The following is a 55,079-nucleotide window of genomic DNA, read 5'->3' as shown; positions in this document are numbered from 1 at the left end:
GAGGGTCAGCAAGGGCTGTAGAGCTTGCGCACGCGGCTGATGGGCCCGAAACAGCTCTGGGAGGCTGCCCGGAGCCACCTACGCGTGATCGAGGGTGGCGGCCGGTTCACCGAAGGCGTCGGGCAGGACCGCACCTACAGCGGTTCGTAGGTCTCGCGGTACATCATTATCCTGATGCCGCGGCGGTTGTTGCACAGCCGTAGCGTCGGCACACTTCCTGGGGGTGGCGGCGGACCGGCGGGGGCATCGCGGGAGCGGCAGTCGTTCAGTGACTAGACGGCTCCATCGGTAGACACCTTGTAGGCTTGCTATCTAGACGGCTTGAAGGCGGCCGGCGTCCCTGGCAGGGGCTTCGGCCGTTCATTCCGATGCTACGGGGTCGGGCATGAAGGGCCACCGGCTCTTCACGAGTTGCACGGGGCCGGAGTGGTGGAAGAACTGCACCTCCGTGAAGGTCTGGCCGAAGCCTGACGCCTTGGGTGCCCACGCATAGGGGACGAGTTCGTTGAAGGCGTTCTGCGCCGACACGAAGCCGACCTGGATGCAGGACAGAAGGTGGTTCGGGCTGCTGTCCCGGAAGCGGGCCGTGTTTGCGTCTCCGATGGTGTCTGCGAAGCTGAAGACCCGCGTCTCTATCTCTCCGGCCTTCACGGTGAAGGGAGCGACCTTCGCGTAGGCCCGGCGAAACGCATTGGGCCCTATAAGCTCGATTTCGCAGTTCACCCGGTTCAGTTGGTCGTAGCTCTTCATCGTCGGCTGGACGATCAAGGCTACCTCGTTGATCGCGACCGGGCGGTTGCCGTTGTTGATGAAGGTAAGGGTGTGCTGCGACCTGATCAGCGGCGGGTCGCTGGCGATCACCTCCGGAACGGCAAAGGAGGAAGCCATCCGGAGATCGTAGCGTTCGTCCACCAGAGAGTAGAAGGCCGAGAAGAGGGACACCAAGAGCGCCACGACGGAGATGACCAAGCTCAAGTTGACCTTGATGCGGCTCTCCGGCTTCGTGGGCTCGCGGTCACGGCGCCACCGCGCTCCATCCAGAAGGCGTCTAGCGGTCATGATAGCAAGACGCCTCGCGAGCTAGAGATCAGGCGCCGTGTCCGTGCCGGCGTAGAACGTCCCGGATGGCCTCCTCCGCCAACGCCTGGGCCGTGGTATCCTGATCGAGAGCGATCCGGCGGAGGGCCTTCCGCTCCGCGGCCGCCATGGCGTCGAGCACGCTCACCGTCTCCTTAACGATCCGTCAAAACGGCAGCCGATCGAGCCGGCCCGCTTGCTCAACGTCTAGCGGGCGCGCGATCGAGCCGTCGTGCTATCAAGCCGTCAAGGCGTTGAGCTAGTGTGCGTACTTGACGACAAACCGAGCCCGATCGCCCCCGAGCGGCACGATGTCTACCAGCTCCCCCTCACCCTTCGGCAGCAAGGCGCAGATGATGTGCGTCCAATCACCCTTCGCCTGTTGGAAATCGGCCGGCAGGCCAGAAACCTCAAGCGACGGTTGAACGGTCACCGACCGCATCACATCGCCCCCGGCGCCCTTCGTCTCCTTGAACTCTGCCTCTCGATACCTGATCGAGCTACAGAGCAAGGTGAGGGGCGGCGGCTCGTGCTCCGGCCGCGTGTAACGCCCTTCAAGGCGAAGAGTACCGGTGCCGACTGTGCCCATAGATCCTCCAGGTTGTAGAACGCGATCTAGAGCGTCTTGATCCGCTTCAGCAGGCGTTGGACGCCCGTCACGTGCCACGGTCCGCCGCGCTCTGTGGGGACCCCGCGCGCGTTCATGGCGTCGGCGAGCTTCCGCACGCTGCTGTGCCCTTCCGCCTTCAGCTCGGTCACGACTGGGGCCAATGCCGCGGCCCGCTTGTCCGCCACTGCCTTCAGCTCGGCCACGCCCTTTGCCGGGTCGCCCCGCGGCTTCCGCCTCCGGATGTTGACCTTCGGCAACTCCGCACGCGACTGTGCCAGCAGCGCCAGCGCGGCCTCCGTCACCCTTGTTCTGCTGCTCACGATGCCCCCCAAAATCTGCAACCGGTTTTTGTAGCACTTGTGTACACGGTCGAACCGGCGTAGGACAGGGGAGCGTTACATTCTTCCTGACGCTCGTTCGCACGAATGTAGCAGCACCTCCGGGAGCAGCCGTGGCACAAGGTAAGCTCGTCTCCTACCTGCGGGTCTCCACGGAGATGCAGGGCCGGTCCGGGCTGGGCCTGGAGGCGCAGCGGCAATCGGTCGCCAACTTCCTCAACGGCGGACAGTGGAACGTGCTGGCCGAACTGGTGGAGGTGGAGAGCGGCAGCCGGGATGATCGGCCGGAGCTACGCAAGGCCCTGGCCCTCTGCCGATTGCACAACGCCACCCTGGTGATCGCCAAGCTGGACCGCCTTTCCCGTGACGCTCACTTCCTGCTCGGCCTCCAGAAGGCTGGCGTCCGCTTCGTGGCGGCCGACATGCCGGAGGCGAACGAGATGGTAGTGGGCATTATGGCCGTGGTGGCGCAAGCCGAACGGCAGATGATCGCCAAGCGCACTCGGGAAGCCCTCGCGGCGAAGCGAAGCTACTATGCCACTCTATCCAATGCGGACCGGGCCGCGCTTCAGGCCGCCGGCAAGGCGACCAGCCTCGGCAATCCAACCAACCTGGGCAAGCGGGACGAAGGCCGCGCACTGGGCAGAGCCCGCCGAACGGAGATCGCCAACGGCCGGGCAGCCGACCTCGCCCCGATCATCGCCGACGTGAAGGCAGCGGGCGCTGTGTCGCTTCGAGAAATTGCAGCGGCGCTGAACCGTCGTGCTATCCCGGCCCCTCGAGGAGGAGCATGGTCGGCCGTGCAGGTTCAGCGAGCAACTCTCCGCATATCTGTCTCACCCGTCTGACAGGTCTATTATGCCTGTATTCATGTTTTGGAATTTGGCTAAAAACAATGTTTCTAGATTGTTGGCGAGCGCTTGCGAGGACAATAATGTCGATATATTGGTACTAGCCGAATGTATTGAGAGCAGCAGCGAAATCCTTATAAGTCTTAATGGCAATATATCACAGAGGGTCTTCAGAGAATACAAAGTAGTTGATAGTTACGTAAGAGTTTTTGTTCGATACGACTTATCGTGTTTTAAAGCTTTATATGATGACGGTAGAAGTTCTATTCGAGAATTTAGACCACCTGTAGGGCTACCGCTTCTGCTTGTGTTCTGTCATTTACCAAGTAAGTTGTACAAAGATGATAAAAATCAACATTTCGTGGTTCGCGGATTAGTCAACGAAATTTACCGTTGCGAAGATCGGTTGGGTCATAGCAACACACTTGTGATCGGAGATTTGAATATTAATCCATATGAAGATGCCATGATTGCAGCAGATGGATTTCACGCTACGATGGACAAAAGGATAGCAATGCGTGTATCCCGGAATGTTAATGGCAAAAAATGGAAATTCTTTTTTAATCCGTGTTGGAATTTGTTAGGAGATGAAAGTTCGGTGTCGCCGGGAACATTCTATTACAACAATGGCGGTGATATTTTTAATTTATATTGGAATTTCTTCGATCAATGCTTACTACGGCCAAATTTGCTTACGTATTACACAGATGGATGTTTTCAGATAATCCATCAAATTAGGGGGAGAAGCCTTCTAAGTAAAACTACCACGGATCGAAGTATCTCTGATCATCTACCAATAAAAATTTACCTAGATACGGAAAGGTACGTGCCATGAGCGCAGGTTTTTGGGCGGTTCCTGATGTTGGGGACGTTAGAACTCCAGCGGCTATGCTGAAAGAGCAAGCGAGTGCTCTTACTGATGCTACTAAAGGTCTGCTTCAAGCCGAAGTCGCGACCTCAAGTGAGTCGCAAAGTATAAATCATACGTTATTTATCACAGCTCCGGCATTGTCTGGTTTTAGGTACAGCGTTCTGAGCTATAAACATACAATTCTACTTTATCCAGGCACTGTATTTATCCCGTTTAGAGGTACGGCATTTCAAGTATCCAACGAGGAAGAATTTACCAATCTGCTAAAAAACACTCTCTCATCAAAGGAAATTAGCAATGTTATTTCGAGTTTGCTAATACAATCACGAGATGGATGATCAGAAAAAACTTCATGTTGGTTGTTAGCACCTAAGACATGGGCAATTTATCTGGGACCATTCGCAAGAGCATTGCAGAACCTCGGGGAACAGCGATGACATAGGGCAAGTTAGTCGTCTACCTGCGGGTCTCCACGGCGTTGCTGGACCGCTCCGGGCTTGACCTAGAGGCGCAGCGGCAAGCGGCACCGCACCTCCTGAATGGAGGACAACGGAACGTCTTGGCCGAGTTGGTGGAGGTGGAGAGCAACATCTGGGATGATCGGCCGGAGCTACGCAAGGCCCTACACCTCGGCCGGCGGCACAACGCCACACTGGTGATCGTCACGGATCATTCGCAGAGCATGCGGCGACCGTCGACGCCTAAGTAATCTGCCGCACTAGCAGGTACCTCGCCACGCTGGAGCAAATCGCACAACGTGATGGTGGATCTTCCAGCGAAGGTCATAGGTAGGAGTTTACGATGAGGGTGAAAGATCTTCCGACAACCGCCACACTTGTCCTTAGCATCAGCTCGGGTTTGGCCTTCTTCCAGGCGATCCCAGCTTTGAACCCCTTTGCTTCGGACCCTTCGGCAGATGCTGACGTTGGTGGAATGGTCCGCGCGTTGTTCGGAGCAACGGCCGCTGCCCTCTTTGCCCTTCACAGTGCGATCAATGATGCCGATGCGCGCATCTGGGCACAACGGATCATGCGCTGGCCGGCGCGGCACACGTAGAGCATTGAGTGAAATCAGTAGCACTACAGATCGCCCGGCGGGGTGCCTGGCCTCGACTGCCGCCGGATCACATGGGCGAGTTGCCGCAGGGTGACCTCCTGATCCGGGTAGCTCGCGGCGATGGCATCGAAGGCGGCAACCGCGGCGTCAATTGGGTAGCTAACACCCAAGCGCAGCTTCACCCGCCCCCGATCGTCCCGCACCTCCAGCGTGAAAGGCCCGCTGGGCGGGACCGGGGGTCCAGGTCGAGACCCTTCGCCAGCTTCAGCATCGCGAGGCACTGAGCTTCGTACTTCCGCGCCGCAACTGCTCTCAGCCCACGCTGATGGCGGCAGGAGACCGTCAGAGCCCGGAGTAGATCCACCGTGGCGATGTCCGGGCCGAACTGATCCATGAAACGATCGAGGCGGTAGCTTCCGTGTCGCCGGCAGGCTCCTCCGCCCCACGGTTGCTTGAGACACCCCGTTAGCGGACGGTCTCCGCCTCAGGGGTGAGAACGATGACGACGACTACAGGAGCGGTTGCCGGTTCGGTCGGACCTGGCCGGGGTGGGCGCATGTCCCGGCAGCGCAAGCGGGACGCGGTGTTGCGGCTTCTGCGTGGTGAGGACCTGGAGAGCGTCTCGCGCGGCCTGGGCGTGACGGCGGCGACCTTGTCGGGCTGGCGCGATGCTTTCCTGGCGGCGGGCGAGGCCAGCCTGTCCACCCGGCCCCTCGATGCGGACGCGCTGGAGAGCGGGCGTCTCAAGGCCAAGCTCGGCGAGATGCTGCTGGAGCGCGAGCTGCTGGAGGCCAAGGTCGCCGCCCTGGAGGCGCGTGGCGCCGGCCCTTTGGCCCGCAGGCGGTCGCGGCCATGAGCCGGACCGTCTCGCCGGCCAGCGGCAGCGTCTACGGGCTGGCTCGGGTGTGCCGGATCTGGCGCGTGTCGCGCGCCACCGTCCACCGGCATCTCTCACCGCCCCGCTCAGGGCTCGGATCGGAGGCCGGGTCCGATCCCGCGCGGCGGCCCGGCCCGGTCGGGGCGATGCTGGATGCCGCACTGCTCCTGCGGATCCGCGCCATCCTGACCGACAGCCCCTTCCACGGCGAAGGCCATCGCAAGGTCTGGGCACGGCTGCGCATGAAGGGCGTGCGCACCTCCAAGCGCCGGGTGCTGCGCCTGATGCGCGCCCACGACCTGTTGGCCCCCACGCGGGTCGGCACACCGCGCGGTCCGCGCAACCACGACGGCACCATCATCCCGGACAGGGTCGACACGATGTGGGGCACCGACCTGACCACCACCTGGACGGCCGAGGGGCAGGTCGCGGTGTTCGTGGCCATCGATCACTGCTCGGCCGAGTGCGTGGGCATCCATGCGGCCCGCCGGGCCACGCGCTTCGAGGCGCTGGAGCCGATCCGCCAAGGGGTGCGGCAGCGCTTCGGTGGCTTCGCGGCCGAGATCGCCTCCGGCCTGAGCGTCCGGCACGATCACGGAAGCCAGTACATGGCGGACGCCTTCCAGGCGGAGCTCGCGTTCCTGGGCATCGCGAGCTCGCCCGCCTTCGTGCGCGCCCCGGAGGGGAATGGCTGCGCCGAGCGCTTCATCCGCACCCTCAAGGAGAACCTGTTGTGGGTCGAGCACTTCGATACGGTCGAGGATCTGCGCCACGCCCTGCTGGCGTTCCGAGATCTCTACAATGAGACGTGGCTGATCGAGCGACACGGGTTCCGGCCACCGGCCGATATCCGCGCCGCGCAGCTACCACCCGCGGCCATCGCCGCGTAGGCTTCAGATCGGTGTCTCACAATCCGCAGGCGGTACAAGGCTGAGCAATCGACCGTCAGCCGCTCGCCCCTATCATCGCCCAGGCGGGTCACACGGCACCGCGCACGTAGCCATTTGAGATCCGCTGGCCCTGATCACGAAGCCGGGCATCGGCCGCGCCCAGGTCAGAAAGGGCATCCTCCGCGAGCTGCACAAGCGCCGTCCAGCGGTCGCCACCGGCCGCTCGGAGGTAGGCCAGGGCTACCGTGTCCGCCTCCGTGGGGGTCCACGGTTCCACAGGTGATGCGCCTTGCCGCTCTGGCATTTCGGATGCTCCGTTCTAGAACGAAAAAGGAACAAAGCCGATCGAGCCGGGCGGTTCAACCCGAACGCGCCCCCGATCCGAGATCGAGCATGGTGTCCTGTGGGCGCCTGTGGATGCGGACCGAGAATGACAGTCACCGCAAGCGCTTGCGGGAACGAGCCTATCCCGCCCCTCCGTGGGAAACCCCTTGCGGCTCTCCGGGCGGTCGCGGCAAACCCGGGCGCCTACGGATGCAAGCCTACCCGTCTGTGATGCCGCTGCTTGTCGAGATGGGCTTGGTCCGGGTGCGGGATCGAGGCGGGCCGGCTTGGCTGCTCACAGAGACCGGCCGGCGGATGATCGCCGAGCTGGGCCACGACGAAGCCTAGGGCTCGGCGCCTACTCAATCCGAGCGGGCCTCATTGTCCATTTGCCGAAGCACCTCCTGGACGGCCTCGCGATCCTTCATGCGGCTACGCGCCTGCACCAAGAACCCGAGAAAGAGCACGAATGCCCCACCCGTAGCTAACTCGTGCTGGTAGTGGGAGAGTAGCAGCAGGAACACGCCGGCCGCGATTGCAACGGCAACGTCGGTTAGATGCTCGTGGAGTTTAAGGAGCTGTACGCTGGCGTAGGTCCGCCACCGCCTCTCGTCCGCCATCCATTCCCTGAACAAGCCGGTCTCCTCACGTATGGGGCGGACCTGCTAACCACGGTCTTGATCGTTGTGCGAGCCCTACGCCTCCCCGATCACCGTGAGCGGATCGTAGCGATGCGTCGTCCGTTCGGCCCATAGATGGAGCGACCGAAGGCGGTGCTCCTGATCACGGCCACGCGTCGGCCGTTCGCGGCATAGACCTTCTCGGCCTTGGGGGATGCGACTGCGGCGGCCGGCACCGTGACCCAGGCGATTGTGGCGACGGCGAGTACCGAAATCGTCCTCACCAACGAAGCTCCTGCTTCGGGATTGCGCGGAACTCAGCTCCCCTATCAAGCTCCCGCTTCTTGTAGGCACGGGATTTTTCCATATCACCTATGCAACTCTCTAATGAGCTGTACGCGTGTTCAGCGAGGCTCCACTTGAGGCAGGCCCGCTGATCTTCCTCTTCGACGGTATCCCAGCGTGCCTTCAGCTTGTCATAGGCCTCTTGCTGTTCTTTGAAGCACTGCTGGTATTTCTCTTGCGGAGTGCCAAAGCGCCACTTGTTGCTGACCTGCGAGCGGCAGTGACTATCTGCGTCCACACGAGGCAGTGGCTCCGCGCCGGCAATCCCGCTGAGCAGTGCGAACCCTGCAACGACAGTGAGGGTAAGGGTGGTGGGTCGGTTCATCGGACCACCTATACCCGAATGGCGCGGCGGCGCGGGGCAGCTTCCTGCGGCTTCAACACCTGGATCGGTCCGGTAGCCTCGATCACCGGGGTCGCCTCCGGCTCGATCGCGGCCACCAGCTCCGCCACCCCGGGGAACTCGATCACCTCCGGCACGCTGTTACCGCGGCGGAGCCTGGGGGCGCTGTCGGACCAGTCCAGGCCCAGGCGCCGGATCAACGTGCCGGCCCTGTCCGCAGTCCAGGGGCGCCCGTCGCGGGTGGGAACGGCCATTCTGGTGAGCGCAATGGCGACCTGGGCCCGTACCCGGACCCCGGCTTCCCACAGCTCCTCCATCGGCTCCCGAAGGGCTTCCGCATCCAGTTGGGCCTGCTCCTCCCACCTGACCCCCAGGCGCTTGAGCAGGCGTCCCGCGGACCTCGCATCCCACCGACGGCCGGAGGGCGAGGGCGCGGCCAGCCGGTTCAGCTCGATCGCGACGGCGGCGTTCCCGCGAGTGCCCGCCTCCAGCAACCGCCTGACGGTCCCGCGGTGCTCCTGGGCCGCACTCCAGGCGTAATCCCGGGCCGCGCGGGCGCTCATGTCCCGGGGATACTGGGGGGTGGCGGTGCTGTCGGCCATGGGGCTCATCCTAGTGGGCGGAGGCGGTGCGGGCCATCTTGGCGGCCTGCCAAGCGGCGCGGAGGGCAGTTGACAGGGCCTCGCGGCGGGAGATGCCAAGGCGGTCCTGGAGCCCGGTGGCGGCCACCGCAGCGGCGGCCATGATGGCGGATTTGTCGAAGGTGCCGGAGGCGGTGACGAGGGGCCAGCGGCGGGACCGCGTGAGCATCTGGACCTGGGCACGGGCACCAAGGAGACCGGCGGGGATCGCGGGGCGGCTGTCATGGCCGGCGCGGGCGATCCGGGTCCAAGAAACCATCCGGCGAACCATGTTGATCGTTCCTGCCTCTCATGATATGAAACATATCACTAAGTCCGGAGGCGTCAAGATGCAATCACGTGATACAGAAGAGATCACACCCGGACAGGTCCGAGCCGCCCGGGCATTCCTGCGCTGGAGCGCGCACGACCTTGCGGAGGCGGCCTCGCTGGGTATCGCCACGATCCGCCGTGCGGAGGGTCAAGAGGATCGGCTAGGGGTCACCGCCGCGAACGCGAAAGCCTTGCGATCCGCTCTGGAGGCTCAGGGGATCGAGTTCATTGGCGGAGAGGACCCCGGGGTTCGGCTCCGGCGGGGCGCTCTGATGGCGGGCTGAGCTGCCGCGACCCAGTGAAACCGGTTGCAGTCACCCCGGGCCAACTACCGCGAAGCCTCTACGTCCCACGCTCGACCTTGATGAGATGCGAAAGGTCTAGCCCATCGTAGCGGATACGCTCGATGTGACACAGCAGCCTCGGCGCGGTGATTTGGCCCGTTCCGTAGTCCGCCTGAGTGCCACTGGCCTCCCATCCACCAAGCGCCACAACGGCATCGAGCGGCACAGCGGCCTCACGCATGGCGTCCCGGAAGGTGTGCCGAAAAGAGTGAAAGGCGTTTCGATCCCGCTTCACGCCCACCTCCGCGAGGAAGCGTGAGAACCACTTCGAAAACGGGCTGAAGTACCCATCGGCGCCCCGCACGATGTCCGGGAATAGCCGCTCTACGCCAGCCTTCCGCATCCGCTCGACGTGGCGGGCAAAGCCGATTTGCTCAAGCGTGGGATGGACGGGCACGTAACGCTCGCCGGCGTCCGTCTTGATGCGCTTGCGGTCAGCCTCGTCAACGTCGTCGCCATCCGCCGCGATGAAGATGCACAACACGCCCTGAAAGAGGCGCACGTCATCGGTGCGAAGCTGCGCGATCTCGCCTTGGCGCATCCCAGTGAAGAGGCTGATCAGTGGGACCCAGAACCTTCCCCGTCGCGGCCGGTTCAGTCCTGGCTTTGCGTAGCCGCCCTCATCGTCCAAGCAGCCGGTGAAGAGCGGAGCCTTGAAGATCTTGGTCAGCTCCGCGGTGGTGAACGGGTCGCGGCGGCCTCGCTTCTTGACGCCCTTTAGCGCGAGCCGCTTGGCCGGATTTTGAGTGATCCAGCCCTCGCCCTCCGCGTAGTTGAAGAGGGTGGCAAGGGCGTCCAAGTAGTGGTTGATCGTGCTTGGACGCAGACGATCGGCTTCCGGCTTCGTCAACTTGGCGACCTCTACCAGAGCCTTGCCGGGAAAGCGTTTCGTTGCGTTCGGTGGAAGCGTCTGAACCGTCGCCCGGAACGCTTTGCACTCCTCCCGGTCGATCTCACGAATAGGCCGGTCCGCCCCGAACATCTCGCTCGCGAGCCTGAAGACTGATGCATATGTCTGCTGAAGCTTGGTGATCTGCCCTGCCCGCTCAGGCTCCGCTCGGAACGCCGCGATCACCTGGGCCAGCGTTCTGCCGTTCGGCTCGGCCCGCGGCCGGAACACGGGATCGAATGCCACATCCCGGTAGTCGTCTGCCAGCCGCGCCCTGCTACGGTGGACGTCCTCAAGCCGGCCCCTGCGCAGAAGGGCGAGTAGCTGCCGAAACTGCGCGGAGGCTGCATCCTCTCGGCTCACCACGAACGGCAACGGCGATCCGGCGGAGCGGATCGTGTTGAGTTGGCGCCGGAGCAAGCGAACGTCGTTGGCTCGGAGAAGGCGGATCGCGGTCTGATAGGACGCATCAAGGCCCAGGTCATCCGGGTCGTTCAGCGCCGCCTCTTCTTGGCCCAAGCCGATCAGCGCTTCGTCTCGATCAAGCGGAACCGCCATCCGCGCCCGCTGCTCACCTTCGGCAGCCACGGTTGTGAACCAGCCGATCGCCATTTGCTCGATCGCGGCCTCGCTCAGCGAAGTAAGCGGGACGCTCCCGACTGTGTCGCCGCCATCGGATGCTGCCCGGTCACGAAGGGCTCGGCACTGCTTGTCGAATGCGTCCGCCTCGTCGCGGACGCGGCGCTTGGCCACTGCGAGATCTGCGGTGCGAAGCGACTTCCATACCTGCTCCCGCCCGAAGGCGGCTACCAAGTCACGAGGCACCTTGGCCTTGAAGTACCAGTTCGCGGAGCCCTTGCGCTGCGCGAGGTAGGTGTGGCGGCTCACGTCGGACATGCTCCCGGATAACACCGTGGGGTAGCAGTCGCCTACTCGTAAGCCGCTGATTTCGGTGCATTTAGTGGCGCATCAGCCACTTACGGATGCGCTGGCGGAAGGGGTGGGATTCGAACCCACGGTGGAGTTGCCCCCACGGCGGTTTTCAAGACCGCTGCCTTAAACCACTCGGCCACCCTTCCTGGCGGCATCCGCGACCTCACGGTTACGGCCGCGGTGGAGGTTGCGTCAACAGCAGAACAACCGGTTGACCTCCCCAAACATTCCGCCTATCTCACCGCCCACGCCCGGAGCCGCTCGATGCGCTGCGGGCTCTGCCCCGCCATCTTCGACACTGGATGCGCTGGGTTCACGGCTGATTGGGGGATAGTTTAACGGTAGAACGGTGGACTCTGACTCCTCTAGTCCTGGTTCGAATCCAGGTCCCCCAGCCACCGCGCCGGCCCGCCCGATCCCAGATCCGGCGGGTTTTTTCTTGCTCGCAGCCCGGCGCGGCCTTCTCTCATCCCGCAGCGATCCTCAGCGATGAGTAGGGTCAGGCACGGCCCGGCCGCCATCGCCCGTTGACGCACCGCGGCGCGGCCGCCTAGATCGGCCCATGCGCCGGTGCCAGCCTCTCACGGTTCGAGGGCGCGCGATCATCGGCTTGATCGCGCTCTACGCGCTGCTGCTCCAAGCCTTCCTGGGCCTCGCTACCCCGGCGCGAGCCTGGAACGATCCTGACGCGGTGATCTGCGCCGGGCACGCCTCGGGCGACCCCGCCGATACGGTCATTCACGTCCATCCCTGCTGCACGGTCGTGCAGGCCGGCGCGCTGGCGCTGCCGACCATCGACGCGACCGCCTGGCCCGCCGCACCCGCGACGCGCAGCGCGTGGCGCCCCGAGTCCGAGAACCCGACGACCGGCCCGCCGGCCACGACCGGCACCGCGCGAGGTCCACCGAAAGCCTGACGATCCCGCTTCCGATCGTTCAGGCCCGGACCTCCCATCATGTCGATTGTTCTCCACGGCGACGCCCCCGCATACGGGGCGGCCGCCACGCGGCGACTGTCCCGCGACGCCGTCTATCGCGCCGTCTGGCGGTGGCACTTCTACGCCGGCCTGCTGTGCCTGCCCTTCCTGATCAGCCTCTCCGCCACCGGCGCGCTCTACCTGTTCAAGGACGAGATCAACGGCAGCCTGTTCGCGTACCGGACCCAGGTCGCGCCGCGGGCGACGGCGCCGATCGGCCCGGACCGGCTGATCTTCAACGCGCTGCAGGCCGTGCCCGACGCCGCGCCCGTCACCTACAACGATCCGGCCTCTCCGGACGCCACGGCGCGGGTGACACTCGCGGTGGGGGACCGCCGGATCCACGTCTACCTGAACCCCTATACCGGCGACGTGCTCGACCGCGTCGACCGGGATCGCGAGCTGATGGCGGTGGTCCGCGGGCTGCACAGCCTCGCGCTGATCGGGCCCGTGGCGAACGCCGTCATCGAGATCGTCGCGGGCTTCGCGATCATCCTGGTGGTGACGGGCGCGTACCTGTGGTGGCCGCGCGGCCGAGCGGGCGGCGTCGTCACGGTGCGCGCCGGCCCGTACCGGCGCGTGTGGTGGCGCGACCTCCACGCCGTCACTGGGTTCGTCGCCGGCGGCGGGCTGCTGTTCCTGGCGCTGACCGGCCTGCCCTGGTCGATCTGGTGGGGACAGGAGCTGCGCGCGTGGTCGAACGCCGCCGGCCTCGGCCAGCCGGCCGCCCTCTGGGCCCACCGGCCGGTCTCGACCGTGCCCCTGCGCGAGCGACTAGAGGATGCCGGCTGGACCCTGCAGGACGCGCCGGTGCCGCGCTCGGCGCCGGCCGCCTCGGCCGCGAGCGTCGGGATCGACGACGCCGTGGCGATCCTCCGACGCCTGGGGATGCCCCGCGGGTTCGAGCTGGCGCTGCCCGTCGGCGCGGACGGCGTCTACGCCGCCGCCGTCTACCCGCGCGACGTCACGCGGCAGCGGGTCATCACCCTCGACCAGTATTCCGGCCGCCCGTTGGTAGATGTCCGTTTCGGCGATCTCGGACCGGTCGGCCGAGCGATCCAATACGGGATCGGCATCCACAAGGGCGAGCACTGGGGCCGCGTGAACCAGTTCGCGATGCTGGGCTTCTGCCTCGCCACCGTCCTGCTCGCCGTCACCGCCGGAACGATGTGGTGGAAGCGGCGCCCGGCCGGCAGCCTCGGCGTGCCGCCCTGGCCCCGCGACCGGCGCGTGGCCGCGACCGTGACCGTGATCATCCTCGGGCTCGGGGCGCTCTTCCCGCTGACCGGGCTCGCCATCGCCGCCATGGTCGGCCTCGACGTCGCCGCGGGCCGGCTCCGAAGGCGGTGGGCGCGCTGATCGGGTGCGGGCGGGCGCCGTGCCCGTGCACCCTCCTCCGCGCCTGAGACGCGTGCGCCCGGGCCTCCCGGGCGCGGTGCTGATCGTGCTGGCGCTCTGGATCCAGGCGCTCGCACCGGCCCTCGCGCTCCGGGTGGCGCAGGCGGATCGGGGCGCGCTGCCCGGCCAGATCCTGTGCGGGCACGCGCCGGATCTCGCCGGGGACCTTGCCGTCGGCCCGGGGGCGCCGGCGACGGGATCCTGCGCCCTCTGCGGGCTGTGTCGCGTCGGCGCCGTCCCGCCGCTCCTTCCGGCCTCGCCCGGCCTCGCGCGCCGCCTCCGCTGGGCGGCGGCGACGTGGCCGATCCCGCCCCCCGTCCGGACCGCGTCGGCCCCCGCCGTCATCGGCCAGCCCCGCGGGCCGCCCCGCTCCGCCTGATCGCCCGTCCTCCCGGCGGCGCCGCCGCTCGCCCCATCGATCAGACGAGACCTCCGATGACCTCCGATCCCACCGTCCTGCGCGGCACCGCCCTCGCGCTCCTGCTCGCCGGAAGCCCCGTCCCGGCCCTCGGCCAGGCCGCCGTCACCCTCGAGGAACTCTCCGTGGAGGGCGAGGCCGCGCCCACCGCCGGCCGGACTGCCGCGCCGGCCCTCGGCGTGGCGGCGCCGCCGGGCTCGGCGCCCGCGGTCATCGAGCACCCCGTAGGCGAGATCGTCACCGGCATCGGCCGCGACGACACGATCGCGAACCGGCCGGCGATCAGCGTCGGATCGGTCCTGGTGAACAGCCCCGGCGTCACGGTGCGACAGGGGAACGGTGGCCGCGACGTGGTGATCTCGATCCGCGGCAACAACGCCCGCTCGACCGGTGTGATCAAGAACACCGTCGTCCTAGAGGACGGCTTCATCCTCACCCAGCCGGACGGGGCGTCGCGCTTCGATCTCACGGATCCCCGCGCCTACGGCCGGATCGACGTGTTCCGCGGGCCGCAATCGCCGCTCTTCGGCAACTACGCCACCGGGGGCGCCATCGCGTTCCGGACGCGCACCGGGCGGGAGATCGACGGCTACGAGATCGGGGTGGATGCTGGCAGCTTCGGCTACCTCAGCAACTACTTCACCGTCGGCGGCGTCAGCGGCCCGTTCGAGATCAGCCTGTTCGCCAGCGATGTCCGCGCCAACGGCTACCAGGACCACGCGAGCTACGACACGCAGACCGTCAATCTGCTCGCGAGCTACACCCCGACACCGGACAACCGCTTCACCCTGAAGGTGATCAACAACACCCTCGATGCCAACCTTCCCGCCCGCGCGTCCCTGGCCCAGTACCGGATCAACCCGTACCAGCGCGGCTGCGCCGCCGCGGCGAGCGCGGCCCCGGGCTGCACCACCTTCAACCTGTTCCGGAACGGCGCCTTCGGCGCGACCGTGCCGGTGACGGCCGACGAGGGCGGCTTCGGGCGCAAGGACCGCCGGACCATCGTGGCCGCCCGCTGGGAGCACGACATCGACGCGTTCACCGCGTGGCGCACGCAGCTCGGCTTCGACGAGCGCAACTTCAATCAGCCGTTCTACACGACCTCGTCGCGGGGCTCCTACCCGTCCTGGAACTTCCTGACCGACCTGACCCGGCGCGGCGACCTGTTCGGTCTGCCGGCGACCGGCTACGTCGCGCTGGCCTACAACACGATCGACAACCACATCACCACCTTCAACCGGGCCCCCTACGACGGCCCGCGCCTGGGGGCGTTGATCGGCGATCAGTCGGCGGTGCAGTCGAATCTCGGCGGCCGGGCGCGGCTGGAGCTGGCGCTGTCGGATCAGTGGACCGGAATCGTCGGCCTGAGCGCCGAGACCACCTCGATCACCGGGCGCAGCGTCGCCTACGCGTACGCGGCGAGCGGCACGACGCGGACGGTGGCGGACGCGAACCGGTCCTTCCTCAACGTCGCTCCCGAACTGGCCCTGGTCTACCGGCCGGACGCGGCCTGGGCGCTGCGCGGCCGGGTCGCTACCGGCTACACCACGCCGGCCGCCAGCAACCTGTTCATCACCCCGGCCGGGCTGCCCGGCAACAACACGCAGCTCCAGACGCAGGAGAATCTCGGCTTCGATCTCGGCGCCGAGTGGAGCCCGGTGACCGATCTCCGCTTCGGCGTGACCGGGTTCTACGAGTTCTTCCGCAACGAGCTGGTCTCGCAATCGCCGGGGGCCGGCCTCCTCGCCTACACGTTCAACGCGCCGGCCTCGGAGCATCGCGGCATCGAGGTCGGCGCCGACTGGGCCTTCGCGCCCGGCTGGCGCGGGACGCTGGCCTACACGTTCGACGACCAGATCTACACCCGCTACACCGAGCAGCTCAGCGCCGGCAGCCTGACCCGGACATTCGACCGGGCAGGGAACCGGATCCCCGGGGTTCCGACTCACCAGCTCCTCGCCCGCCTCGGCTACGACGTGCCGAGCGGCCCGCTCGCGGGTCTCGGTGCCTTCGTCGAGACGGTCGTCCAGGGCGATTTCTACCTCGACAACGCCAACCTGCTGAAGGCGCCGGGCTACGCGGTGGTCAACGCCAACCTTCACTATGCCACGGAGCTGGCGGGCGGTTACGCGAAGCGGCTCAGCCTGTACGTCGAGGTGCGCAACCTGTTCGACACGACCTACGTCGCCTCCGCGCAGAACCTCGCCAACGGGATCAGCGGCACGACCGGTCTCCAGAACGGCGCCGCCGTGCTGGCGACCACCACGGGGTCGGTCTTCGCGGGTGCGCCGCGGAACGTCGTCGGCGGCATGCGGCTGGCATTTTGATAACCGCGCGAAGGCTCGCGCGTGGTGTCGAAGTCGAGCCTGCACTATGCTCCGGCGGTCGATCGCAGGGCCGGCCCGAGGCGCGCGGTCCGGACCGCGCGGCGGGGCCGTGGGCGGGGATGTGGCGCGATGGTCGGATGAGGCGGCGAACCGTACTGGCTGGGTTGCCCGTGGCGCTCGCCGGGTGGCCGCGCGCCGCGCTGGCGCAGGGTCAGGCCCATGTTGCGGCTCTCTGGCCCTTCGCGGAGGGCGATCCCGAGGGCCGGGTCCTGGCGGAGTCGTTCCACGCCGGGCTGCGCGATCACGGTCATCCGGATCAGCGGGTCGACGATCGCTGGACCGGGGCCGACCGCGAGCGCACGCGCCTCCTGGCGACCGAACTCGTGGCCGCACAGCCGCATGTGATCTTCGCCTACCTCAGCGCGCAGCTCACGGCCGTGGCGGCGCTGACGAAGCAGATCCCGATCGTGTTCGTCGGCGCCTCGAACCCGGTCCGCTTCGGGTTCGTGGAGAGCCTCCAGCGCCCGGGCGGCAACATCACCGGCTTCACGCTCTACGAGGCGCCGCTGGGCGGGAAATGGGTGGCGGCCCTCAGGGAGGCCGTCCCGAGCCTCAGGCGCGTCACGCTCCTGTCCAATCCGAGCACCGAGATCCGCGGCGAGAACCTCTACGCCGAGCCGTTCCGCACCACCGCGGCCGCGCTCGGGATCGAGCCCGCGGTGGTGAAAATCGACACGGCGGCCGACATCGAGCCCGTCATCGCCGATCTGGCGCGGCGGGGCGACGGGGGCCTGATCGTGGCGCCAGGCACGTTCAGCGAGGCCAACGGCGACCACATCGTCGCGCTCACCACGAGCCTCCGGGTCCCGGCGGTCTTCGCGATCCGGCGCTTCGCCTACCGGGGCGGCCTGATGTCGTACGGACCGGATCCGGTGGAGACGGTCCGCCGGGCCGCCGCCTATGTCGGCCGGATCCTGCGCGGCGAGAACCCCGCGACCCTGCCGGTCCAGGCACCCACGAAGTTCGACTTCATCGTGAACCTCAAGACGGCCCGCAGCATGGGCGTGACCATCTCGTCGGCGCTCCTGGCCCAGGCGGACGAGATCGTCGAATGACGGCGCCGCGCCCGCTCGCCGCCCCGCCGGCCGCGACACCGCCGCCGCGGTGGTTCCGCCTGCCGCTCGCGGGGAAGTTCGCGGTGGCCTTCGTGGGCCTCGTCAGCCTCGTGCTGCTCATCAACGGCGCCGTCGACCTGACGCTGAACTACCAGGACGCCAAGCGGACCGCGATCGAGACGCAGCGCACCAAGGCGCGCGCCGCCGCCGAGCGCGTCGACGCCTTCCTGTCCTCGATCGAGAGCCAGATCGGCTGGACGACCCGCGCCGAGTGGCGGCGAGTCTCGCCCGAGCAGCAGCGCTACGACTTCATCCGTCTTCTGCGCCAGGCGCCGGCCATCACGGAGGTGGCGTACCTCGATCCGGCCGGGAAGGAGCAGCTGCGCGTCTCGCGGCTGGAGCCCGACGCCGTCGCGAGCGGCAAGGATTTCTCGACCACGCCGCGTTTCACCCAGGCGCTCGCCCAGAAGACGTGGTTCGGCCCGGTCTACTTCCGGCGCGGGTCCGAGCCGTACATGACCGTCTCGGTGGCCCATGCCGGCCGCGACCCGGGCGTGACCGTCGCGGAAGTCAATCTGAAGCTGATCTGGGACGTGGTCAGCGCGATCAATGTCGGCGAGCACGGCTACGCCTTCGTGACGACGGCGACCGGGCGACTGATCGCGCACCCGGATCTGAGCCTCGTCCTGCGCGACACCGACCTGTCCGGCCTGCCCGAGGTCGCGGTGGCCCTGCCCGGCTCCCGGATGGCCGGTCAGGACTACGAGATCACCACCGGCATCGACGGCGGCTGGGTGCTGGCGGCACACGCCACGATCCCGCGGGTCGACTGGATCGTGTTCGTGCAGGAATCGCTGCGCGACGCCATGGGGCCGGCGCTCGAATCCGTGATCCAGACCACCTCACTGATGGGTCTCGGCGTCCTGCTGGCGGCGGTGGCGGGCACCTTCCTGGCCCGGCGCATGGTCGTGCCCATCCGCGAGCTCGAGAACGGGGCGGAGCGGTTCGGCGCGGGCGACCTGTCCGAGCGCATCGTGATCCGCACCGGCGACGAGATCGAGACCCTCGCGCACCGGTTCAACACGATGGCGAGCCGGGTTCAGGATTCCTACGAGACGCTTGAGGCCAAGGTGGAGGAGCGGACCCGCGACCTCAACCAGTCGCTCGACGATCTCCAGCGGGCGCAGAGTCGGCTCGTCCAGTCCGAGAAGCTCGCCTCGCTCGGACAGCTCACCGCCGGCATCGCCCACGAGATCAAGAACCCGCTCAACTTCGTCAACAACTTCGCGTCGCTCTCGAACGAGCTGGTGGACGAGCTGCGCGAGGTGCTCGAACCGACCGCCCTCGATCCGGACACGCGCGCGGAGGTCGAGGAGCTCGCCGGCCTGCTCAAGGGCAATCTCGAGAAGGTCGTCCAGCACGGCAAGCGCGCGGACTCGATCGTCAAGAACATGCTGCTGCACTCGCGCACCGGGTCCGGCGAGCACCGCCCGGTCGAGGTCAACGCGCTGGTCGAGGAGAGCCTGAATCTTGCCTATCACGGGGCCCGTGCGGCGAAACCCGGCTTCAACGTGACCCTCGTGCGCGACTACGATCCGGCGGCCGGCCTCGCCGACCTGTACCCCCAGGAGATCACGCGGGTCCTCCTGAACCTGATGTCGAACGGATTCTACGCCACCGAGAAGCGGGCCGCCGAGGGCGATCCCGGCTACGAACCGACGCTCTCGGTCGCCACCCGGGACCGGGGCGACAGCGTCGAGGTCCGCGTGCGCGACAACGGCACCGGCATCCCCGACAGCGTCAAGGCCAAGATGTTCGACCCGTTCTTCACCACCAAGCCGGCCGGCGAGGGAACGGGGCTCGGCCTGTCGCTGAGCCACGACATCCTCGTCAAGCAGCACGGCGGGACGGTTGACGTCGCCACGGAACCGGGTGCCTTCACGGAATTCATCATCACCCTGCCGCGCCAGAGTGTTACGCCGGCCGCGCCGCCTCAGCCGGCGACAGAGCCGGCGACCGAGACCGAGAGCCAGCCATGAACGTCCTGATCCTCGTCGTCGACGACGAACCCGACGTGACGGACCTGTTCCGGCAGCAGTTCCGCCGCGAACTGCGCGCCGGACGCTTCGCGATGGCCTTCGCGCACTCGGCGGCGGAAGCCCTGGAGCGGATCAACGGCGCCAACGAGCCGAGCCTGATCCTGATGCTGTCGGACATCAACATGCCCGGGATGACCGGCCTCGAATTGCTGCCCCTGGTGCGCGCCGCGCGGCCCGACGTGCCGGTGATCATGATCACCGCCTACGGCGACGCGGAGACGCGCGAGAAGGTCCGCGCCGCCGGCGCCGTGGGCCTGATTACCAAGCCGATCGACTTCGCCGTGCTGAAGGCCGAGATCGATCGCCGGCTGTCCGCCTTCGCGGGGACCGAATGACCCCCGGCGCGCCGAGCGCCAAGATCCTCGTCGTCGACGACGAGCCGGATCTCGAGGCGCTGATCACCCAGAAGTTCCGCCGTCAGATCCGCCAGGGGCTCGTCACGTTCCTGTTCGCCCATGACGGGCAGGAGGCGCTGGACCGCCTCGCGGAGAGCCGCGACGTCGATCTGGTCGTGTCCGACATCAACATGCCGCGGATGGACGGGCTGACCCTGCTCGCCAAGCTGCAGGACCTCGCCGAGCGCCCCTCGATCATCATCGTCTCGGCCTACGGCGACATGGCGAACATCCGCACGGCGATGAACCGGGGCGCCTTCGACTTCCTGACCAAGCCGATCGACTTCGCGGACCTCGAGACGACGATCGAGCGGACGCTGCGCCACGTCGCGGAGCTGCGCGAGGGGCGGCGGCGGCAATCGCTCGCCGAGCGGGCCCACGCCTCCCTGGCCCGGTATTTCTCGCCCAACCTCGCCGAGCGGCTCGCCGGGGACGCGTCCGGTCTCGAGCTCGGCGGGCACCGCCGCGACGTGGCCTCCCTGTTCACCGACATCGCCGGCTTCACCAGCCTGGTGGAGAGCCTCGACCCGGCGCAGCTCGCCGAGATCCTCAACGGCTACTTCGCCGAGATGACCGACGTGGTCTTCGCCCACGAGGGGACGGTCGCCAAGATCGTCGGCGACGCCCTGCACGTGCTGTTCGGCGCGCCGGGGGACCAGCCGGACCACGCGGCCCGGGCCGTGGCCTGCGCCCTCGCGCTGGACGAGGCGGCCGAGGGCTTCCGCGGGCGCTGGCGCGAGCGCGGGATCGAGATCGGCGTCACGCGGATCGGCGTCCATGCCGGCCCGGCGATCGTGGGCAATTTCGGCGGCGGCCGGTACTTCGACTACACGGCCTACGGTGACACCATCAACACCGCCGCCCGTCTGGAGAACGCCAACAAGGCCTTCGGCACCCGGATCTGCGTGAGCGACGCGGTCGTGATCCGCGCCGGCCAGTTCCGCGGCCGCCCCCTCGGCGACCTGCTCCTGCGCGGCAAGCAGACGGCCCTGCGCGCGTACGAACCCCTGACAGAGGCGGCCTACGCCGACGCGCTGCTCGCCCAGTATCAGGACGCCTACGCGAAGCTCGATGCCGGGGAGGCCGGCGCCCTCGCCGCCTTCGCGGCCCTGGTCGGGCTGCGCCCCGACGACGGGGTCGCGGCCTTCCACCTGAAGCGCCTGCTGAACGGCAGCAGCGGCAGTCGGGTCGAGGTCCGCTGAGCCCCGCGCCCCGGCAGGGCTCCCCTGTCGCGCCCCGATAGCCCCACCTTAAGGCAGCGCCTATTACGGTCCCCGGGCGCCGGTCGGATTCCCTGCCGATCGGCGCCGCTCGGAACGGGTGAAGGCGGGAGACCGGCGCATGAGACGGCGCGACGTCATCGCGGGCCTCGGCGGCGCGACCGCTTGGCCGGCCCTCGCCTCGGGGCAGGCGAGAGGTCAGCGTCGCCTGGGAATCCTGCTGGTCTACGGCGAAGCGCATCCCGACAGTCCCGTCATCGTCGACACGCTGAAGGAGAGCCTCAAGCGGGCCGGCTGGATCTGGGGGCAGAACCTCACCGTCGACCTGCAGTACGGCAACGGCGACGCCGAGCGGATGCGCGTTCAGGCGGAGGAGATCCTCGCGCGCAAGCCCGACGTGGTGCTCGCTCAGGGCGTCGTCGGCGCGACCGCGCTCCAGCGGGCGACCACGACGGTTCCGGTCGTCTTCATGATGCTTCAGGACCCGGTCGGCGGCGGCTTCGTGACCAACCTGTCGCGGCCCGGGGGGAACCTCACCGGCTTCACCAATTTCGACTTCGTCCTCGTCGGCAAGTGGCTGCAGCTCCTGAAGGAACTCAGCCCCGGCGTGACGCGGGCCCTCGCCCTGATCAACCCCGATTACCGGGCGCGCCTCGCCGGTTACACGGCCGAGATGGCCCGGATCGGCCCCGAACTCGGGATCGACGCCCGGATCGCCGGCGTGCACGACGCCGCGGAGATCGAGGCGGCGATCGCGGAATTCGGGACCAAGCCGAAGGGCGGCCTCATCGCCCTGCCGGACGCGGTGACCGGCGTGTACGGCCAGCGGATCGTTGACCTGGCGGCAACCTACCGTCTGCCGGCCGTCTACGCCTACGCGGCGCCGGTCCGCCTCGGCGGGCTCGCCGCCTACACGACCAGCGTCGAGCAGGATGTGCAGCGGGCGGCCGGCTACGTCGACCGGATCCTGCGCGGCGCGGTGGTCGGCGACCTGCCGGTGCAGGCGAGCGAGCGCTTCATCACACTGCTCAACCTGACGACGGCCGCCACCCTGGGGTTGACCATCTCGCCCTCGCTGATGGCGAAGGTGGACGAGCTGGTCGAGTAGCGGCCGCAGGTCGTCGCGGCGGCGCCGCCGCGACGACCTCGACGAGGTGGATCAGCTGAAGGCCGGCAGACGTCCGTCCGGCGAGTAGCGGTCGATGGCCGACGGCAGGTCGCGCGAGAGGCGCGCCAGCAGCTCGCTCTTGCTCAGGCCGGTCCGCTGCTCCAGGGCCGCCAGCGTGTCCGGCCCGATGGCGCGCTCCAGATCGGTGGTCGGGATGTCGCGGTTCGGGCCGTGGTTGATCCAGGACTGCGCCGTCTCGGCGTGGCCGCCCTTGGTGAAATGATCGACCAGTTCGGTCAGGCCACCGGCGATGAGGCCGCCGACGCCCCCCGCGCTGGCGCCACCGAGGAGGCGATCCAGGTTCGCCGGGATCGTCGACCCCGTCGCGGGCGGGACCTGCGGGGCCGGCGACCGCCCCGCGTCCTTGGCGTGGCCGCCGAGCCACTCGGCGATCCGGTCGCGGTTCTGGTAGCCGGCCACCGCCAGCAGGCCCAGCAGGGCGGTCATCGAGGGGTATCCCTTGCTCATGGCGTCGTCCTTCCTTGATGCGGGCCGGAGCCCGGGTGGTACGGCGGTGGGCCGCCGCAACGGGTCATGCCGGCGTCTGGGCGGCGTCGGCGGCGACGGCTCTGCCGGCCAGGGCCGACCCGTCATCCGCGCCGCGGCCGGTCGCGATGGCGCGCTTCACCGTCGAGCGGGCCGCGTCGATGGCGATGGCCGCCGCCGACATGGTCCGGGCCTCGGTCGGCCGCTCCAGGGCATGCTTGGCGATGTCGCCCGCGAGATCGTCGATCTCCCGCGCCAGGATCTCGAGACGCCCCGGATCCGAGGTCTCCTGCGCCTCCTGGCGGATCTGCAGCAGGCGGTCGGTCGCCTCCTCGACGCGCTCGCGGCGCAGGCGTGACAGGCGCTGGCCGATCCAGGCGAGCGCGGAGCCGATGCCGCCGCCCAGGAAGGCGAGCAGGTAGATCCAGGTCTCGTAGCGCTCGATGAAGCTCTGCTGCTCGCGCTCGTAATAGTCGACGGCACCGGGGTGGATCGGCAGCCGCGCGCTCGTCGCGCCGACGGTCCCGTCATAGGCGGGGGCCTGAACGTAGTCGGCGGCCGGGGTGACGTTCGCCATCGCGCTGCGCAGCTCGAACAGGTGCTGGGTGACGTCGGCCGCCACCGAGCGGGCGAGGCTCGAACGCGCCATCAACCGGTACGAGGCGCCGACCGTGTGAACGTCGTCGGCCGGCACCTTGGGGCTGCCACCGAAGGTCTCGGCCGGCATGGTGACCACCTGCAGGCGCGGCAGCCGGGCGACGATCGCCTCGGCATTCTCGACATCCACGAATGAGATCTTGCGGTTGCGGCTGGCCGCCTGAACGAGGCCGACGATCCGCTGCGCCGTCGGCGCGGTCGGCGCGATGACCGAGATCACCGCGTCGACCCGCTTCCGGGCGATGGCCGCGCCGAGTTCGCTCTCGGCCATCTCGACCAGGGCGACGTGGCGCGGCGGCAGGCCGCTTTCCGGCTCGGTGGTGACCAGCGTCAACCCGTAGTGCTCCAGCATGGCGCGGATCAGCGCCTCGTCGGCGTCCCGGTGGGCCAGGATCGCGAGGCGCTTGCGGTCGAGGTCGGGGAAACGGTCGATCCCGGACGCCTCCGGCGAGGCGATGATCATCGCCTGGTCGCGCAGGATGGCCAGCGTCAGGCCGTTGTCGGGGAGCTCCACGTCCGGCCGCACGATCGCGAGATCGACCCGCCCGTCCCGGAGTGCCTCGGCACTGTCCCGCACGTCGTCGAAGGGCAGGATCTTGAGGCGGATCTCCTTGTGGCGCTTGGCCAGGGCGTCCGCGTAGGCCTGGATCAGGGCCGGCTCCGTCCCGTCCTTGGGCGCGACCGCGATCGTCAGAACGGTAGCGCGCGACACCCAGTAGGCGACGCCTGCGCCGACGCTCAGCAGGATAGCGAGCACCAGGAAGACGAGTTCCTGACGCAGGAAGAGACTGGCGAAGCGCCGCATCGGCTCTGCTCTCGCGCGTTGGGTGGTCCGGCCCGGCACCATGCCGGACGAGGGCACCAGGCGGCGCCGGGGTACCGGCGCTGCCGTGTCGGGATCAGTGCTTTCCGGTGATCTTGTCGGCGAGGTTCCTGGCGCCGTCCTCGACGTCGCCGACGGCCTTCTGCGCCTCGCCCTCGGCCACCAGCCGGTCGTTGCCCGTTGCCTTGCCGGCCGCCTGCTTGACGTTGCCCGCCGCCTCGTTGGCCAGGCCCTCGATCTTGTCGCCCGTTCTGCTCATCGCGTGCTCTCCCTTCTCGTGGGTCAGGATGTCCGGTCGGGCACCTCCGCCCGCCGGGCCGTTGGACGACTTGGACTTCGTTTCAATCTCGCTGCCGCGAGCGATCTGAACACCGCCGACCGAGGGGCTCCCGGCCAGCGTCGCATCTTCGATCGACGCCTCTCGCGCGGTCACCATCCGCCGACACTTCGGTCCGCCGGTGATCAGTACAGAGTCACAGATGATGAGCGTATCACGCGGGTCAATGGTCTTGAATTAACAGTACGATGAAACTCATGCACCGGGCCCTTGCAGTGGAAATCCGTTCTCGCGTCCCCAGACGACTGCCTCGCTGCGCTTGTGGATGCCGATCTTGCGGTAGAGCGCGGCGCCGTGATTGCGCACCGTGTTGCGCGACAGCCCGAGCTTGCGCGCGATCGCGTCGTCGCTGAGCCCCGAGCAGATCAGGTTGAGGATCTGGCGCTCGCGCACCGTCAGGTTCGGCGCCGCCGCGTCGCCCGCCTCCCGGCCGGGACGGCGCAGGTTCGCCAGCTTCTCGATCAGCCCGCGGCTGAACCACGACGTGTCGGCCATCACCGTCTCGATCGCGTCGAACAGCTCCCGCTCCGTGTGCTTGCGCTCGGTGATGTCCTGCAGGACCAGCAGAACGAAGGCCGTCTCGTTGATCTCGACCCGCTCGGCCGAGACCATGCAGTCGAGGCTCGCGCCGCTCTCGTGGCGCAGGCACACCTCGACGCCCAGCACGTAGCCCTGCCGCGCCAGCGCGGCCTCGACCTGCAGGCGCTGCGTGTCGGCGACCCACAGGCCGGCCTCCTCCAGCGAGCGGCCGACGACGCGGTCCTCGCCCAGGCCGAAGACCCGGCCGAACGCCTCGTTCACGCCCGTGACCTGACCGTCGTCGGCCCGCACCAGCACGGTCGGCACCGGCGTCATCCGGAACGCCTTGGCGAAGCGCTCCTCGCTCTGGCGCAGCGCGGCCTCGGCCTTCCGGCGCAGCTCCAGGTCGGCGAAGGTGAACAGCATGCACGGCTCGTCGCCCATCGCGATCGGCTGGCCGGCGACGATCACGAACCGGCTCCCGCCGTCGGGCAGGTCGAGGCAGGCCTCCATCTGCGGGATCGTGGCGCCCTCGTTGAGCCGCGCGACGGCGAGGTCGCGGTTGCGGGCGCCGGCCAGGACGTCGACCTCGTAGGCGCTGCGGCCGATCACGGCGTCGCGGGTGTAGCCGGTCATCTCCAGGAAGCCGTGGTTGACCTTGACGTGGCGCAGGTCGGACAGCCGCGTGATCACGGCCGGGGCCGGGTTGGCGTTGAAGGTGCGCTCGAACCGCTCCTCGGCCTCGAACTGGTCGGACACGTCCTTGAGGATCAGCGCGAGGCAGCTCGGATTGCCGTCGCGGTCGGTGGCCACCAGGCTGCGCAGCGAGTGGACGAAGTCCATGTCGGGCTTGTCGGCCCGCCGCACCTCGACCACGACGTCGTGGAAGCGCTCGCCCGCGATCACGCGCTCGATCGGGTACTGGTTTGGCGTGATGTGGTTGCGGTAGCGCAGGCAGAAGCGGTCGCGGTAGGCGTCGACGGTGGGGCCGAGCTCGTCGAGGCTCTCGGCGCCGTGCATCGCCAGGGCGGCCTCGTTGGCGTACGTGATGGTCTGGTCGGGCTCGACCAGGATCACGCCCTCGCTCAGGCCGGCGATGATCTGCCGGAGCTCATGCCTGTCGACCCCCGCCGTCACAGCTTCTGCCCCCCGTCACCCGCTCACTGCCCTGTCGGCAGCGGGGCACAAACGGGTTGCGCACAAGCCGGTTCCGCGCGATCCGCGATTTTCACTGGTATACCTGAACCATTGACGTCGTCGATATCAACCAGAGATAAGTCTGCGTCCCTCAAGCGAGATATCTTGCCCGTCGCGGTGATGTCTCCATCCCATCGAGCCCAGAGCTTCACCGTGAAGCCCGCAGACGAAGAGCGCGATCCGACCGGCACGTCCGATCCAGCCATTTCGCGTGTCCACGCGCAGATCGGCGAAAGGCTGCGGAAATACTATTCAGAAGTTGCACCAATCGAGATCGGCTCCCGGCTCGCCGACGTGCTGGACCGCCTGTCCGCGGCCCTGGATGCCGCCGAGGCCGGGCAGCAGGTGCCCGGTGCTTTCAAGGACGATCTGATCGCTCTGGTGCCACGCCTGCGCCGTTACGCCCTGTCGCTGACGTTCGACGGCGTCGAGGCCGACGATCTCGTGCAGTTCACGCTTCTCAAGGCGTGGGAGCATCGGCAGCGTTTCCAGCCCGGCACGCGCCTCGTCGCGTGGCTGTTCACGATCCTGCGCAACGGTTTCATCAACGGGCGGCGCAAGCGACGCCTCGAGATCCCGGATCCCGACGGGGTGCACGCCACCGCCCTCTCGGAACCGGCCGCCCAGGAACACAGCATGGGCTTGAAGGAGATCGAGGCCGCGATCGACCGGCTCGAACCAGCCTATCGCGAGGCACTGATCCTCGTGGCTGTGGACGGTCTTCCCTACGAGGTCGCCGCCAGCGTGATCGGGTGCCCCGCGGGCACGGTGAAGAGCCGGGTCAGTCGGGCCCGTGACCGTCTGCTTCACGAACTGGGTGAGCGCTGATCCGGGGGCGCATTCGCCGTCCGGCGCCGTATGCTGCCGGGACGAGGACGCGGTCAGATCGATCCCGTGATCAAGCGGATCGGCGATCGGACTGCGCCTGCACGGGCGTCCGTTCGATGGGCAGGCGCGCGACCGAGGCCCCTCTGGCATCGCGCACGACCAGCACCCAATCCTCCTCGTAACCGTCGTCGGCAAGCTCCTGCACCATGTCCCGGATCACGCTCCGGGCGTCGTCCAGCGCCTGATCGAGGCTCGTCGCCTCGATGCCGATCTCATCCTTGATGATCTCGCGATCGTGCTCGATATCGAAGTAGAGTCTCCGCGGCACGAGGCGTAGGTCTCGGCGACCGCCGCTGGTGAGACCGGCGATGTCGAAGATCTGCGCGGGATCCTGCGCGTTCCGGGACGTTGCGACCCTCAGGAGCGCGAGTCCGCCGCCCACCAGCACGGCGGTCGCGCTCGCGGCACAAGACGCCAGTATTACCGCGTAGAAACCGAAGTTTTCCCAGCCGAACGCAAGCACAGCCAATCCGCTGCACAAGGCAGCCAAGATGACAACCAGCGGCATCCCCCCAGCCCTCGATCGCGCGTCGTCTATCGCATATGGGGTATATGGCAATAACCCGTCACGCAAGAGCGGACAGCAACAGACTCACCCCACGAATTATTGATTGCGGCAAATCACTGACATAGCGAGCATTTCGCAGATATGATTAACAGCGTCGCCGCCTCGGGATATGCCGCAGCCGGAAGGTTCGAGCATCAGAAATAGAATCTATATGCAGGTCAATAATCGCCAGCGTGAGGAACTGATCCAACGCGGCTCCTATTCGTCGGAAGTCTCCGCTTCTGCACGCCCCTCACCGCATGCACCGGACGAGATAGGTACCTGATCTGCCGACCACCCTGCGGCACGTCGAGCCGCGCGAATGTCGCCTCTGAAGCCCAGCTTCAGGCTCGGCGTGTCGGTGCTGGGCTTCATGACAAAGGGACCGTGGTCGATCCTGCAGAGATCGCCCGCATAGGAAGCGTCAGCTTGCGATCAGCATCTATCGAATGCGTGGAAAGGATCTCTCCTCAGCCTATTTCAACAGCGACGCACTCGGCAGAACAGGGCGGCCCGTCGCAGGCCCCGACCGAGCCTCGCACGGTGCGGCACTGAGAGATCCGCCGGTGACAGCGATGAGCGAGCACTGCGTCGTCACGGAGGAGCGCAGGCACCGGTTCTACGACAACTCGCGGCTGGTCTGCGGATTCTAATTGGCCGCGTTCGTCGATCTTCTCCGGCGCCGACGGGAACGGCGTAAGTCGCCAGTCGCCGAGTCCCGAGATGACTGCCCGCATGAGCAACGCGTGCGTCCAGTCGGACCGCGAGGGCTGCCTCGGGACCGTCTACGTGCGCGCTCGCATGAAGGAGCGCTGGCGCTGATTGGCCGAGGAACGCGGCCCGAGCAGTTTCTGGAGAGCCGCGGCGGAGGCGATCGCCTACAGAAGGCTGCTCGACGCGCCACCCGTGAGCGAGCGGCTGGCCCGCGCGACCAGCTTCGCGAAGGCCAAAGCCGCCGCGGAGGCCTGCGTCCGGGATGGGAACGACCGGTCGGACTCGGCCACCGTCATCTCCGTCTCGTCGAGCAGCACCCAGGTCCACAGATGCTGTCCGGTGGCGTGGATCTTGAAGTGCATCGTGAGCTCGCGGGTTGAGGCATCGCGCCATCATGCCCGGCGAAAAGCCTCGCGGTGTTAATGGGTTGCGCCGCGCAACATCCTAGGTCGGGGAGACTGAGCCTCATCCCCGATATCCACGTTGACCACAGGCCGCGTAGCCTGCCGGCTGTCGATTTTTGTGCGCATGCCGTGCGACTGATCGGCAAGACGCCTCGCCTCAACGCATCTTTTGATGGGGACACCGACGGCGGATGTTGGTCGTTAGGCGCCGTTGTCGCCGACCGCAACCATGAGGCCCCAAGGCTCAGGGCGAGGAGCCTCCGTGCACGCGGTCGGCAGGAGATGCCGTCCGCACACTCATGGATCAGATCGCTCCCGTTCGCCTCAGCCGCACCCGCAGGAAGCCTCATCCGGCCCTCGTGGTGGCTTGGCTCGTCCTGGCCGTCGGGCTCTGGTTCGTCATCTACGCGGTGTCCGGCCGCGTCGTCTGGTTCTGGTAGGGCGGGACACCGACACCGTCTCGCAGATCGCCGGCGCGTACTCGGCCGGCTCGGAGCAGAGCCCGCATCCGCGGCCTGATCACCACCATCGCGCGACGTCGGCACGACGAGGGTCCGTGATGCCGCGAGGTCGCGATAGGGACTGCGCGATCTATCGACCGGTCACGTAAGTTCGGGGTCAGCCGGGAGACGACGCGCGCATCGCGGGTGCCGAGCACCCATGCGGCGTGCTGAGCACGTGGCCGACCCGCGATTTAGCAGAGAAGCAATGCGCAGCCCAAGAAGGCTGCCAGCGCGCTGGCGCTCCCAAGGGGAATCGAACCCCTGTTTTCGCCGTGAGAGGGCGACGTCCTAGACCGCTAGACGATGGGAGCTTTCCGGCGGCGCGGGGCTGCTATAGCCACCACCCGGCGGCGGAGCAAGTGCCTTTGTCAGGAAATCCGCCGCGGCGGGTCAGATCGGGAGCGAATAGGGGTCGTGGTGGATAACGCGCAGGACGAGCGGGCCGGAATCGTGGCCGAGGGAGGGGTGCGGCTCGACCGGGCACTGGTCGCCCTGTTCCCGGATCTGTCGCGGGCCCGGCTGCAGGACCTTATCCGCACCGGCCAGGTGCAGCGGGACGGCCTCCCGGCGCTCGACCCGGCCAGCAAGGTCGCCACCGGCGCGCACATCGTGCTCACGGTGCCCCCGGCCGCTCCGGCGGAGCCGATGGCCGAGGCCGCGGATCTGCCGATCGTCTACGAGGACGACGACCTGATCGTCATCGATAAGCCGGCCGGCCTCGTGGTCCATCCCGCCCCGGGTCACGAGAGCGGGACGCTGGTCAACGCCCTCATCGCCCATTGCGGAGCCAGCCTGTCGGGGATCGGCGGTGTGCGCCGGCCCGGCATCGTCCACCGCCTCGACAAGGACACGAGCGGGCTGATCGTCGTCGCCAAGAACGACACGGCCCACCAGGGCCTCACCGCCCAGTTCGCCGATCACGGCCGGTCCGGACCGCTGGAACGCGCCTACGCCGCCGTGGTCTGGGGCCTGCCCCAGCCGCGGGCCGGGACGATCCAGGCCCACCTCGCGCGGTCGCGCTTCCATCGGGAGAAGATCGCCGTCGTGTCGGACGCGAGCGGGCGCCACGCGGTGACCCACTACGCCGTGGCCGAGGCCTATCGCGAGGCGGCCCTCGTGCGGTGCCGGCTGGAGACGGGCCGCACCCATCAGATCCGCGTGCACCTCGCCCATCGCGGACATCCCCTGCTCGGGGACACGGTCTACGGCGGCGCCTTCCGGACCAAGGCGGCCCGCCTGACGCAGGACGCCCGCGCCGCCCTCACCGCACTCGGGCGCCAGGCGCTCCACGCGGAACTGCTCGGCTTCAGCCACCCGCGCACCGGCGCGACGCTGCGATTCGAGAGCCCGCTACCGCCCGATATGACCGCCCTGGTGCAAGCTCTCAGGGCCGAGGCGGACGGGGCGCCGCGCGGGTAACCGCCACGCCGCGGCGTGCGAAAGATCACCCCGTACCGCGTCAGATCGTGACATGGTACGACCAAAATCGCCGGTGGCGCGTTGTTGACGACGTGGGTGTCATCGACCGCGACCGGCTCCCCGGTGACCCGTACGAGATGGGGGGCCGGCAGGGTCGGCTCAAGAGCGGCCCGAGTGGACGGCACTGTTGTCCGTCGCGTCCGCCCGACAGGGGGACATTAGGTCCAGGAGAATGCCATGGCCGGTACGCTGCCCGTGCTCGCCAACGAAGGTGGCCTCTCGCGCTACCTCGACGAGATTCGCAAGTTCCCGATGCTGGAGCCGTCGGAGGAGTTCACGCTGGCGAAGGCCTGGCGGGACGCCGGTGACCGCGAGGCCGCGCACCGGCTCGTGACGTCGCATCTGCGCCTCGTGGCCAAGATCGCCATGGGCTACCGCGGCTACGGCCTGCCGATCGGCGAGGTCGTGTCGGAAGGCAATGTCGGCCTGATGCAGGCGGTCAAGCGCTTCGATCCCGACAAGGGCTTCCGGCTGGCCACCTACGCGATGTGGTGGATCAAGGCGGCGATCCAGGAATACATCCTGCGCTCGTGGTCCCTCGTGAAGATGGGCACGACCGCGAACCAGAAGAAGCTGTTCTTCAACCTGCGGAAGGCGAAGGGCAAGATCTCGGCCCTCGACGAGGGCGATCTCAAGCCCGATCAGGTGAAGCAGATCGCCACCCGTCTCGGCGTGCCCGAGCAGGACGTGATCGACATGAACCGGCGCCTGTCCGGCGACACCTCGCTCAACGCGCCCCTGCGCGAGGAGGGCGAGGGTGAGTGGCAGGACTGGCTCGTGGACAACAGTCCGAGCCAGGAGACCGTGCTGGCGCGGGAGCAGGAGGGCCAGAACCGCCTGTCCGCGCTCAAGGACGCGCTCGGCGTGCTGAACCCGCGCGAGCGCCGCATCTTCGAGGCCCGACGCCTCGCCGAGGACCCGATCACCCTGGAGGACCTCTCCGGCGAGTTCGGCGTCTCCCGCGAGCGCGTCCGGCAGATCGAGGTTCGCGCCTTCGAGAAGGTGCAGGAAGCGGTCAAGCGCAACATCGCCAGCCGCGAGTTGCCCCGGACCGGCATCGAGGCCCGCTGACCGGTCCGCCCGCCCGGCGCGCGTGACGCGCCGGGCGGGCCCAGTCGGATTAGAGCCCGGACGGCGACCGCAGCCGGGTGGTCACTGCCACGCGTCGAAGGCGTTCTGCATCACCTGGGCGCCGGCGGCGCCCTTCTCGAAGGTCAGCACCGCCCGGCGACCGGACGTGTAGCGCAGCGCGATGTCGAACCAGTTCCGGTGCAGGAGCAGGTCGGTGTTGCGCTCGACGTCGTTCTGCAGCGACGACAGGCCGATCAGGAACAGGTTGTCGCGGACGCGGACGGGCAACCCCGAGACCGGCGAGCCGCGGGCGCTCTGCTCGTCCTTGGCCTGGAGCAACCCGACATCCTGGACCGTTCTGGACGCGGCGTTGCCGCCGCTCTGGCTGAACGCCAAGCTGACCGTGTGGGACGCCGGCAGGGTCGCGTCGAGATTGCGCTGGATGGTCATCACCAGCGTCAGGCCGGCATCCGGGATGGTCACGGTGGCGACGACGGCGTTCTGGACCGGCTGCCCCTGATCCCCGTTCACGGTCTCGAGCCGCCACGTCACCCGCCCCGGCGTCACGGTTGGCTGACCGCCCTCGGCGCCCGTCGCCTCCTCGACCAGCTCCGCCCTCTGCGCGACGGCGACGCCGGCATCGGCGGGCGCGGGCGTGGCCGCCGCGCGCGGCGGCGCGCTGTTCTCGACGCGCGTCGGGGCCTTCGGTGCCGGTGCGGCGTCACCGCCGACCCGGTCGCCGAACTTGGTCTCGCCCTCCGGCTGCTGCGTATCCGCGGTCTCCGTGCCGCCCGACGGCAGGTTCTGCGGCCGGTCGCGCAGCAGGAAGGCCGCGACGGCGATCAGGCCGATCACCACCGCCAGGACACCGCCGACGAAGACGTTGCGCAGCACGCGGGACCGACCGGTCCGCGGCGGGACCACCTCGATCCGCGGCCGCTGACGACCGCCTGCGGCCTCGGCGTCCGGATCGTCGACCGCGGGCGCCTCCGCGGCGGACGTCTCGGCAACCGGCGGGGCCGCGTCGGGCGCGACGTGCGGCGGTATGCCCGGGCGAGGCGGCGCGAACGGGATCGGCGCCTCGCGCGGACTGGCGCCGGCCTCCCGATCGCCCTCGCCGCCCGCGACCGCGAAGGGCGGCTTCGCGGGCGGGAGGATGGGCGCCGGCATCGGTCCGGTCGCCGGATCGGGGGGAGACGGTTCCGGGATCTCCGGCTCCGTGACCGCGGGCACGATCGGCTCGGGCGCGACGGGCTCCGGAACGGCCGGAGCCGGCATTGGAACCGGAGCGGCCTTCTCGGGCGCCTGAGCGGCATCGTTGGCAGGCGCCGGGAGCCCGCCGTGATCGACCTCGAGCCGCTCGATCGCGACGTCGAGCGCCCGGCGCTCGAGATCGATGTCGGCCTCCGACAGCGGCGGATCGAGGGAGCGCAGCTGGCTGATCAGGGCGTTGCGCGCGCGGTCGTAGACCGCCTTGCGCAGGGCGGGCGTTCGGTCCGGCAGCGCGTCGAGCGCGCGGGCCAGAAGCGGGTAGTAATCGGCCATGATACTCTGGTCCGCCCCTTCGGCCGCCGTCCGGCAACGCCGGTCGGAGGCCGGGGACCGAGGTCCGCGCCCGCCCGACAGGTCCGGTCGCGGCCGTCGGCCGGTTTGTCGTATCCCACCGCGCGGATCAGGGCCCGCGCGCCGGTTGCCTTCGAGACGGCGGCCGGATCGCGAGACGGGCCGCTCAGCCGCCGTCCCGTTCTAGATCAAGCCCGCGCGGGCTGGATACAGGCAGGGCCGCCGAAAACACGCGTCGTCAACGGGATAGCGCGCGAAGGGTCAATCCTCGAACGGGTTGTGCATGAGGATCGTGTCGTCGCGCTCGGGCGAGGTCGACAGCAGCGCCACCGGCGCCCCGATCAGCTCCTCGATCCGGCGGACATACTTGATCGCCTGCGCGGGCAGATCCGCCCAGGACCGGGCCCCCGCGGTCGTCTCAGACCAGCCCGGGATCACCTCGTAGACCGGCTCGATCCGGGCCTGGGCCGCCTGGCTCGCCGGCAGATGGTCGATCGGCTGGCCGTCCAGCATGTAGCCGGTGCAGACGCGGATCTCCTCGAAGCCGTCGAGGATGTCGAGCTTGGTCAGCGCGATGCCGTGGATGCCGGAGGTCCGGACCGTCTGGCGCACCAGCACGGCGTCGAACCAGCCGCAGCGGCGCTTGCGCCCGGTGTTGACGCCGAACTCGCGCCCGCGGCTGCCGATGGTCTCGCCGATCTCGTCGAACAGTTCGGTAGGGAACGGGCCCTCGCCGACGCGGGTCGTGTACGCCTTGGCGATGCCCAGCACGTAGCCGATCGCCCCCGGGCCGAGGCCCGAGCCCGTCGCCGCCTGCGCGGCCACGATGTTGGAGGAGGTCACGAACGGGTAGGTGCCGTGATCGACGTCGAGCAGCGCCCCCTGCGCGCCCTCGAACAGGATGCGCTTGCCGGCCCGGCGCTCCTCGTCGAGCAGCGACCACACGGTGTCCGCGAACGGCAGGATCTTCGGCGCGATCGCCTTCAGCTCGGTCAGCAGCGCCTCGGCGTTCACCTCGTCGATCCCGAGGCCGCGCCGCAGGGCGTTGTGGTGGGTCAGCACGCGCTCGATCTTGGCGGGCAGCGCGTCGGGGTCGGCGAGGTCGACGACCCGGATCGCCCGGCGGCCGACCTTGTCCTCGTAGGCCGGCCCGATGCCGCGCTTGGTCGTGCCGATCTTCAGGCCGGCATTGGCGGTCTCGCGGAAATGATCCAGCTCGCGGTGGAGCGGCAGGATCAGCGTCGCGTTGTCGGCGACCCGCAGGGAGGACGGCGAGACGTCCACGCCCTGCGCCTTGATCCGCTCGATCTCGTCGATCAGGTGCCAGGGATCGACCACGACACCGTTGCCGATGACAGAGAGCTTGCCGCCGCGGACCACGCCCGACGGCAGCAGCGCCAGCTTGTAGGTCACGCCGTCGATGACGAGCGTGTGGCCGGCATTATGCCCGCCCTGGAATCGGACCACGATGTCGGCCTGCTCGGAGAGCCAGTCGACGATCTTGCCCTTGCCCTCGTCGCCCCACTGGGCGCCCACAACGACGACGTTGGCCATGCCTGCCTGCTTACCCGCGACGGAAACCGGGACGGCGCCGCCCACGGGTGCAGGCGGCGTACGTCCTGAGCCGTTTCCGCGATCCGGGCAGCGAAATCAAGCAAGGGGCCGCATGATCGGACCGCATGGCGGTCCGCCGGGCCCCGTCGCGACCGGTTTACTTGGCCTCGGTGCCGGGCTCCCGACCGGGCAGTTCGTGGGGCTTGATGACCGGCATGGAGCCGGATTGATCGGGCTTCACCACCGTGCCGGTCGTGCCGGAATCCGGCGGCTTGATCACGCCGTCGTTCTTCTGGAGCTTGTCGCTGAGCGACTGGTCCTGCGGCGGCGCGTCCGCGTCGGGGCGCACGCGCTCGGGCGGCGTCGGGGCGGGGCCGGTCGTCTGGGCGCGAGCGGGCACAGTCGCGACAGTGGCCGCCAGGGTCGTCGCGAGGGCGGCGAGCAGGGTCTTCTTCGGCACGAGGGCCTCCCCGGTTCGAGACACGAATTCGGGGAGGAACAGTCGGAGACGGGATCCGTTCCTGTCCGCGGTCGGGTCCGATGTCCCGTCCTGTGGACGGGATTCGGGGGCCTCAACCCTGGCGGGCGGCCTCGATGTAGAGCTCGCGCAGGCGCCGGGTGAGCGCGCCCGGCCGTCCCTCGCCGATCGCGCGACCGTCGATCTCGACGACCGGCATCACGAAGGCGGAGGCGCTGGTGTAGAAGGCCTCCTGCGCCGCGTAGACCTCGTCCACCGGGATCAGCCGCTCCTCGATCCGCAGGTCGGCCTCCTGCGCGAGGCGCAGCACCGAGGCCCGGGTGATGCCCGGCAGGAGCGCCGTGGAGAGCGGCCGGGTCACGAGCACGCGGTCGCGGCCGATGATGAACGCGGTCGAGGAGGAGCCCTCGGTGACCGCGCCATCCTCGACCATCCAGGCCTCGGCGACGCCGGCCTCGGCCGCCTGCTGCTTGGCGAGCACCTGCGCCAGCAGGGCCACCGACTTGATGTCCCGGCGCTTCCAGCGCAGGTCCTCGACGGTGATCACCCGGGCGCCGCTCTCGGCGAGCGGGTTGGCGAGCACGGTCTTGGCCTGCGTGAACATCACCACGGTGGGCTCGGTGCCGGCCTTCGGGAAGGCGAAGTCGCGCTCGGCCACCCCGCGGGTCACCTGCATGTAGACGAGCCCCTCGGCGACGCCGTTGCGGGCCACGAGCTCGGTCTGCAGGCGCTCCCAGCCCGCCGCGTCGTGGGGGTTGCGGATGCCGATCTCGCCCAGCGAGCGGTCGAGGCGCGCGAGGTGCGCGGCGTTGTCGACGAGCTTGCCGTCGATGATCGCCGAGACCTCGTAGATGCCGTCGGCGAACAGGAAGCCGCGGTCCATGATCGGCACGCGCGCCTCCTCGTAGGGGAGGAACTGGCCGTTGAGGTAGACGGTGCGGGGAGCGGTCACGGGGAGCTGTCCTGTGTTCGGCGCGGGCCCGGGAACGCGGGCCCGCGCGCGCGGGTCGAAGCAGGAATCGTGCGGGATCTCAGCGGTCGCCGAAGACCCGCGCGAAGATCGTGTCCACGTGCTTGAAGTGGTAGCCGAGATCGAAGCACGCCTCGATCTGCTCGGCCGGGAGCGCCGCGGCGACCTCCGGGTCCGCCTTGAGCAGCGCCAGGAAATCGCCCTCGCCGCGCCAGACCGGCATCGCGTTGCGCTGGACCAGCCGGTAGGAATCCTCGCGGGAGACCCCGGCCTGGGTCAGCGCCAGCAGGACGCGCTGCGAGTGGATCAGGCCGCCGAGCCGGTCGAGATTCTTCTGCATGTTGGCCGGGTAGACCAGCAGCTTCTCCATCACCCCAGTCATCCGGGCGAGGGCGAAGTCGAGGGTGACGGTCGCGTCGGGGCCGATCATCCGCTCCACCGACGAGTGGGAGATGTCGCGCTCGTGCCAGAGCGCGACATTCTCCAGCGCCGGGGTGACGTAGCCGCGCACCATCCGGGCGAGGCCCGTGATGTTCTCGGTGAGGACCGGGTTGCGCTTGTGCGGCATCGCCGAGGAGCCCTTCTGACCCTCGGAGAAGAACTCCTCCGCCTCGAGGACCTCGGTGCGCTGGAGGTGCCGGATCTCGATCGCCAGCCGCTCCAGCGACGAGGCGACGACGCCGAGGGTCGCGAAGAACATCGCGTGCCGGTCGCGCGGGATCACCTGGGTCGAGACCGGCTCGGCGGTCAGGCCCATCTTCTCGGCGACGTACTGCTCGACCCGCGGGTCGATGTTGGCGAAGGTGCCGACAGCGCCCGAGATCGCGCAGGTGGCGACCTCCTCGCGGGCCGCCACGAGGCGGCGGCGGTTGCGCTCGAACTCGGCGTAGGCCTGGGCGAGCTTCAGACCGAAGGTCACCGGTTCGGCGTGGATGCCGTGCGATCGGCCGATGGTCGGCGTCATCTTGTGCTCGACGGCCCGCGTCTTCAGGGCGGCGAGCAGCGAGTCGACGTCGGCGATCAGGATGTCGGCGGCGCGCACCAGCTGCACGTTGAGGCAGGTGTCGAGCACGTCCGAGGACGTCATGCCCTGGTGGACGAAGCGGGCCTCGGGCCCGACGATCTCGGCGAGGTGGGTCAGGAAGGCGATGACGTCGTGCTTCGTCACCGCCTCGATCGCGTCGATGCGGGCGACGTCGAAGACCGCGTCCTTGCCCTTGGTCCAGATCGTCTCGGCGGCCTCCTTGGGGACGACGCCGATCTCGGCGAGCGCCGTGGTGGCGTGGGCCTCGATCTCGAACCAGATCCGGAAGCGGCTCTCGGGCGACCAGATCGCCGTCATCGCGGGGCGGCTGTAGCGGGGGATCATGGGGGCCTCGGCACGGTCCGGATTGCGTGCGTGGCCGGTAGCATGCGCCGGGCCGGCCGCTCAATGCGCATCGGGCATGCCGGGACGGCAACCAGTGTGAAACAAGCGCCGCGGCGGGCTCAGTCGATCCGCACCCAGCCCTGGCCCATCAGCCGTTCCTGCGGGCGGAAGCGGGACTTGTAGTCCATCTTGCGCGAGCCCTCGACCCAGTAGCCGAGATAGAGATACGGCAGGCCGAGCCGGCGGGCCCGGCGGATATGGTCGAGGATCATGAAGGTCCCGGGCGAGCGCGCGGCCTCCGCGGGATCGTAGAACGAGTAGACCATCGACAGGCCGTCGGAGAGGACGTCCGTCAGGCAGAAGGCGAGCGGCGGCCCGGAGCCGCGGCCGGTGATCGCCGTGTCCGGCCCGTGCCGGCGATACGACACGAGGTGCGTGTCGACGTGGCTGTCCTCGACCATCATGGCGTAGTCGAGCACGGTCATGTCGACCATGCCGCCGTCGCCGTGCCGGGCGTCGAGGTAGCGGCGGAACAGGGCGTACTGCTCGGAGGCCGGCCGGTTCGGCTCCGGCGTGCCGACCCAGTCGGCGCCGCGCGCCAGGATGCGCCGCTGGCTGGCGCTCGGCTCGAACTCGTCGACCACGACGCGGACCGAGACGCAGGCCCGGCACGTCTCGCAGGCCGGCCGGTACGCGATGGTCTGCGAGCGGCGGAAGCCGCCCTGCGTCAGGATCTCGTTCAGGTCGCGGGCGCGCCGTCCGACCAAGTGGGTGAAGACCTTCCGCTCCTCCTGCCCCGGCAGATACGGGCACGGCGAGGGGGCGGTGAGGTAGAATTGCGGTGTGTCGCGCGGATGGCTGGTCACGCTTCTCACAGACCCTGCGCCGGGTACATCCTCTCGGCGCCGGCGTGCCAGTGTACAGGCGACCGGCCGGGGCTCAATGGCCCGGCCGGTCGCACCGTGAGATTTTCATCAGCGGAATCGCGGCTCAGCGCGCGTGGACGACGGCGAGGCCCAGGAGCAGGTCGTGCCCGAGGCGGCGGTCGGAGCGCATGAGCCCGAACGCGATGTCGACGCACCAGAGCAGGAAGGTCGAGATCGCCACGTAGAACAGCAGCGCGTGGACGGCGGCCGTGATGACGTCGACCCGGGCGCCGCTCTCGGGCGCGACGGTCCGCAGGCCCATCATCCGCTGGCCGATGGTGCTCTGCTTCGGCCCGCCCACCGTGATCGCGCTGTAGATGATCCCGCTCGCCGGCAGGACCGCGAACAGGGTCCAGCCGAGGCCGAACGTGACCACGCCGACGACGGTGATCACCAGGGTCAGCAGGGCCGTGAAGCCGAAGATGAACAGGATGTCGAGGAGATAGGCGACCGTCCGGCCGCCGAGGCTCGCCCGCACGAACGGGATCGGCAGCGCGGTTGCGTAGCCGGGCGCTTCGAAGCGCTGCGCGTATCCGGGTTGAGGGTTCTGCATGGTGTCGCGTCCTGCAAGCGAGGCTGCGGACGTGAAGGTGGGTGCGCATCCCGAAGGCCGCAAGGGGATCTTCGGGGGGATGCGGGTCGGAAGGCGCGCGCGCTCAGCGCCCGGCCGGGTCGTCGGCCGCGGCGTCGGGCGTGTCGAGGTAGAAGCGCTTGAGCATGTAGAGCGACGGGCCCGACAGGGTGCTGGCCTCGGTGGCGAGGGCGACCAGGGTGGTGCCGGCATCGAAGCGGCAGGTCAGCCAGTGCTGCCGGTTCCCGTCGGCGTAGTCGACCCGCACCGAGTTCGCCGACGGCCCCGGCGCCGCGCGCAGGAGCCGGATGCCGTCCTGCGGCGCGACCGCCGGGAGCGCCCGGCGGCATGTGGCGACGCGATCCCGCAGCAGGGTGTCCTGGCAGGCCACGAGTCCGCCGAAGAAGCCGACCACGACCGCGGCCCCGAGGAGCCAGCGGTGGCTGCGTTTCACGGTTGGTTGCGCAGGCGCTCCGCGACCCGCGGCGCGTGGTAGGTGAGGACGCCGTCCGCCCCGGCCCGCTTGAAGGCGAGGAGCGCCTCGACCATCGCGCGGTCGCCGTCGAGCCAGCCGTTGCGGGCGGCCGCCTCGATCATCGCGTACTCGCCCGACACCTGGTATGCGAAGGTCGGGACCTGGAACTCGTCCCGCACCCGGCGGATAATGTCGAGGTAGGGCAGGCCCGGCTTCACCATCACCGAGTCCGCGCCCTCGTCGAGGTCGAGGCGGACCTCGCGCAGGGCCTCGGCGGAGTTGCCGGGATCCATCTGATAGGTGCGCTTGTCGCCCACGAGGGCTGCCTTGGTGCCGATCGCGTCGCGGAACGGGCCGTAGAAGGCGCTGGCGTACTTCGCCGCGTAAGCCATGATCTGCACGTCGAGGAAGCCGGCCTTGTCGAGGCCGGCGCGGATCGCGCCGACGCGCCCGTCCATCATGTCGGACGGGGCGATGATGTCGGTTCCGGCCTCGGCCTGGATCAGGCTCTGCTCGACGAGGACCGCCACGGTCTCGTCGTTGAGGATCGCGCCGCCCTTCATCAGGCCGTCGTGACCGTGGCTCGTGTAGGGATCGAGGGCCACGTCGGTCATGATCCCGATCTCGGGCACGGCCCGCTTCACGGCGCGGACCGCCCGGCAAACCAGGTTGTTGGCGTTCAGCGCCTCGGAGCCGGTCGGGTCGCGCAGCGACACTTCCGTGTAGGGGAAGAACGACACCGCCGGGATGCCGAGCTTCGCGGCGCGCTCCGCGTCGCGGACGATCTCGTCCACCGAGAGGCGCTCGACGCCCGGCATCGAGGCGACCGGCTCGCGGCGGCCCTCGCCGTCGATCACGAACATCGGCCAGATCAGGTCGTCGACCGTCAGGGTGTGCTCGCGGACGAGGCGGCGCGACCAGTCGGCCTTCCGGTTCCGGCGCGGGCGCTGGGTGATCTTCAGACCCTCCACGCGGGCGCCCTCGCGGGCGGCCTCCACGGCGAGAGGGCGCGGCTCTGGCAGGGTGTCTGACATGCGGCTTCGCTACCGTTCGCGCGGACCACGCCGCGGATCGCGCGGCGCCCGTGCGCCGGAGGCGTTCGACTACCACACCGAACTGGCGCGACGAAACCCGACCGTTGACGCAGGACGGCGGAACCGCTTCAACCCGGCGACCCCGTCCGATCGATCAGGATCCCGGCCCTTCCCGCATGAACCGCCGCAAGAACCGGCCCCTCACCCCCGCGAGCCCCCGATAGTGCCCGGCTACCTTCCGATCCGGCGCAAGACGCCGAGGCCGGGCGGCATCCCCAGCGACCGCATCGAGCGCGTCCAGGGACCGACGCCCGGCACGTGGGACACGGTGCTGATCTGGTTCATGCGGCTCACGGCGCTCGTCTGGCTGCTGAAGAGCGTCTTCGCCTGGGCGACGATCCTCGACGTGCTACCGGGCGTCCGCCCCTTCGAGGCCGAGCCCTTCGGCCGCCAGTCCGCGATCGTGTACTTCGCGGTGATCGACGCGGCGGCGGCGATCGGATTGTGGCTCACGAGCGCCTGGGGCGGCGTGATCTGGTTGCTCGCCGTCACGTCGGCGATGACGCTCGCGGTCCTGACACCGCAACTCTTGCCGTTATCGGTGCCGCTTCTCGTATTCGGGGGCTGTGTTGTGACGCTGTACTTCCTGCTGTCCTGGCTGGCCGCGCAGGAAGCACGGTGAACGAACCGTTCTTATCTTCATTCAGTTTGTCTTTACCGCGAAGAGTAAATCGCGAATTCATCCTGTCGCTTAAATCGCCTTTCATTCCCGGGCTCTAGCTTAGCCATCATCAACGGCGCCGCATCGAACGGGTGCCGGATCATCGGATGGCGAGGCAGAGATGAAGACCCAGAACGCCCGTGTCGCGCAGATCGAGGCTCCCGAGGAGGCCGCCTCCGCGAAGGGCTCGTACCTCGAGGCGCTCCACCTCGTGGAGCGGCTGCACCGCCGGCTCCTCGACGTGATCAAGGACGAGTTCGAGCGCCGCGGCCGCGAGGACGTCAACAGCGTCCAGGCGCTGCTCCTCTACAACATCGGCGACAAGGAGCTGACCGCGAGCGAGCTGCGGACCAAGGGCTACTACCTGGGCTCCAACGTCTCGTACAACGTGAAGAAGCTGGTCGAGGCCGGCTACCTCCACCACGCCCGCTCGAAGACCGACCGGCGCTCCGTCCGGATCAGCCTGACCGACAAGGGCCGCCAGGTCCACGAGATCATCCAGGGGCTCTACGACAAGCATGCCCGGACGATCACGCCGATCGGCGGGATCTCGGAGGAGGACTTCAACCGCCTGAACCAGGCCCTCACCCGCCTGGAGCGCTTCTGGACCGACCAGATCCGCTACCGCCTCTGAGGCGCCCTCAGAGGTTCAACAGGCCGACGATCCCGGCGATGACCGCGTAGGCGAAGCCGGCGTTGATGACGACGCCGAACATCCCGATCACGAGGCCGCCCAAGACGACGAGACCGTCGCGCTCGACGAGACCGAGCCCGACCAGGCAGACCGCGAGACCGAGCGGGATCTGCCCGACGATGGGCGCGGCCACGATCAGTGCCAGCGCCAGGGCGAGCAGGACGATCCCCATGCCGCGCATGCCGAGCGCGGTCTCGAACACGCTGACGCGGGGGCGCGACCAGCGCTCCAGACGGCGCAGGATCGGCACCGCGCGGGTGACGGCGCGCCGGACATCCGTCAGGGCGATCGAGCGGCCGAGGAGCATCCGCGGCAGCCACGGCGCCGACATCCCGGCGGCGATCTGGATCGCCACGAGGAGCAGGAGCAGGCCGCAGATCAGCGGGATCGGCGGTGGCATGGGCAGGCAGTTCGGTAGCCCGAGCAGGACCACGAGCAGCGCGAAGGCACGGTCCCGCAGGACCGCGACGATGTCGCCCACGGTGAGGCGCTCGCCCTCCTGGCTCGCCAGCACGGTGAGGACGTCCGACGTTCGTGCACCGGAGGTCAAGGATCTGCCAACCTTCGCTTTCCCGCGGGGGCTCTAGCCGAGAACATCTGGCACGCCAAGCACGGCAGATTCGCGACAGCGCGATGGCGCCCGGCGGGCGGATGCGCGGCCAAGGGCCCGCAAAATTCCCGCAAGCATCGCGCGGCCCGTGGCGCGACCTTCGACAGCATTGCGTGCCGTCCAGAAGGTCGATCGGGCCCGGGTTCGGAAAAATCCGGGGATCTCGGGCCACGCGCCGGTGCAACGCGGTTAATTTTACCTTACCGTGATCCTTCGACGCGGGAGGATCGACTGTGCCGACGCGGCGCCTCGCCCAGAAGATCAGTGGTCGCGCGTCCGCGATCGCGACGGTGCTCTCGGGACTGGCGGGTATCGCGAGCCCGGCCCGCGCCAGCGAGATCGACACGCTGCTGTTCGGCAGCCTCGACGCCGGCGGCGACACCTTCCTGACCGTCGGGGCGAAGGCCGGCCTCACGTCCCTCGCGCAGGAGGGCTTCGCCGCGGTGGCGAGCGCCGGTGGCGGAGGGCGCGCGGAGCGCGGGGCGGACGGCCCCCGCGTGCGCTACACCGTCGCCGCCGCCGCTCTCGCCGGCTACCAGTGGTTCTTCGACTGGGGCGTGGTCGCGGCCTATGCCGGGCCCGAGATCGCGCGGGAGGTGCTGATCGCGGGACCGCAGCGCGACGCCCTCCCGACCCGGTTCGGGGTGCGACTGCACGGCGAGGTCTGGGCGCGCCCGACCGAGGCGACGCTGCTGCAGGCCAGTGCCGTCGCGGGTTCGACCCGCGACAGCCTGTGGGCGCGCCTCGCCTGGGGCTACCGGTTCTGGGAGACCTATCTCGGCCCCGAGGCCGCGCTCTACACGGACGGGACCGGCTACGCGAAGTGGAGTTTCGGCCTCCACGGCACCGACTTCGCCCTCGGCCGGTACAGCTTCCGGGCGTCGGCGGGCCTCCAGTCCGAGAGCGGCCGGGGTCGGGCCTGCCCCTACGTGACCCTGTCGGTCTGGTCGCCCCTCTGATCGGCCGCCGGTCGGGCCTCGAGGGCGTCGAGGAACGCGGCGGCGTCGCGGCGGATCTCGGCGCGGCGCCCGTCGCCGAGGCCGCGGAGCGTCCGGTACGGCATGGCCAGGCGCTGATTGCCCGCCAGCCGGTCCTCGTTCTCGATGAGGAAGTTCCAGTAGAGATAGTTGAACGGGCAGGCGTCCGGCCCGGCCTTGACCTTCACGTCGTACGCGCAGGACGCGCAGTAGTCGGACATCCGGTCGATGTAGGCACCCGAGGCCGCGTAGGGCTTCGAGCCCATGACGCCGCCGTCGGCCCACAGCACCATGCCGTGGACGTTGGGCAGTTCGACCCATTCGTAGGCGTCTGCGAACACGATCAGGTACCATTCCTCAACCTGCGCCGGGTCGAGGCCGGCGATGAGGGCGAAGTTGCCGGTGACCATCAGGCGCTGGATGTGGTGGGCGTAGGCGTGGGCGCGCGTCTCCGCGACGACCTGCGCGACGCAGTTCAGCGCCGTCTCACCCGACCAGTAGAACCACGGCAGGTCGCGGCCCGCGCCGAGGGCGTTGCTGTCCCGGTAGGCGGGCATCCGCGCCCAGTAGAGGCCGCGCACGTATTCCCGCCAGCCGAGGATCTGCCGGATGAAGCCCTCGACGCAGTGGAGCGGCGCCGCGCCGTCGCGGTAGGCGCGCTCGGCGGCCCAGCACACCTCCTCGGCGGTGAGCAGCCCGGCGTTGAGGGCGGGCGACAGGAGCGCGTGGTACAGGAACGGCGCGCCGGTCTTCATCGCGTCCTGATAGTCGCCGAAGGTCGGCAGGGCGTCGGCCAGGAAGTGCCGGAGCGCCGCGAGGGCGTCGGCCCGGGTCACCGGCCAGGAGAAGCCCGTGAGATCGCCGAAATGGTCGCCGAACTCCGCCTCCACGAGGGCGATGGCCTCGCGCGTCACGGAATCGGGCTGGAAGCCGATCCGGTCCGGGGGGCGATGGCCCCTGGGCAGGCGCTTGCGGTTCTCGGGATCGTAGTTCCAGCGGCCGCCCGCGGGCTCGCCGTCGTCCATCAGGAGGCCGGTCCGGCGCCGCATGCCCCGGTAGAAGGTCTCCATACGCAGATGATGCCGGCCCTCCGCCCAGCGGGCGAAATCCGCCCGCGGGCACAGGAAGCGGTTGTCGGCGCGGATCTCGACCGGGACCTCCAGGGTCTCGCGCCAGTCCTGCATCATCTCCCAGACGCGCCACTCGCCCGGCTCGGTCACCACGACCCGCTCCGGCCGGTGGCGCGCGACGGCGCGCTCCAGCTCGCCGGTGAAGCTGCCCGTGTTGCCGGCGTCGGCCAGGCGCACGTAGTCGACCGCGAGGCCTTCCGCCTCCAGCTCGGCCGCGAAGTGGCGCATGGCGGCGAACAGGAAGGCGATCTTCTGCTTGTGGTGACGGACGTAGGTCGCCTCGTCCCGGACCTCGACGATCAGCACGACGTCGCGCTCGGCATCGAGGTCGACGAGGCTCGACACCCGGCGGGTCAGCTGATCGCCGAGGACGAAGCGCAGCGTTCCGGACGTTGCGGCGGCGCCGCGGCGTCTCCCGGCCATGCCTCAGACCGCGCCGGGCCGGGCGGAGCGGATGCCATCCGCGGCGCGGGCGCGGGTCGCGGCGCGGACGATGCCCCCGGTCCCGCCGTCGATGCTCACCCGAACCACGCTGTTCCCCCTTGCCACCGACATCGGCCCATTCAAGGTAAGGCCGGGGACGCCGCCGGGCAGGCGGCGGATCCGCGCCCTCCACGTGCACAAGGTCGCAGGCGGCAAGCATGAAGTTCGCGTTCGCCGGCATCGACTTCCTCGGCGGGGTCTTCGAGGGACTGCTGGACGCCGGCTGGACGCCGGTGAAGCTGTTCACGCGCCCCTGCGACGGGGTCTACGACCATAACGAGGTCATCGTCGCCCGCGCCCGATCCCTGCGGCTGCCGATCCAGCTCTCCCGGATCCGCGAGCGGGACATCGAGGCGCTGCAGGCCGAGCACGGCCGGGACTGGGCGCTCGTGGTCGCGGGCTATCCCTGGCTCATCAAGGGCTGGAAGGGCCGCGCCGCCTACGGCCTCAACTTCCACCCCTCCCCGCTCCCGACGGGCCGGGGCCCCTACCCGCTGTTCCGGGCCGTCCTCGACCGCTACGAGACCTGGGGCATGACCGCCCACGTGCTCGCCGACGGGTTCGACACCGGCGATATCCTGGCACAGGAGATCTTCGCCCTCAGCCCCCGCGAGAGCCACGAGACGCTGCTCGCCAAGTGCCAGATGGCGGCGCGCCGCCTCGCCGCGGGCCCCCTCGGCCGCGACCTGCCCAACCGCTGGCGGCGCTCCGAGCCGCAGGGCGACGGCTCCTACTGGCCGCGCGCCACCGATGCAGACCGAACGCTCGACTTCCGGCAGGACGTCGAGACGGTCCTGCGCCGGGTGCGGGCCTTCGGCACGGTCGAGACGATCGCGCGGCTCGGGGATGCCCGGGTCTTCGTGGCGGAGGCGCAAGGGTGGCAGGAGCGCCACGCGCACACGCCCGGGGCGGTGGTGCACCGCCACCGCCGCCACGTCGTGGTGGCGGCAGTCGACGGTTACGTCCAGCTGACCCGCTGGTCGCCGGTCCCCCTCGCGGAGGCCGGCCAGGTCGGCCGCTGAGCGCCCCGGACGGGAACCGAAGCGCGGACCCTGATGTTTCCGGCGGCCCGGGAATTCATGCCCGGGCACCACGGGAGTCCGCCATGTCGACCCGCGCCAGCCTCGCCGCAGCCCTCGGGTTCGCCGCACTGTTCACCGGCTCCGCCTTCGCGCAGGCGGTGATCGTGACACCCGACGAATTCGGCCCCGACGACGACGTCGTGGTGCGCGACTACATCGTGCGCAGGCCGGTAGGCCCCGGACCGATCGTCGGATCGATCCCTCTGCGGCCTGGCAGCATCGTGCCGCCCGACGTGCGGCTCGCGCCCTTCACGGAGGCCCCGAACCCGCGCCTGCGCCGATTCGGCTACTTCGTGGCGCCGGGCGACAAGATCGTGGTCGTCGATCCCGACACCCGCGCGGTGGTGCGCATCCTCGACCGCTGACGACGGACGGCGGCGCTCACCAATCGCTGAGCGCCGCGCGCTTCCAGCGGTCGGGCGCGACGCAGCGGTACTCGTACGCCTCGTCCCAAGCGTGGTCTCCGGGTGTGCAGGGCGCGCGGCTGCTCGCGGGCGGCCGCGGCAGGCTCTCGCGGAGGGAGGCGGCCTGGATCTGCCCGCTGTCGCTCACGCGCACGACCGGCCCGGCCGCCGTACCGTAGACCAGATCGCGCCCGTCGAAGCCGAGGCTGCGCGAGAAGCCGCCCTCGCGGTCGCCGTCTAGCCCGATCGCCTGCCCGGCCGCGAGCAGCATCGGGACGCCGGTGAAGCGCGCGGCGGCGGCGTCGATCCCGATGCCGTAGGTGCCCTCCCCCTGGAACGAGATCGCCCGGTCGGTGATGGAGCCGGTGAGGTTGCCCATGAGGATCCCGTAGCCGGTATGGGCGCCGGGCACGCCGCCGGTGGAGATCTGCAGACCGACCCGCTGGCGGTTGCGGTCAGTGGTCGGGGACTGCGCCGAGACGTCGATCTCGGCGCCGATGCAGGAGGCCACAGGATCGGCCTCGTCGGTCATGTCGACACAGTTGAAGTTCCCGGCCCAGGAGGGCCCGACCGGTCCCAACCCGTTGGGTTCCTTGAAGATCGTGCCGTTGACGGCGACGTTCTGCGCACCCGTGCTGGCGAGGGCGCGGTTGTGCAGCTCGCCCGTGATCGTCCACTCGTAGCCGGCATTGTGCGGGCCGGTGGACCCGAGCGCCCAGAGCGCCTTGTAGGTGTGGGTGGCCTCCCCCGACCCTTCCGGCACGTGCCGGTCGACCCGCAGGGTCGAGACCGGATCGAAGCCCTGCGGGCGGTTCCAGAGGAAGACGTGGCCGCCGTCCAGACCGGGCACCCCCGTCCCCTGCACGCTGCGCGAGAAGTTCGGCGGCCACGGCTGCGGTGCGGAAGCCGGATCCGGCGCGGGCGCGGGCGCGTCACGGGGCGGCTGTGCGGGCGCCTCGGCGCCGGCGAGCGTCGGCAGGCCGATCGCGAGGAACGCCAACAGGGCCGTGCCGGGGCGGTTGCGCATGATCGTCTCCGGACGTCCTCTCGGCACGGCCTCTCCCGGGAACGCACTGGCAGAGGCCGCCCGATCGACCAGATAGGTTTCAGGATCGCATCGGCGACGCCGGCCCCGGATCGCCGCGGATATGACGCCCGTCACCCCCTGGAGGGATCCGATGACCGCCCTGAAATTCCTGCGCACATGGTTCCTGGTGTCGATCCCGCTCGGTCTCCTGATCGGCCGCTTCATCAAGGCCGGCGAGGGACCGCCGCGGGAAGACCGGCGGTGAATACCGGAGAGTGGATCGATAGACCGGACGCGACTTGCTGTTCTCTGGCGCCGGAGCCGATCATCAATAACATGTTAGCAAATCCGGCGCATTTTTTACTGATATCGCGCCATACCGGCCGACCTGGGCAGGAAATTCGGCCGTGTCCCGCAACGCCAGCCCCCCTGCCGCCTTCGTGGAACGCCGGGCGACCGAGCGGAAATCCACCGCCCTGCTGGCCTTCGCCCAACATCGGGACGGCGCTCGCTATCCCTGCCAGGTCAAGAACATCTCCGATCGCGGCGCGATGCTGGAATTCCTCGGTTCGCAGGCGGTGCTGCTGGAGGACGTGTTCGACCTCGTGTTGGCGAGCGCCGAGATGCGCTACGCGGTCCAGCTCGTCTGGCGCAAGGAGCGGACGGTCGGCGTCCTGTTCTGCGGCGACGCGGTGTGAGACGGGGGGCCGCCGAGCTCAGACCGCGAGCGTCGCCATCAACGTGAGCCCGACGGCCGGCAGCGCGAGGGCCAGGACCGCGAGGGTGTCGAGCGGCGCCGGACGGCTCGCCGCGAGCCAGCGATGCTCGGCGAACTTCTCGGCCGCGAACCCCGCGAGAACGAGGCCGCAGCCGATGGACATGACAAGCGCGGACATGAACCGGCCCTTTTTCGCAACGCCGCGCGGAGGGTGCGCCTGACGGAAGTACCCGCGGCGCGGCCATAAAGTTCACCGCGCGGCCGGTGCCCGCGCGAAAAAGGGCCGCGCGCCGCGGAGCGCCCGCGAAGGCGCTCACGCATTGCACGCCTCGACCTGCCGGCACGGGGCCGCGCCTCCCCGCGGCGCAGGGGTTGCAATCCCGCGCAGATCCGTCGAGGCGGGAGCCCAGCGTCCTCGACGGGGTCGCGGGCGGCGGGAGGCCGGAACCTGTGAAGACGAGCGGCAACGGCGTGGCCGTGGGACACGATGGCTGGCTGTACTGGGTCGGACGCGCCCGCGAGGTCGAAGCCTTCTACGGCGAGACCGCGACCTCGCGGCGGATCCTGAAGCGCTGGACGCGGCTCATCGGACGGCGGGCGCGCCGCCTCGACGGCCTCGGGATCCGGCACGTGCACACCGTCGTCCCCGACAAGCTGGCGATCTATCCGGACCTGCTCGGTCGCCCCTTCCCGGGACTCGACGATCCGCCGGGGATCCGGCTCGCCCGGCTGGTCGCCGGGAACAGCGGGGCCCCGATGGTCGACCTGCAGACGCCGCTCCTGGCGGCGCGGGTCGAGGAGCCCGTCTACCTGCGGACGGACACGCACTGGACCTACCGGGGCTACCTGACGGCGTACCGCGCGCTCTGCGAGGCCCTGGACGCGCCGGCCGCCGCGCACGTCTTCGCCGGAACCAGCGTGACCGAGCGCTTCACCTTCGATCTCGGCGAGAAGCTCGTCCCCCCGGTCGACGAGGCCTACGTCGCCTACGACTTCCCGCGGCGCGCGGTGCGGACCGACGCGAACGCGCTGGTGGCGGTGCGGGAATCGGGACGGGCCGTGCGTGCGCGCGGACTGTTCGTCGGATCCCGCGTCGTCCTGGGGAACAAGGAAGCGCCGGACCCGCGGCGGGTGGTGCTGTTCGGCGATTCCTACATCTACAGCCCGGGTGCCCGCCTCACCGCGATGCTGGCCGAGACCTTCGGGGAGGTTCACGCGATCTGGTCGGCGAATATCGACTGGGCCTACGTCGAGGACGTCCGGCCCGACATCGTGATCTTCGAGATCGCCGAGCGGTTCCTGCGACAGGTTCCGAACGACCGGATCCGCATCGATCGCTTCGCGGCGGCGCGGGCGCGCCGGGCCGTCAGCCCGACGCTCCGCGAGCGGATCCGTCGCTGGCTGCGCTGAGCCCCTGGCGGGCGCCTCGAATAGCGAGAGCCCCGCCGCGATGCGGCGGGGCTCTGGTCCGTCAGGACGTGCGACGGCTCAGTAGCCGCGGCCGTAATAGCCCGGGCCCCGATCGAAGGCGCCCGCCGCGGCGGCACCGGCGGCCGCGCCCGCGATGCCGAGGCCGACCGCGGCCCCGGTCGACAAACCGCGGTGACGCCGGGAGCCGAAATCGCGCCGCGGGCCGTAGCCGCGATCGTAGCCGCGGCCGTAGCCGTAGCCGTGGTGGCCGCCGTAACCGTAGCCATAGCCCTGCGCCTGGGCGCCGGTGGCGCCGAGCGCGCCGAGGGACAGGGTGACGGCGGAGATGAGAGCGAGCTTGCGCATCGGTGACTCCTTCGCAGTTGCGTTGGGAGCCCAACCCAAAGCGCAACCAGGGGTTCCGATATTCGTGTGGGCGGAACGGCAACCGCGCCGGGTATCGGGAGGGACGCTCGCGGATGGGGTGAGCGCGCGGAGACGCGAACCCAGGGCGTGTAGATTACCCATGCGCGCGCCGCGACACTGCAGCACCCCTGCGCACCAGGCATCTCTGGACTACCGCACCGAAGCGGACGCGCTGGGAGCTGCGCCGATGCACGCCTTCATCCGCGCCGCCGTCGCTCTCGACGGGACCCTGGCTGACTTATCTACCGTCCTGACGCTCGTCACAGCGATGGCATAGGCTTCAACCGCTACACGGCAGGCCTGCACGCCGGCCTCGGCAAAAAGCCGCGCTGCGTGCACCAGGGCGGCCTGCACGATGCTGTCCTGCACAGGGCCGGGGCCGACTTCGACCACGGCATGCGCCGAACGCCCGCAGACGTTGGCGGCACCGTGGTGATGCCGTGCTCCGCCTCACCGTCACGCCTTCGCGGCTGCGCAGTCGAACTTCGCCGCACCTCGACCGTTCCAGTGCTGCAGCAGCACGGACAACCGCATGACCCGCACCACGATGGCGCTCGCCGGCACCCTCAGTCTCGTCCTGGCCGGCCCCGCCGCAGCCCAGGTGGTCACGGGAGGTGCCGGCAACACCGGCGTGACACCGCCGTCCAGCACGGGTGGGGCAACCCCTGGCGCCCGAGATCTTGGCCCGAGCCCGATCACTCGCGGCAATGAGGCCAACCCCAGCAACACACCCGTGCCCGGCACGACGCCGGGCGTGAACATCGGCGGCACGCCGACCGGCGGCCCTCCTGGAACCGGCGGCACGTCAGGTGGTCCGTCGCTCGGCAGGTGATCCGCTCAGCCCGCCCCGATCGGCTCACGGGACGGGGGAGCGCCTGATCTCACCAGCGCGGGAACCGCGCCGATACGCGACGCGGCCCGCGAGCGGGATGCTCGGGCTCGGTCAGGGGGCCGCCACCGATGGCGGTCCGGGGCTGTCACGGGCTCGGGCCGGCTCGGACCGCAGAGTGCCACCCCTGTGCGACCCGGGCTCCCCGCGGGAAAGCACCGAATTGTCAGGCTGCTCGAAAAGTCTGATTCTTCCGGGAGGATGGTGAGCGCGCTGGGACTCGAACCCAGGACCTACAGATTAAAAGTCCGTTGCTCTACCAGCTGAGCTACGCGCTCGCGTCCCGGGCCGCGCGGCGGCCCGTCGGGGACGGCGCGTCCGCAATAGGTGAGCGGGCCCGGGGGGTCAACACGAGGGAGGTGGACAACCCTCAGGCCGCGTCGCCGCGGGTCCGCTCCACGATGCCCCGGGCCTCGTCGAAGGCCGCGTCCGCGTCGAGTTCGGTGGTGTCGAGGCGGACCGCGTCGTCGGCCATGCGCAGGGGCGCGGCGCTGCGCGAGGCGTCCCGGGCGTCGCGGGCCTCGATGTCGGCCAGGATCGCCGCGAAGGTCGCCGCGTCGCCGCGGCCGGCCAGCTCCCGGTGGCGACGGCGGGCGCGCTCCTCGGACGAGGCGGTGATGAACAGCTTCACCGAGGCCTCGGGGCAGACCACCGTGCCGATGTCGCGCCCGTCGAGCACCGCCCCCTGCGGGTCGGCGGCGAAGCGGCGCTGCCACGCGAGCAGGCCGGCGCGGACCTCGGGCACCGACGACACGCGGGAGGCTGCCTCGCCCATGGCTCGCTCGCGCAGGCGCGGATCGTCGAGCCGGTCGGCGTCGAGGGCCTGGGCCGCCCGCGCCGCGGCCGCGCCATCGTCCAGCGACAGGCCGGCATCGATCAGCGCCAGAGCCACGGCCCGGTAGAGGAGCCCGGTATCGAGATGCGGCAGGCCGTAATGGTCGGCCAGACGCTTGGCGAGGGTGCCCTTGCCGGACGCGGCCGGTCCGTCGATCGCGATGACGAGCGGCATGGCGGTCACGCCTCGATCCGGCCGCCGAGGGCGTGCATGGTCGGAAGGAAGCTCGGGAAGCTCGTGGCGATCATCGCGCCGTCATCCACCGTCACCGGATCCCGCGCCGCGAGCCCCATCACCAGGAACGCCATGGCGATGCGGTGGTCGAGATGGGTCGCGACCGTCCCGCCGCCGGGCGCCGCCGCGCCGTCACCCTCGACAACGAGGTCGTCGCCCTCGACCGTGTGGCGAACGCCGTTGGCCGCGAGCCCGGCCGCCACGGCGGCGAGGCGGTCCGATTCCTTCACCCGCAGCTCGTGCAGACCGTTCATCCGGGTCCGACCCTCGGCGAAGCTCGCCGCCACCGCCAGCACCGGGTACTCGTCGATCATCGCGGGCGCCCGCTCGGCCGGGACGTCGACGCCGGTCAGGCGGCTCGCGCGCACGCGCAGGTCGGCCACGGTCTCGCCGCCCTCCTCCCGCTCGGCCACGCGCTCGATCTGCGCGCCCATCTCCAAGAGCGTCGTGATCAGCCCGATGCGCAGCGGGTTCATCATCACGCCCTCGATCACCACGTCGGAGCCGGGCACGATCAGCGCCGCCACCAGAGGGAACGCCGCCGAGGACGGGTCGGCCGGCACCACCACGTCGGTGCCGCGCAGCGTCGGCTGGCCCGTCAGCGCGACCTTGCGGCCGTGGCCGCCCGGACCGTGCGGCTCGACGCTGACCGCGGCGCCGAACAGGCGCAGCATCCGCTCGGTGTGGTCGCGGGTCGCGGCCGCCTCGATCACAGTGGTGACGCCGGGGGCGTTGAGGCCGGCCAGCAGCACCGCCGACTTGATCTGCGCCGAGGCCGCCGGGGTCTCGTAGGTGATCGGGATCGCCTCCCTGGGACCCCGCAGTGTCAGGGGCACCCGGCCGCCCTCGGCCTCGGCGAGGACCTGCGTGCCCATCCGGATGAGCGGGTCGAGAATGCGGCGCATCGGCCGCGAGCGCAGCGAGGCGTCGCCGTCGAAGGTCGCGGTCACCGGCTGTCCGCCGACCACACCCATCATCAGCCGGGAGCCGGTGCCGGCATTGCCGAAATCGAGCACGTCGGCCGGATCGCCGAGGCCGCCGATGCCGACGCCCCGGACCCGCCAGCTTCCGGGCCCGAGGCGCTCGACGCCCGCCCCGAGCGCCTTCGCGGCGGCGGCGGTGCGCAGGACGTCGTCGCCCTCCAGCAGCCCTTCGACCCGCGTCTCGCCCTGGCTGAGCAGGCCGAGGATCATGGACCGGTGCGAGATCGACTTGTCGCCGGGCGGGCGCAGGCGGCCGCGCAGCGGGGCGCCCGGCGCGGCGGTGAGGGGCTGGGGACTCGAATCGTGCGACACGGGACGTCCGTTCGGGCTCTGAGACGTGGGCCTGGATCCGGCGCGTCGCGCGGCCGTGCCGCGGCGCTGCAATCGGATGGTGAGATCGCCGCGCGGTTAACACGAGCACCGCCCGCCGTCATCCATCCGTTGCCCGCGCCGATCCCCGGACGCCGGCCACCGGTGCGCGCCGCCCGGAACGCCCTGCGCGGGCTCGATTGACAGGGGCCATCACCGCGACTAACGGGGCGCCTCCCCCGAGACAGTACTGACGACGAGGTGTCCGCCCGTGGCCCGACCGGAACTTGGCTTGAAGCGCCAGTGCATGAGCTGCGGCGCGAAGTTCTACGACCTCGCCCGCGATCCCGCCGTCTGCCCGAAATGCGGCGCGACCTATCAGGCGGTGGCCACCTCCAGCCGTGCGGCGCCCCCAACGCTGTCGCGGGCCCCGGCCAACACCGACGATGAGGACGAGACGGACGAGAAGGGGCCGGAAATGGTCTCCCTCGACGAGGTCGAAGCCGCCGAGGACGACGCGGATCCGACGCCCGAGGACGAGACGGTCGAGGACGGGGATTCCTCCGACGACGACACCTTCCTGGAGGAAGAGGATTCCGGCGACGACGACGTCTCCGACCTGATCGACGGCGATATCGAGAACGACGAGGAGGGCTGAGGCGGCCTCCGCCTCCCCGACCGGAACCCCCTGCAAAAAACCCCCGGCGGGAGCGTAAAAAGGGGGTTGAGTCCGCGATCCGAGCCGCCTATAGAACCGGCCTCGCCGGCCGCGACCCGGAGCGGCGAGACCCCGCGGTACCCAAACCGCGGTGGGTGAAAAAGTGGGGCCTTAGCTCAGCTGGGAGAGCGCTTCCATGGCATGGAAGAGGTCATCGGTTCGATCCCGTTAGGCTCCACCATCCCACCCTCGCGCGACGCGGCCCGCCCCGGGACGCGAACCGCTGTTAAAAATATGGGGCCTTAGCTCAGCTGGGAGAGCGCTTCCATGGCATGGAAGAGGTCATCGGTTCGATCCCGTTAGGCTCCACCATTCCTCTCGCGCGACGCGGCCATCCCGGCCTTCCGCACTTTGAGGCAAGTCCCCACAGCACCGTCCTTGCGAGCGGAGCGAAGCCATCCAGTCGGCGCGACGACCGAGATCGCGC

Annotated in this window: 59 protein-coding genes and 6 tRNA genes; 30 read left to right on the top strand and 35 right to left on the bottom strand. The window is 69.3% G+C overall.

Annotated elements, in window-relative coordinates:
• Positions 1 to 360: 360 nt before the first annotated feature.
• From LOK46_RS29730 to LOK46_RS29715, 4 genes are all read right to left on the bottom strand, one after another.
• Positions 361 to 1,059 carry a hypothetical protein gene (locus LOK46_RS29730; protein ID WP_273561866.1) on the bottom strand — a complete coding sequence of 233 codons (699 nt, stop codon included), beginning with the start codon at positions 1,057 to 1,059 and terminating at the stop codon, positions 361 to 363.
• Between the two features lie 28 nt (positions 1,060 to 1,087).
• Positions 1,088 to 1,225 (bottom strand): ribbon-helix-helix domain-containing protein, encoded by a 138-nt coding sequence (locus LOK46_RS29725; RefSeq protein ID WP_273561865.1) that lies wholly within the window; start codon positions 1,223 to 1,225, stop codon positions 1,088 to 1,090.
• 111 nt (positions 1,226 to 1,336) lie between these two features.
• A complete protein-coding gene (locus LOK46_RS29720; protein WP_273561864.1) occupies positions 1,337 to 1,666 on the bottom strand; it encodes a hypothetical protein in 330 nt (109 codons plus the stop codon).
• 26 nt (positions 1,667 to 1,692) lie between these two features.
• Positions 1,693 to 1,989 (bottom strand): resolvase, encoded by a 297-nt coding sequence (locus tag LOK46_RS29715; RefSeq protein WP_273561863.1) that lies wholly within the window; start codon positions 1,987 to 1,989, stop codon positions 1,693 to 1,695.
• Between the two features lie 149 nt (positions 1,990 to 2,138).
• Between LOK46_RS29715 and LOK46_RS29710 the strand changes: the two genes are divergently transcribed.
• From LOK46_RS29710 to LOK46_RS32980, 4 genes are all read left to right on the top strand, one after another.
• Complete coding sequence (locus tag LOK46_RS29710) at positions 2,139 to 2,873, top strand: recombinase family protein (protein WP_273561862.1); 735 nt, start codon at positions 2,139 to 2,141, stop codon at positions 2,871 to 2,873.
• A 10-nt stretch (positions 2,874 to 2,883) separates the two neighbouring features.
• A complete protein-coding gene (locus LOK46_RS29705) occupies positions 2,884 to 3,711 on the top strand; it encodes a hypothetical protein (RefSeq protein WP_273561861.1) in 828 nt (275 codons plus the stop codon).
• Entirely contained in the window at positions 3,708 to 4,085 is a 378-nt protein-coding gene (locus LOK46_RS29700; RefSeq protein ID WP_273561860.1) for a hypothetical protein, read from the top strand. Before LOK46_RS29705 ends, LOK46_RS29700 begins: the two co-directional genes overlap by 4 nt.
• A 140-nt stretch (positions 4,086 to 4,225) precedes the next feature.
• Positions 4,226 to 4,456: a hypothetical protein gene (locus LOK46_RS32980; RefSeq protein WP_443192852.1), complete on the top strand. Its 231-nt coding sequence runs from the start codon at positions 4,226 to 4,228 to the stop codon at positions 4,454 to 4,456.
• A 370-nt stretch (positions 4,457 to 4,826) separates the two neighbouring features.
• Here the strand turns inward: LOK46_RS32980 and LOK46_RS29695 are convergent, their stop codons facing one another.
• The gene (locus LOK46_RS29695; protein WP_273561859.1) at positions 4,827 to 4,985 is read right to left on the bottom strand and encodes a hypothetical protein; all 159 of its coding nucleotides are present in this window, start codon (positions 4,983 to 4,985) and stop codon (positions 4,827 to 4,829) included.
• 317 nt (positions 4,986 to 5,302) lie between these two features.
• Here LOK46_RS29695 and LOK46_RS29690 point away from each other — a divergent pair.
• A protein-coding gene (locus LOK46_RS29690; RefSeq protein WP_273560941.1) for an IS3 family transposase occupies positions 5,303 to 6,570 on the top strand; the annotation gives its coding sequence in 2 pieces (ribosomal slippage) (positions 5,303 to 5,627 and positions 5,627 to 6,570; 1,269 coding nt in all).
• Between the two features lie 686 nt (positions 6,571 to 7,256).
• Here LOK46_RS29690 and LOK46_RS29680 read toward each other — a convergent pair.
• From LOK46_RS29680 to LOK46_RS29650, 6 genes are all read right to left on the bottom strand, one after another.
• The gene (locus tag LOK46_RS29680; RefSeq protein ID WP_273561857.1) at positions 7,257 to 7,529 is read right to left on the bottom strand and encodes a hypothetical protein; all 273 of its coding nucleotides are present in this window, start codon (positions 7,527 to 7,529) and stop codon (positions 7,257 to 7,259) included.
• Between the two features lie 265 nt (positions 7,530 to 7,794).
• Positions 7,795 to 8,184: a hypothetical protein gene (locus LOK46_RS29675; protein WP_273561856.1), complete on the bottom strand. Its 390-nt coding sequence runs from the start codon at positions 8,182 to 8,184 to the stop codon at positions 7,795 to 7,797.
• Positions 8,185 to 8,192: 8 nt separating this feature from the next.
• Complete coding sequence (locus tag LOK46_RS29670) at positions 8,193 to 8,804, bottom strand: hypothetical protein (protein WP_273561855.1); 612 nt, start codon at positions 8,802 to 8,804, stop codon at positions 8,193 to 8,195.
• A gap of 10 nt (positions 8,805 to 8,814) precedes the next feature.
• Entirely contained in the window at positions 8,815 to 9,102 is a 288-nt protein-coding gene (locus LOK46_RS29665; RefSeq protein WP_273561854.1) for a hypothetical protein, read from the bottom strand.
• Between the two features lie 395 nt (positions 9,103 to 9,497).
• Entirely contained in the window at positions 9,498 to 11,276 is a 1,779-nt protein-coding gene (locus tag LOK46_RS29655; protein WP_273561853.1) for a site-specific integrase, read from the bottom strand.
• A 101-nt stretch (positions 11,277 to 11,377) separates the two neighbouring features.
• Positions 11,378 to 11,467, bottom strand: a tRNA-Ser gene (locus LOK46_RS29650).
• A gap of 178 nt (positions 11,468 to 11,645) precedes the next feature.
• Between LOK46_RS29650 and LOK46_RS29645 the strand changes: the two genes are divergently transcribed.
• From LOK46_RS29645 to LOK46_RS29600, 10 genes are all read left to right on the top strand, one after another.
• Positions 11,646 to 11,719: transfer RNA gene (locus LOK46_RS29645), tRNA-Gln, on the top strand.
• Between the two features lie 212 nt (positions 11,720 to 11,931).
• Entirely contained in the window at positions 11,932 to 12,237 is a 306-nt protein-coding gene (locus tag LOK46_RS29640) for a hypothetical protein (RefSeq protein ID WP_273561852.1), read from the top strand.
• A 39-nt stretch (positions 12,238 to 12,276) separates the two neighbouring features.
• Positions 12,277 to 13,656 (top strand): PepSY-associated TM helix domain-containing protein, encoded by a 1,380-nt coding sequence (locus tag LOK46_RS29635; RefSeq protein WP_273561851.1) that lies wholly within the window; start codon positions 12,277 to 12,279, stop codon positions 13,654 to 13,656.
• A 52-nt stretch (positions 13,657 to 13,708) separates the two neighbouring features.
• Complete coding sequence (locus LOK46_RS29630) at positions 13,709 to 14,074, top strand: DUF2946 family protein (protein ID WP_273561850.1); 366 nt, start codon at positions 13,709 to 13,711, stop codon at positions 14,072 to 14,074.
• Between the two features lie 56 nt (positions 14,075 to 14,130).
• The gene (locus LOK46_RS29625) at positions 14,131 to 16,440 is read left to right on the top strand and encodes a TonB-dependent receptor family protein (RefSeq protein ID WP_273561849.1); all 2,310 of its coding nucleotides are present in this window, start codon (positions 14,131 to 14,133) and stop codon (positions 16,438 to 16,440) included.
• Positions 16,441 to 16,577: 137 nt separating this feature from the next.
• Positions 16,578 to 17,555 (top strand): ABC transporter substrate-binding protein, encoded by a 978-nt coding sequence (locus LOK46_RS29620; protein ID WP_273561848.1) that lies wholly within the window; start codon positions 16,578 to 16,580, stop codon positions 17,553 to 17,555.
• Positions 17,552 to 19,594, top strand: a complete 2,043-nt coding sequence (locus LOK46_RS29615; RefSeq protein ID WP_273561847.1) for a sensor histidine kinase — start codon at positions 17,552 to 17,554, stop codon at positions 19,592 to 19,594. The genes LOK46_RS29620 and LOK46_RS29615 overlap by 4 nt, the downstream gene beginning before the upstream one ends.
• The gene (locus LOK46_RS29610) at positions 19,591 to 19,989 is read left to right on the top strand and encodes a response regulator (RefSeq protein ID WP_012322540.1); all 399 of its coding nucleotides are present in this window, start codon (positions 19,591 to 19,593) and stop codon (positions 19,987 to 19,989) included. The genes LOK46_RS29615 and LOK46_RS29610 overlap by 4 nt, the downstream gene beginning before the upstream one ends.
• On the top strand, positions 19,986 to 21,251 hold the full coding sequence (locus LOK46_RS29605; protein WP_273561846.1) for an adenylate/guanylate cyclase domain-containing protein: 1,266 nt from the start codon (positions 19,986 to 19,988) through the stop codon (positions 21,249 to 21,251). Before LOK46_RS29610 ends, LOK46_RS29605 begins: the two co-directional genes overlap by 4 nt.
• A gap of 139 nt (positions 21,252 to 21,390) precedes the next feature.
• A complete protein-coding gene (locus tag LOK46_RS29600; protein ID WP_273561845.1) occupies positions 21,391 to 22,377 on the top strand; it encodes an ABC transporter substrate-binding protein in 987 nt (328 codons plus the stop codon).
• 51 nt (positions 22,378 to 22,428) lie between these two features.
• Here the strand turns inward: LOK46_RS29600 and LOK46_RS29595 are convergent, their stop codons facing one another.
• The 4 genes from LOK46_RS29595 to LOK46_RS29580 form a co-directional block, all read right to left on the bottom strand.
• Positions 22,429 to 22,905, bottom strand: a complete 477-nt coding sequence (locus LOK46_RS29595) for a YidB family protein (RefSeq protein ID WP_273561844.1) — start codon at positions 22,903 to 22,905, stop codon at positions 22,429 to 22,431.
• Positions 22,906 to 22,969: 64 nt separating this feature from the next.
• Complete coding sequence (locus LOK46_RS29590) at positions 22,970 to 24,385, bottom strand: TAXI family TRAP transporter solute-binding subunit (protein WP_273561843.1); 1,416 nt, start codon at positions 24,383 to 24,385, stop codon at positions 22,970 to 22,972.
• A gap of 94 nt (positions 24,386 to 24,479) precedes the next feature.
• Positions 24,480 to 24,662: a CsbD family protein gene (locus LOK46_RS29585; RefSeq protein ID WP_273564718.1), complete on the bottom strand. Its 183-nt coding sequence runs from the start codon at positions 24,660 to 24,662 to the stop codon at positions 24,480 to 24,482.
• 273 nt (positions 24,663 to 24,935) lie between these two features.
• Positions 24,936 to 26,396 carry a helix-turn-helix transcriptional regulator gene (locus tag LOK46_RS29580; protein WP_273561842.1) on the bottom strand — a complete coding sequence of 487 codons (1,461 nt, stop codon included), beginning with the start codon at positions 26,394 to 26,396 and terminating at the stop codon, positions 24,936 to 24,938.
• Positions 26,397 to 26,609: 213 nt separating this feature from the next.
• Between LOK46_RS29580 and LOK46_RS29575 the strand changes: the two genes are divergently transcribed.
• Positions 26,610 to 27,284, top strand: a complete 675-nt coding sequence (locus LOK46_RS29575) for a sigma-70 family RNA polymerase sigma factor (protein ID WP_273561841.1) — start codon at positions 26,610 to 26,612, stop codon at positions 27,282 to 27,284.
• A 70-nt stretch (positions 27,285 to 27,354) separates the two neighbouring features.
• Here the strand turns inward: LOK46_RS29575 and LOK46_RS29570 are convergent, their stop codons facing one another.
• Positions 27,355 to 27,852, bottom strand: coding sequence for a DUF6894 family protein (locus LOK46_RS29570; RefSeq protein WP_273561840.1), 498 nt, complete (start codon positions 27,850 to 27,852; stop codon positions 27,355 to 27,357).
• A gap of 917 nt (positions 27,853 to 28,769) precedes the next feature.
• Positions 28,770 to 28,967, bottom strand: a complete 198-nt coding sequence (locus tag LOK46_RS29565; protein ID WP_273561839.1) for a hypothetical protein — start codon at positions 28,965 to 28,967, stop codon at positions 28,770 to 28,772.
• Positions 28,968 to 29,308: 341 nt separating this feature from the next.
• On the opposite strand from LOK46_RS29565, the gene LOK46_RS29560 reads away from it, so the two are divergent.
• Positions 29,309 to 29,449, top strand: coding sequence for a hypothetical protein (locus tag LOK46_RS29560; protein ID WP_273561838.1), 141 nt, complete (start codon positions 29,309 to 29,311; stop codon positions 29,447 to 29,449).
• Between the two features lie 298 nt (positions 29,450 to 29,747).
• Here the strand turns inward: LOK46_RS29560 and LOK46_RS29555 are convergent.
• Positions 29,748 to 29,823: transfer RNA gene (locus tag LOK46_RS29555), tRNA-Glu, on the bottom strand.
• A 103-nt stretch (positions 29,824 to 29,926) separates the two neighbouring features.
• Here LOK46_RS29555 and LOK46_RS29550 point away from each other — a divergent pair.
• Together LOK46_RS29550 and rpoH are read left to right on the top strand one after the other, a co-directional pair.
• Positions 29,927 to 30,931, top strand: a complete 1,005-nt coding sequence (locus LOK46_RS29550; protein ID WP_273561837.1) for an RluA family pseudouridine synthase — start codon at positions 29,927 to 29,929, stop codon at positions 30,929 to 30,931.
• A 237-nt stretch (positions 30,932 to 31,168) separates the two neighbouring features.
• A complete protein-coding gene (gene rpoH / locus LOK46_RS29545) occupies positions 31,169 to 32,062 on the top strand; it encodes an RNA polymerase sigma factor RpoH (RefSeq protein ID WP_042672026.1) in 894 nt (297 codons plus the stop codon).
• Positions 32,063 to 32,143: 81 nt separating this feature from the next.
• Here the strand turns inward: rpoH and LOK46_RS29540 are convergent, their stop codons facing one another.
• From LOK46_RS29540 to hemB, 9 genes are all read right to left on the bottom strand, one after another.
• Positions 32,144 to 33,607 carry a histidine kinase gene (locus LOK46_RS29540; protein WP_273561836.1) on the bottom strand — a complete coding sequence of 488 codons (1,464 nt, stop codon included), beginning with the start codon at positions 33,605 to 33,607 and terminating at the stop codon, positions 32,144 to 32,146.
• Positions 33,608 to 33,886: 279 nt separating this feature from the next.
• The gene (locus tag LOK46_RS29535; protein WP_273561835.1) at positions 33,887 to 35,179 is read right to left on the bottom strand and encodes an adenylosuccinate synthase; all 1,293 of its coding nucleotides are present in this window, start codon (positions 35,177 to 35,179) and stop codon (positions 33,887 to 33,889) included.
• 157 nt (positions 35,180 to 35,336) lie between these two features.
• Positions 35,337 to 35,639, bottom strand: coding sequence for a hypothetical protein (locus LOK46_RS29530; protein ID WP_273561834.1), 303 nt, complete (start codon positions 35,637 to 35,639; stop codon positions 35,337 to 35,339).
• 112 nt (positions 35,640 to 35,751) lie between these two features.
• Entirely contained in the window at positions 35,752 to 36,609 is an 858-nt protein-coding gene (locus LOK46_RS29525) for a D-amino-acid transaminase (protein ID WP_273561833.1), read from the bottom strand.
• Positions 36,610 to 36,688: 79 nt separating this feature from the next.
• Positions 36,689 to 37,996, bottom strand: coding sequence for an adenylosuccinate lyase (purB, locus tag LOK46_RS29520; RefSeq protein ID WP_273561832.1), 1,308 nt, complete (start codon positions 37,994 to 37,996; stop codon positions 36,689 to 36,691).
• A 119-nt stretch (positions 37,997 to 38,115) separates the two neighbouring features.
• Complete coding sequence (locus LOK46_RS29515) at positions 38,116 to 38,862, bottom strand: arginyltransferase (RefSeq protein ID WP_273561831.1); 747 nt, start codon at positions 38,860 to 38,862, stop codon at positions 38,116 to 38,118.
• 124 nt (positions 38,863 to 38,986) lie between these two features.
• Positions 38,987 to 39,475, bottom strand: coding sequence for an RDD family protein (locus LOK46_RS29510; RefSeq protein ID WP_273561830.1), 489 nt, complete (start codon positions 39,473 to 39,475; stop codon positions 38,987 to 38,989).
• Between the two features lie 103 nt (positions 39,476 to 39,578).
• Entirely contained in the window at positions 39,579 to 39,947 is a 369-nt protein-coding gene (locus LOK46_RS29505) for a hypothetical protein (protein ID WP_273561829.1), read from the bottom strand.
• Positions 39,944 to 41,002: a porphobilinogen synthase gene (hemB, locus tag LOK46_RS29500; RefSeq protein WP_273561828.1), complete on the bottom strand. Its 1,059-nt coding sequence runs from the start codon at positions 41,000 to 41,002 to the stop codon at positions 39,944 to 39,946. The genes LOK46_RS29505 and hemB overlap by 4 nt, the downstream gene beginning before the upstream one ends.
• Positions 41,003 to 41,225: 223 nt before the next feature.
• Between hemB and LOK46_RS29495 the strand changes: the two genes are divergently transcribed.
• On the top strand, positions 41,226 to 41,684 hold the full coding sequence (locus tag LOK46_RS29495; protein WP_441008648.1) for a DUF6163 family protein: 459 nt from the start codon (positions 41,226 to 41,228) through the stop codon (positions 41,682 to 41,684).
• Positions 41,685 to 41,844: 160 nt separating this feature from the next.
• Entirely contained in the window at positions 41,845 to 42,357 is a 513-nt protein-coding gene (gene ldtR / locus LOK46_RS29490) for a transcriptional regulator LdtR (protein ID WP_024827984.1), read from the top strand.
• Between the two features lie 7 nt (positions 42,358 to 42,364).
• On the opposite strand, the gene LOK46_RS29485 is transcribed toward ldtR, so the two are convergent.
• Positions 42,365 to 42,931, bottom strand: coding sequence for an exopolysaccharide biosynthesis protein (locus LOK46_RS29485; RefSeq protein ID WP_273564716.1), 567 nt, complete (start codon positions 42,929 to 42,931; stop codon positions 42,365 to 42,367).
• A gap of 329 nt (positions 42,932 to 43,260) precedes the next feature.
• On the opposite strand from LOK46_RS29485, the gene bcsS reads away from it, so the two are divergent.
• The gene (gene bcsS / locus LOK46_RS29480; protein WP_273561827.1) at positions 43,261 to 43,986 is read left to right on the top strand and encodes a cellulose biosynthesis protein BcsS; all 726 of its coding nucleotides are present in this window, start codon (positions 43,261 to 43,263) and stop codon (positions 43,984 to 43,986) included.
• Here the strand turns inward: bcsS and LOK46_RS29475 are convergent.
• A complete protein-coding gene (locus LOK46_RS29475; RefSeq protein WP_273561826.1) occupies positions 43,953 to 45,557 on the bottom strand; it encodes a cryptochrome/photolyase family protein in 1,605 nt (534 codons plus the stop codon). The two genes, bcsS and LOK46_RS29475, sit on opposite strands and share 34 nt — an antisense overlap.
• A 218-nt stretch (positions 45,558 to 45,775) precedes the next feature.
• On the opposite strand from LOK46_RS29475, the gene LOK46_RS29470 reads away from it, so the two are divergent.
• The gene (locus tag LOK46_RS29470; protein ID WP_273561825.1) at positions 45,776 to 46,639 is read left to right on the top strand and encodes a formyltransferase family protein; all 864 of its coding nucleotides are present in this window, start codon (positions 45,776 to 45,778) and stop codon (positions 46,637 to 46,639) included.
• Between the two features lie 83 nt (positions 46,640 to 46,722).
• Complete coding sequence (locus LOK46_RS29465; protein ID WP_273561824.1) at positions 46,723 to 47,064, top strand: hypothetical protein; 342 nt, start codon at positions 46,723 to 46,725, stop codon at positions 47,062 to 47,064.
• Between the two features lie 16 nt (positions 47,065 to 47,080).
• Here the strand turns inward: LOK46_RS29465 and LOK46_RS29460 are convergent, their stop codons facing one another.
• Entirely contained in the window at positions 47,081 to 48,130 is a 1,050-nt protein-coding gene (locus LOK46_RS29460; RefSeq protein ID WP_273561823.1) for a hypothetical protein, read from the bottom strand.
• 407 nt (positions 48,131 to 48,537) lie between these two features.
• Between LOK46_RS29460 and LOK46_RS29455 the strand changes: the two genes are divergently transcribed.
• The gene (locus LOK46_RS29455; protein WP_273561822.1) at positions 48,538 to 48,828 is read left to right on the top strand and encodes a PilZ domain-containing protein; all 291 of its coding nucleotides are present in this window, start codon (positions 48,538 to 48,540) and stop codon (positions 48,826 to 48,828) included.
• An 18-nt stretch (positions 48,829 to 48,846) separates the two neighbouring features.
• Here the strand turns inward: LOK46_RS29455 and LOK46_RS29450 are convergent, their stop codons facing one another.
• Positions 48,847 to 49,026: a hypothetical protein gene (locus LOK46_RS29450; RefSeq protein ID WP_273561821.1), complete on the bottom strand. Its 180-nt coding sequence runs from the start codon at positions 49,024 to 49,026 to the stop codon at positions 48,847 to 48,849.
• Between the two features lie 272 nt (positions 49,027 to 49,298).
• On the opposite strand from LOK46_RS29450, the gene LOK46_RS29445 reads away from it, so the two are divergent.
• Positions 49,299 to 50,258 (top strand): alginate O-acetyltransferase AlgX-related protein, encoded by a 960-nt coding sequence (locus LOK46_RS29445; protein ID WP_273561820.1) that lies wholly within the window; start codon positions 49,299 to 49,301, stop codon positions 50,256 to 50,258.
• A gap of 78 nt (positions 50,259 to 50,336) precedes the next feature.
• On the opposite strand, the gene LOK46_RS29440 is transcribed toward LOK46_RS29445, so the two are convergent.
• Complete coding sequence (locus tag LOK46_RS29440; protein ID WP_273561819.1) at positions 50,337 to 50,624, bottom strand: hypothetical protein; 288 nt, start codon at positions 50,622 to 50,624, stop codon at positions 50,337 to 50,339.
• A gap of 592 nt (positions 50,625 to 51,216) precedes the next feature.
• On the opposite strand from LOK46_RS29440, the gene LOK46_RS29435 reads away from it, so the two are divergent.
• Positions 51,217 to 51,516, top strand: a complete 300-nt coding sequence (locus tag LOK46_RS29435; protein ID WP_273561818.1) for a hypothetical protein — start codon at positions 51,217 to 51,219, stop codon at positions 51,514 to 51,516.
• Positions 51,517 to 51,775: 259 nt separating this feature from the next.
• Here LOK46_RS29435 and LOK46_RS29430 read toward each other — a convergent pair.
• The 3 genes from LOK46_RS29430 to aroA all read right to left on the bottom strand — a co-directional run bounded on the left by LOK46_RS29430 (position 51,776) and on the right by aroA (position 53,937).
• Positions 51,776 to 51,851, bottom strand: a tRNA-Lys gene (locus LOK46_RS29430).
• 92 nt (positions 51,852 to 51,943) lie between these two features.
• Complete coding sequence (cmk, locus tag LOK46_RS29425; RefSeq protein WP_273564715.1) at positions 51,944 to 52,582, bottom strand: (d)CMP kinase; 639 nt, start codon at positions 52,580 to 52,582, stop codon at positions 51,944 to 51,946.
• A 5-nt stretch (positions 52,583 to 52,587) separates the two neighbouring features.
• Positions 52,588 to 53,937 (bottom strand): 3-phosphoshikimate 1-carboxyvinyltransferase, encoded by a 1,350-nt coding sequence (gene aroA, locus LOK46_RS29420; RefSeq protein WP_273561817.1) that lies wholly within the window; start codon positions 53,935 to 53,937, stop codon positions 52,588 to 52,590.
• Positions 53,938 to 54,205: 268 nt separating this feature from the next.
• On the opposite strand from aroA, the gene LOK46_RS29415 reads away from it, so the two are divergent.
• From LOK46_RS29415 to LOK46_RS29405, 3 genes are all read left to right on the top strand, one after another.
• Entirely contained in the window at positions 54,206 to 54,592 is a 387-nt protein-coding gene (locus LOK46_RS29415; protein ID WP_273561816.1) for a TIGR02300 family protein, read from the top strand.
• Positions 54,593 to 54,757: 165 nt separating this feature from the next.
• Positions 54,758 to 54,833, top strand: a tRNA-Ala gene (locus tag LOK46_RS29410).
• A 55-nt stretch (positions 54,834 to 54,888) separates the two neighbouring features.
• A tRNA-Ala gene (locus LOK46_RS29405) sits at positions 54,889 to 54,964 on the top strand.
• Positions 54,965 to 55,079 lie beyond the last annotated feature (115 nt).

Source organism: Methylobacterium sp. NMS14P (assembly GCF_028583545.1).
Lineage (GTDB): Bacteria > Pseudomonadota > Alphaproteobacteria > Rhizobiales > Beijerinckiaceae > Methylobacterium.
Note: the sequence above shows the minus strand (reverse complement) of the source record. Positions and strands in the feature narration are given on the sequence as shown.

What these genes read in the sequence shown, in the direction of transcription:
- LOK46_RS29730 (WP_273561866.1), bottom strand. Translation starts at nt 1,059, where the DNA reads ATGACCGCTAGACGCCTTCTGGATGGAGCGCGGTGGCGCCGTGACCGC.
- LOK46_RS29720 (WP_273561864.1), bottom strand. Translation starts at nt 1,666, where the DNA reads ATGGGCACAGTCGGCACCGGTACTCTTCGCCTTGAAGGGCGTTACACG.
- LOK46_RS29705 (WP_273561861.1), top strand. Translation starts at nt 2,884, where the DNA reads ATGCCTGTATTCATGTTTTGGAATTTGGCTAAAAACAATGTTTCTAGA.
- LOK46_RS29700 (WP_273561860.1), top strand. Translation starts at nt 3,708, where the DNA reads ATGAGCGCAGGTTTTTGGGCGGTTCCTGATGTTGGGGACGTTAGAACT.
- LOK46_RS29675 (WP_273561856.1), bottom strand. Translation starts at nt 8,184, where the DNA reads ATGAACCGACCCACCACCCTTACCCTCACTGTCGTTGCAGGGTTCGCA.
- LOK46_RS29670 (WP_273561855.1), bottom strand. Translation starts at nt 8,804, where the DNA reads ATGGCCGACAGCACCGCCACCCCCCAGTATCCCCGGGACATGAGCGCC.
- LOK46_RS29665 (WP_273561854.1), bottom strand. Translation starts at nt 9,102, where the DNA reads ATGGTTTCTTGGACCCGGATCGCCCGCGCCGGCCATGACAGCCGCCCC.
- LOK46_RS29635 (WP_273561851.1), top strand. Translation starts at nt 12,277, where the DNA reads ATGTCGATTGTTCTCCACGGCGACGCCCCCGCATACGGGGCGGCCGCC.
- LOK46_RS29625 (WP_273561849.1), top strand. Translation starts at nt 14,131, where the DNA reads ATGACCTCCGATCCCACCGTCCTGCGCGGCACCGCCCTCGCGCTCCTG.
- LOK46_RS29620 (WP_273561848.1), top strand. Translation starts at nt 16,578, where the DNA reads ATGAGGCGGCGAACCGTACTGGCTGGGTTGCCCGTGGCGCTCGCCGGG.
- LOK46_RS29615 (WP_273561847.1), top strand. Translation starts at nt 17,552, where the DNA reads ATGACGGCGCCGCGCCCGCTCGCCGCCCCGCCGGCCGCGACACCGCCG.
- LOK46_RS29610 (WP_012322540.1), top strand. Translation starts at nt 19,591, where the DNA reads ATGAACGTCCTGATCCTCGTCGTCGACGACGAACCCGACGTGACGGAC.
- LOK46_RS29605 (WP_273561846.1), top strand. Translation starts at nt 19,986, where the DNA reads ATGACCCCCGGCGCGCCGAGCGCCAAGATCCTCGTCGTCGACGACGAG.
- LOK46_RS29600 (WP_273561845.1), top strand. Translation starts at nt 21,391, where the DNA reads ATGAGACGGCGCGACGTCATCGCGGGCCTCGGCGGCGCGACCGCTTGG.
- LOK46_RS29595 (WP_273561844.1), bottom strand. Translation starts at nt 22,905, where the DNA reads ATGAGCAAGGGATACCCCTCGATGACCGCCCTGCTGGGCCTGCTGGCG.
- LOK46_RS29590 (WP_273561843.1), bottom strand. Translation starts at nt 24,385, where the DNA reads ATGCGGCGCTTCGCCAGTCTCTTCCTGCGTCAGGAACTCGTCTTCCTG.
- LOK46_RS29585 (WP_273564718.1), bottom strand. Translation starts at nt 24,662, where the DNA reads ATGAGCAGAACGGGCGACAAGATCGAGGGCCTGGCCAACGAGGCGGCG.
- LOK46_RS29570 (WP_273561840.1), bottom strand. Translation starts at nt 27,852, where the DNA reads ATGCCGCTGGTTGTCATCTTGGCTGCCTTGTGCAGCGGATTGGCTGTG.
- LOK46_RS29565 (WP_273561839.1), bottom strand. Translation starts at nt 28,967, where the DNA reads ATGCACTTCAAGATCCACGCCACCGGACAGCATCTGTGGACCTGGGTG.
- LOK46_RS29560 (WP_273561838.1), top strand. Translation starts at nt 29,309, where the DNA reads ATGGATCAGATCGCTCCCGTTCGCCTCAGCCGCACCCGCAGGAAGCCT.
- rpoH (WP_042672026.1), top strand. Translation starts at nt 31,169, where the DNA reads ATGGCCGGTACGCTGCCCGTGCTCGCCAACGAAGGTGGCCTCTCGCGC.
- LOK46_RS29540 (WP_273561836.1), bottom strand. Translation starts at nt 33,607, where the DNA reads ATGGCCGATTACTACCCGCTTCTGGCCCGCGCGCTCGACGCGCTGCCG.
- LOK46_RS29535 (WP_273561835.1), bottom strand. Translation starts at nt 35,179, where the DNA reads ATGGCCAACGTCGTCGTTGTGGGCGCCCAGTGGGGCGACGAGGGCAAG.
- purB (WP_273561832.1), bottom strand. Translation starts at nt 37,996, where the DNA reads ATGATCCCCCGCTACAGCCGCCCCGCGATGACGGCGATCTGGTCGCCC.
- LOK46_RS29510 (WP_273561830.1), bottom strand. Translation starts at nt 39,475, where the DNA reads ATGCAGAACCCTCAACCCGGATACGCGCAGCGCTTCGAAGCGCCCGGC.
- hemB (WP_273561828.1), bottom strand. Translation starts at nt 41,002, where the DNA reads ATGTCAGACACCCTGCCAGAGCCGCGCCCTCTCGCCGTGGAGGCCGCC.
- ldtR (WP_024827984.1), top strand. Translation starts at nt 41,845, where the DNA reads ATGAAGACCCAGAACGCCCGTGTCGCGCAGATCGAGGCTCCCGAGGAG.
- LOK46_RS29475 (WP_273561826.1), bottom strand. Translation starts at nt 45,557, where the DNA reads ATGGCCGGGAGACGCCGCGGCGCCGCCGCAACGTCCGGAACGCTGCGC.
- LOK46_RS29470 (WP_273561825.1), top strand. Translation starts at nt 45,776, where the DNA reads ATGAAGTTCGCGTTCGCCGGCATCGACTTCCTCGGCGGGGTCTTCGAG.
- LOK46_RS29465 (WP_273561824.1), top strand. Translation starts at nt 46,723, where the DNA reads ATGTCGACCCGCGCCAGCCTCGCCGCAGCCCTCGGGTTCGCCGCACTG.
- LOK46_RS29460 (WP_273561823.1), bottom strand. Translation starts at nt 48,130, where the DNA reads ATGCGCAACCGCCCCGGCACGGCCCTGTTGGCGTTCCTCGCGATCGGC.
- LOK46_RS29450 (WP_273561821.1), bottom strand. Translation starts at nt 49,026, where the DNA reads ATGTCCGCGCTTGTCATGTCCATCGGCTGCGGCCTCGTTCTCGCGGGG.
- LOK46_RS29440 (WP_273561819.1), bottom strand. Translation starts at nt 50,624, where the DNA reads ATGCGCAAGCTCGCTCTCATCTCCGCCGTCACCCTGTCCCTCGGCGCG.
- LOK46_RS29435 (WP_273561818.1), top strand. Translation starts at nt 51,217, where the DNA reads ATGACCCGCACCACGATGGCGCTCGCCGGCACCCTCAGTCTCGTCCTG.
- cmk (WP_273564715.1), bottom strand. Translation starts at nt 52,582, where the DNA reads ATGCCGCTCGTCATCGCGATCGACGGACCGGCCGCGTCCGGCAAGGGC.